We start from the raw sequence: 51589 nt of genomic DNA, 5'->3' as shown, positions 1-51589 counted from the left end.
TATTCTTGCGCTCGGACATGAGCGTCTAGCAGTAGGAATCTCCGTCCTTTAGGTCGGGGAGGATGTCAACTAAATCCTATATTGTTTTTTGTGCTTGCACAGCCACAATTTTTAGCTAAGGTTTAAATAGCTTTGCGTAGGCATCTTCCTACTTTGGCAAGACCCAAAGTAGGCAAAAGTCTTTTGTTACCCATACACGACATCCTTGTCGTGATGGGTAACGTGGGGCATCCGTGCCCCACATTCGCGTATCGGAAGTTTGTCAAAATTTAATTGGAAAAGAACTCATTTTTAAATTTTTGGGTGATATTTCAGCAGAAATAGAATGAGGTTGCTGTAAAAGTAAACATTTGCACTGAAAAGCGAAAAAGACTATTGACGATTTACAGCTGAAACTGTTTAATACGCGTCATTGGCGTGATAGCTCAGTCGGTAGAGCAACGGATTGAAAATCCGTGTGTCCCCAGTTCGATCCTGGGTCTCGCCACCATATTCAAAACGGTTAAACGTTTTCAATCCCTGATCCCATCAGAGATTTTTTTTGCATAAAATTTATGCGATCAAATAAAAAAGTGATGATTTTTATTGACTATTCAGCCGAGATACGGCTTAATACACGGCATTGGCGTGATAGCTCAGTCGGTAGAGCAACGGATTGAAAATCCGTGTGTCCCCAGTTCGATCCTGGGTCTCGCCACCATATTCAAAAAGCCTCAAACACTGTTTGAGGTTTTTTTTCGCCTCTAGGTTGGTCATAGAGAATTATAATTACATGCAAAGCGCATTAAAATTCCAAGAAAAATTGCATACCCATAATAGATTTAAGAAAGTGAAAAAGACCGTTTATCCGAGTCAAGGTGAGCCAAAATTGATTTTCAGGTAGGCTATAAAACGTATACGGTTGCAGTGAAAAATTTTTTCTTGCATGGTGTAAAACTGCATTGTCCTGAAATTACGTTGCGAGACAAGTTTATGAAATTTATAAAAATATATCCTTTGCTGCTGATATTGGGCTGTCCATGGAGCATGATGGTCCACGCGGATGACGCGGTGACCTTACCCACCCTGCACGTACTGGCCGAGCCAGAGTTACGTACAGAAACCGGGATTGTGCCGTATCAGAATGATGAAAAAAATCTCCGTGCTTTACAGCATCAAGTTATTCGTAATTCACGTGAAGCACAAAACTTTATGATCGACAGCCATGTGGTTGCCAATCTGGAAATTCAGCCCTTACAAGCACAACCCGACCTAAATTCGTTATCGCCCTTTCTACAACAGTATGTATTGAGTATTGCTCAGGGTTTACAGTCGAGTGATCCTACACAAGGCTTGTATATTATGTTGCAACCCTTTGGTATAAACCGTAGCAACAGTATGCAGCATATTGATCGTAGCAATAGCAACAGTATGCAGCCCATCGATCGTGATATGCATATACAGCTCGACCTGAAAAATGTCAGCATTGGTACGATTGAACATTCTATAAATAATTTTTCTGTACCTGAGCTACCGACACCGAAAAAGTAATCATTTTTCTTTTGAAAAAATCCTTAGCTTTGCCAGCGAAGCCTATATTTGCCGCCGCGAGAAAGTGGCAAATGCCTGCGCAGTTGAAAATTGGGGCTGTTTTCAGCCTGTGAGCTAGTCATGTTCTTCAGAGATCATTACTCCGTTATATGCTCAGCCAGTCGGGAACCACCAGGTCAGTTTTAATCCTGCCCAGAGCTGGAAATTGGCTCCATACGATGTTAAATATTATCAATTGAATGATCAGCGGGTGCTCATTGCCCAGACCAGTTTTAGAATTGATCAGGTCATTGATTAAATTTATAAATATTATGAGCATCGTTAAATGAAAGATCTGTTTTCTGATGACAGCTTGCGCTATAAACAGGCCCGTCCGGCTTATTCTGCAGAAATTGTCCAGGAAATTTTAAAGCATGTACCTGAACGAACTTTTGCCTGGGATTGTGGTGCCGGTTCGGGGCAGTTTACCCAGTTATTGGTACCACATTTTCAGCAGATTTTAGCCACAGATTTAAGTCAAGCACAGTTGGATTTGGCACCGCAGTGGGCAAATGTGAGTTATCGTACCTGCTTGGCGCAAGACAGTGGATTGGTGGATGCAAGTGTAGATTTAATTACGGTCGCACAAGCGATTCACTGGTTCGGCTTTGATGCTTTTTATGCCGAAGTACATCGGGTACTAAAACCGAGTGGAATATTTGCTGCGGTGGGCTACGGTCTGATTCAAGCTGTAGATCCTGAGGTGAATACCGCAATTCAACGCTTGTATTTTCAGACCTTAAAAGGTTGTTGGGATGCTGAACGTCGTTATATTGATGACTTATATCGCACGATTCCTTTCCCATTTCAAGAAATCGTGACACCCGAACTTTGCCTGAAATATCGTTGGTCGGCAGCACAATTGCTGAATTATTTAAACACTTGGTCGGGACTGCAGCATTATTTAAAGCAACATACTGATACGCCCTTGCTTGAATTACAGCAATTGTTGCAGCAGCAACCTGCTCAGGGCTTGGAAATTCAGTTTCCAGTTTTGCTGCGTTTAGGTCGCTTGGTATAAAAAGTCAATGTATTGAGTGATTTTTGAACTTAAAATATAAGTTGGTGAAAAAAGGATGTTTCTCCACAGGTGTAATTTACCTATGTGCGAGGTGTCCAATGTTAAAATTTTCTCTCCCTATTTTATTCAGTCTTGCGCTGAGTCTCCCTGCGACTGCTTTTGCCAATCTTGATCAGCCTTTACAGGTCTTGGATGATTGTGCATTAAGTGCAGAATATGGGCAATCCAACAGCTTAAATTTGCTGCATGATCAATACCGTTTTACCGCGCAAGATGTGGTGAATCAAGTTCGAGCTGAACAAAACCTAGACTTAGCAAGCAAATTTGCAACTTTGGGTTCTCGTTTTTATATCAACCCGCAAGGTCAAACTGTGCTGCAAATTCAACGTGATGTGGTGTCTTTGGGTGTGATTGAAACCACACTCAGTGTGGATGGTTTACGCCAGTTAGGGCAGCATTTTATAGATGAATTTAAAGCTTTGGCATTTGAGTAAAATGGAGTGCGTTGTCGCAAATGACCTTGTGACAATCTAAGACATAAAAACTTAAGACATAAAAAAACGCCCTGAAAAATCAGGGCGTTTTTTTATTGCACGCGAATTATGCTGGTTGCGCAGATTCTTGTTGTGCAGGAGTCAACATGTGACCGTGTTCTTCGAAGTTTGCATGCCAAGATAATGCTTCACGAAGTAGGTGAGGAGTGTGACCACCTTTTGCACATGCACGCTCAAAGTAATCATTCAATGCATTGCGGTACATTGGGTGTACACAGTTGTCGATAATCGCACGAGCGCGTTCACGTGGTGCAAGACCGCGTAAATCTGCTAAACCTTGCTCAGTGACTAAGATGTCAACGTCGTGTTCGTTGTGGTCTACATGCGCAGCCATTGGAACGATAGATGAAATGTCACCGCCTTTCGCAATCGATTTAGTCACGAAAATCGCCAAGTGTGCGTTACGCGCGAAGTCACCTGAACCACCAATACCGTTCATCATTTTGGTACCGCATACGTGGGTTGAGTTCACGTTACCGTAAATATCAAACTCAAGTGCAGTGTTAATACCAATGATGCCTAAACGACGTACTAACTCAGGGAAGTTAGAAATTTCTTGTGGACGTAAAATGAATTTGTCTTTGTAGTGTGCAAGATTACCAAATACGCGATCGCCACATTTTTCAGACAAAGTCATTGAACAGCCAGAAGCGAACTTCATTTTGCCTGCATCAATCAATTCAAACGTACAGTCTTGGAGTACTTCTGAGTACATCACCAAGTCTTCAAAGTTAGAGTGTTTGAAGCCTGTTAATACTGCATTTGCAATTGAACCGATACCTGCTTGTAAAGGTGCCAAGTTTTTCGGTAAACGACCTTGTGCTACTTCGTTTTCAAAGAATGCGATCAAGTGATCTGCAATTGCTTGAGTTTCGTCATCTGGATCGGTCACGTTAGATGGAGAGTCAAGCAAGGTATCGTTAAATACAATACCCACAACTTTTGCAGGGTCTAACTGAATACCTTTGGTTCCAATACGTTGTTCAACGTGAGTTAATGGCACTGGACCACGTGTTGGACGTGCTTCAGGAATATAAATGTCGTGTAGGCCTTCAAATTCTGTGCTTACAGTGGTGTTGATTTCGATAATGACTTTATCTGCATATTCAACAAAGCTTGCAGAGTTACCTACAGAAGTTGTTGGAATAATTAAGCTGTCTTCAGTAATTGCAACTGCTTCAACAATCGCGATGTCTGGGCGTTTTAGCGTGTTGTTACGCATTTGCTCAACAGTTTCAGACAAGTGTTGGTCAATGAACATAACTTGACCTTGGTTAATTGCTTTACGCAAGGTGTTGTCTACTTGGAACGGCATACGACGAGCCAAAACACCTGCTTCAGTCAATTGCTTGTCTAAATCATTACCAAGACTTGCGCCAGTAATTAAGTCAATTTTTAAAGGGTTGGTTTTAGCGCGTGCCACCAATGCAAGTGGAACAGCTTTTGCTTCACCCGCACGAGTAAAGCCACTCATACCTACGGTCATACCATCTTGAACGAATTCAGCAGCTTGTTCTGCGCTGATTACTTTGTCGTGGAGGGAGGCTAAACGGATGCGATCTAAAGACATGGCGAACTCTCGTAAAATACTAGACTGATACCGATTGTACCGATCAAAAAAGGTATTTTGCATAGGTGTTAGGCTAAGGTCTAATTTTTTGCCTAAATGGTGGTATAAAAATATAAAATAATACATAAATAATTGAATTTAATCGTTTATTTATATATCAAAAGGTAAATATTACAATTTGTTTGATATATTTTTATACAATTTTGATATGCACCATCTGAATTTTTTACTTTGATCGTCCATCCGATTTGCTGTTGGTCTGAAATTGGTATATAGCAAGCCAGATAGAGATCAAAAGCGTCAGCCGTTTAGAAGTGTTCACTCAAACTTTGTTTGATTTTTTCCAGCGTGCCAACATTATTTTTTTCTTCAACGATTTCAGGTTGTAACGGCAGGGTAATGATGGCTTCAAGACCACCGTGTTCACGGTTTTGAATGGTGAGCTCGCCCTGATGAATATCGACAATACGTTTTACAATTGCCAAACCTAAGCCACTGCCTTGTACAGTACGTGCTTCATTGCCGCGTACAAAAGGCTGCATTAAATCTGCAATCTGGTCTTCTGGAATGCCTGTACCGTTGTCTGCCACGCTAATCCGAATGTGTTCATCCAGCACTTCTGCAGACAACTCAATTGGCTCTGCACCATAGCGTTTCGAGTTATTAATCAGGTTGCCAATCAGACGTTTCAGCGACAAACTGCGCGCCTGAATTAAAGGTAATTCTTGTGCGTTAAAGCGAATATCCAACGGTTTAAATTGAATAATCAATTCCTGCAGCAAAACATTTAAATCGGTTTCTTGTAATTCTTCATCGGAACCATCACGCATATAAGAAATGAATTGATTTAAAATCGCATCCATATCTTCTACATCGTAAATTAAGCCTTCTTTTAAAAAATCATCATCGGGCATCATTTCGGCACTTAAACGAATCCGTGTCAGTGGCGTGCGCAGGTCGTGTGAAATACCTGCCAACATGATACGACGGTCACGTTCAGTCTGTTCCAAGGTATAAATCATGTGATTAAAGGCTTGGTTGACCTCACGAATTTCCTGCGGACCGTGATTGGTTTCCAAATAAGGTGCTTTGCCTGTTTTACTGTAGCTATTGGCGGCATTTTGCAGACGACGCAAAGGACGATTCAGCTGACGTACTAGAGTTAAAATAATCGCTGCAGCAAAAAGCGGAATACCCAAAAGCCAGCCAAAGACCAGTTCAGGGCTGTAGTTGGCATAGGTTTTAAGGGGTTCACGTACCCAGTTGCCATTCATTTCTGGGGTTTGAATCCAAATACGCGGGCTTGGTTTGAACTGGAAATAGACCGTGACATCCTGCATTTTTAATTCAGTTGCCAGTTTCTTTTCTATTTGTTGGGTAAAAAACTCTGCAATGACTTTTTCCCTTACATTAGGAAACTCACGTGGATCGGTTACATATTCAATGCCGACCCGATTTTTAAGCCACGCATCGACATCGACTTCGGCTTCATTGTGAAAAATGCGCAAATCTGGATTGTTTAAAATTTCCAGTTCAACCGCTAAATAGCGGGCGTGTTGTTGAATTTCAGGTAAATACAAGGTGCGCCAAAAGAACCACAACGACATAAACAGGCTAAACAACACCACAAAAACCACCAGTACCGTGGTGCGCATGGCTGCAGAACGTGGTTTGATTTTGTCCAGAAAACGCTCCCAGCGGGTACGTTTCTTTTCAGAATACGCCACATAGTCGGTAAATTCTTGTGGGTCGATGGGTTCGTGTTTCACATCTTGTCCTGTGGCAGAGGTTGTAAAGCGAATTTAGTGAGTGAAATTTTATGATGAATATATTTGTTATTGGAATGTCTGTTCTTTAAATCTAGCACAATGATCGGTGTGCATAAATGTTGATCATTGCATGAAGATGTGAGGCTGAAGCCTCACATCATTTTCAACTTATTCCGCACCATCTGGAACAAATACATAACCGACACCCCAAACCGTTTGAATATAACGTGCACGGGCAGGGTTTTCTTCAATTAAACGACGTAAACGAGAAACTTGAACATCAATCGAGCGTTCCATCGCACCCCATTCACGGCCACGCGCCAAATTCATTAATTTGTCACGGGTCAAAGGTTCGCGTGGGTGTTGTACCAACGCTTTGAGTACCGCAAATTCGCCTGTAGTCAGTGTTACAACCTGACCTTCACGCGTTAAAGTACGGGTCGATAAATCTAGCGACCATGGGCCAAAACCGACCACTTCCATTTGCTGACTTGGTGCGCCCGGTACTTCTCGCACTTGACGACGCAATACGGCACGAATACGTGCTAACAGCTCGTTTGGATTAAATGGTTTTGGCAAATAATCATCTGCACCTGCTTCAAGTCCTGCAATACGGTCTGAATCACTGCCGCGAGCGGTCAGCATAATAATTGGCGTATCGATGTTGGACTGACGTAAACGACGGCAAATACTTAAACCATCTTCCACAGGCAGCATAAAATCTAGCACGATTAAAGAGAACAGTTCACGCTGCAACAAACGATCCATTTGTGTGGCGTCGTGGGCAGTTTTCACCACAAAGCCTTTATCTTCCAAAAAGCGCTGTAACAGGGTACGTAAACGCACATCATCATCGACGACGAGAATGCGTTCGACGCGGTCAGTTTCGGTGTGTACGGCATCTGTTTTTTCAGCAGGTACAACTAAACTCATGATGTGCTCCTTTATTCTTTATTGTCATCGTAAACAAAAAGTTGAGTTGGCTTTGAGTATACGATTCATTGGTATCTATTGCCTATGTTCTAAAGCAACAAATATTGCAGATAAAATCAAGACATAGATACCAAATATATACAGCATTCCTGTGTGAAAATCTGACATATTTGCCCGTTTCAGTCTAACATGGGCCTGAATTTTATTTAGATTTATAAAATTCTGTCGAATTGGCAAAATCCACCAAAAAACCGCCATTTATAAAATTCATAAAACAATTGTGGATTTTATAGTCTTGGTCTTTATAATCATGGCTTTTAGTACTTATCCTTGTAGGATCACACACGATGACTGACTTAGTTCAGCAGTTAGCAAAAGAACTTGCCGTACGACCAAATCAAGTAGAAGCTGCCATCAAACTTATTGATGAAGGTGCTAGCGTTCCATTTATTGCACGTTACCGTAAAGAAGTGACGCAAGGTTTAGATGACACGCAGCTACGTCAGCTCGATACACGTTTATCGTATTTACGTGATTTATATGAGCGTCGCGAAAAAGTAATAGAATCACTCAAAGAACAAGATAAATTATCTGATGATTTATTGGCACGGGTTAACGCTGCTGAAACCAAAAATGCTTTAGAAGAAATTTACGCGCCTTACCGTCCAAAACGCACCAGTAAATCGTTTAAAGCTAAAGAAGCAGGTTTAGGCCCAATTGCAGCGCAAATTTTTGCAGAACAGGTTGAGCCAAGCGAAGCTTTAGCAGGCTTTAGTCATGCAGACTATCCTGATGCAGACAGTCAGCTAGATGCGGTACAACACATTCTGATTGATGAATGGGCACAAAATATTGCCTTAACCACAGAATTAAAAGAAATTTTTGCCAAAACAGCGGTATTAAAAAGCTTGGTTGCTTCTGAAGAGAAAAAAGAAGTGGGCAAAAAATTCCGTGATTACTTCGATTTTTCAGAAAACCTCAACAAAGTGCCTTCACATCGCCTATTGGCGATGTTGCGTGGTCGCCAAGAAAACGTCTTGGGTTTAAAAGTTGATGGTGAAGACAGTGCACCTTTGGCACGTATTGAAACTGAATACAATTTAGATCAAATTCAGCCGCAAGCACGTCAGGACTTTTTAAAGCAAACGGCAAAATTGTTCTGGTTGGGCAAAGTGCGTCCACAAATCGAACATTCATTATTGACTGAAAAGCGTTTGGCTGCCGAAGCTGAAGCGATGGATGTCTTTGCAGAAAACTTGCGTCATTTATTGCTCTCTGCACCTGCAGGTGCGCGTTGTACGCTGGGCGTAGACCCTGGCATCCGTACAGGTGTCAAACTGGCTGTGGTGAACCAATCTGGCGATGTGGTTGCACATAGCACGGTTTATCCATTTGCACCTAAAGAAGACAAAGCAGGCGCGATTGAAGAACTTGCACGTTTATGTCGTGAGCACAATGTTGATTTAATCGCGATTGGTAACGGGACTGCAAGCCGTGAAACTGAAGCGGTTGTGGCAGAAATGATGGCGGCACACAGCGATCTGAAATTGACACGTGTATCTGTATCTGAAGCGGGTGCATCTGTATATTCAGCTTCTGAGTTAGCATCGCAAGAGTTGCCAGAGTTAGATGTGTCGATTCGTGGCGCAGTGTCTATTGCCCGTCGTTTACAAGACCCATTGGCAGAGTTGGTAAAAATTGATCCTAAATCAATTGGTGTGGGTCAGTATCAACATGATGTCAATCAGGCAGGTTTAGCAAAAACCTTAGAAGCTGTGGTAGAAGACTGTGTGAACTCGGTCGGTGTCGATGTCAACACGGCATCTTCAGCAATTTTGGGTTATATCGCAGGTTTGAATAAAGCCATTGCACAGCAAATTGTTGAATACCGTAAAGAACATGGCCGTTTTGACAATCGCCAAGCTTTGAAAAACGTACCGCGTTTAGGCGAACGTACTTTTGAACAAGCAGCAGGTTTCTTGCGTATTCAAGCCGGTTCTGAGCCTTTAGATGCCTCTGCTGTTCACCCAGAATCTTATGGTTTGGTGGAAAAAATCGTTGCAGCGAAAGCAACCACAGTCAAAGACATCATTGGCAATACTGAAATTATTCGTTCGGTGAATGCGGAAGAATTTGTAGATGAGCAAGTCGGCTTACCAACTATTCAGGATGTTTTGTCTGAATTGGAAAAACCAGGTCGTGACCCACGTCCTGAATTCCGTACGGCTAAATTCCGTGAAGATATTACTGAAGTGGCGCAGTTGACTGAAGGCATGCAGCTTGAAGGTGTTGTAACCAACGTGACCAACTTTGGTGCTTTCGTGGATGTGGGCGTACATCAGGATGGTTTGGTGCATATTTCTGAGTTGGCCAATGAATTTGTGGCTGATCCGCATAAAGTGGTGAAACCAGGTCAAATTGTTCAAGTGCGTGTGTTGCAGGTTGATGTAGAGCGTAACCGTGTGAATTTATCGATGCGTCCTGAAGGTTCGGCTGCACCTGCAAAAGCAGCGCGTGCACCACGTCGTGATCAAGAACAGCGTACAGAGCGTAAGCCACAAGCGAAACGTCCACAGCAGTCACGTCCTCAGACTGAGCGTCCACAAGCGAAAAAACCACAAGCCGCTAAACCACAAGAAAATAAAATTGGTGGTTTAGGTGCATTGTTGTTACAAGCAGGGATTAAAGGTTCGAAGTAATTTTGAATTGCTCTAACAAAAAGCTCCCGAAATTCGGGAGCTTTTTGTTTTGCAGGAACATTTTTATATACAGATTTTTTGATGGATTTTAAATCAACGGTACAATCCAACTCACCAAAATCAGCATAATTCCCAAATGTCCAAGTTTACGAGTCACTGCGACTAGTTTTGACGGTGGTGCTTCAAGTTGGCGAGCATATTCCTGAAGATTTAAACCTTGTGAGGCTTTGCTGCTAAATAAAAATACGCCTAAATCAATACAAATTAAAATCGTGCCTACATCGGCAACAACCTCTAAGAGTTCATATTCTTGCTGATAAAGCGCCGTTGCAACCTGATAACTTAAAAATAAGGCAAAGGCAAAACAGCCATACTGTAAAATGAGGGCTAGTGCTCGCATAATCCATTCAAAATACTTAAAACAGCTGTGTTATAGCATAAAAATAAGGTGCAATTGAATGTTTTGTTTAAGCTGCATGGACATAAGATTAAGCTTGTTAACATTATCTCTTGCAGTAGATGTTGCAAGATTGAAATAACGTAATATGAAATGATCGGAAATAAAATAGGCGACCCGTAGGTCGCCTAAAGCAAAACTTGAATTGTGTATAAATTACCAGTGTTCACCTGGGAACAAGCGCGCATACGCTTTTTGTACCCAGTTCAGTTTTTGCTGCTCGCCCACAGAAGCGGTAGAGCTTGGGAATAAGTTATAACCAATCGACATGAGTTTGTTGTTAATGTCTGGTGCAATCGCATAAGTGATTGAAGCCAAACGACCCAAATGTGTCGCAATTTTCTTCGGACGTTTCACAATCGCATAAGCAATTAAATCTGCCGCTTGCTCAGGTGAAAGGGTGGGCACGTACTTATAAATTTTGGTTGGTGCGATCATTGGGGTACGGACCAATGGCATATACACCGAAGTAATCGCAATTTTGTGTGTATGCGCTTCTGCAGATAGACAGCGACTAAACGCATCCAATGCGGCTTTAGATGCCACATAAGCCGAGAAACGCGTTGCGTTGGCTAATACACCAATCGAGCTGATGTTGATGATGTGACCATCTTTACGGTGCATCATCTGCGGCAAAATATTGAGTACCAAACGCACAGCACCAAAATAGTTGAGCTGCATGGTACGTTCAAAGTCGTGGAAACGATCAACCGACTCATGTACTGCACGACGGATTGAGCGGCCTGCGTTGTTAATTAAAATATCAATATGATCGACAGAGGCAAGAATTTGTTGCGATACAGCATCAATAGAGTCCATATCGTTTAGATCACAAGGGAAAACTGAAGCCTTGCCACCACGTGCTTCAATTTCAGCTTTGACTTGTTCGAGCGTTTCCTGAGTACGTGCCACCAAAAGCACATGCGCACCTGCATCGGCTAGCTTATGTGCCACGGTTAAACCAATACCACTCGATGCACCTGTAATAAGGGCAACTTTACCATTTACACGCTGTTGAAAAAGTTTCTCTAATTTTGGCTTCACGCTAATATTCCTGATTTAGATTCCTGAGTTGTCATTTTTATTGAGATTGACGATTCAAATTTCAGACTGAATTTGAACTGTTTTACTTGGCTTTATGATAGCCGATTGCACAAAAAAAGCTATGGAATAAGTGGTTGAATTTAAAAATGAATTTAGAGTAATTGCTCTATTTTTGTGAGCTGTATATCTTTATTTTTACCATGAAATAAAGCTAATGCAAAGACATACAAAGAAAAATTAAAATAAAAAAGCATCCTGTTGAAATTAATCAGCAGGATGCCAGTACAAAGTTTGAACTGATGAGTTTTTATACGGCTGCTAAAGCTTGCTCTAAATCGGCAATTAAGTCATCGGCATGTTCAATCCCGATGGATAAACGCACCATATCTTCACTCACACCAGCCGCTTTGAGTTCATCTGCACTCAACTGACGGTGAGTGGTGGTTGCAGGGTGGCAAGCCAGACTCTTGGCATCGCCAATATTGACCAAGCGTGTGAATAATTGCAGTGCATCAATAAAGCGGGTTCCGCCTTCACGGCCATCTTGCACACCAAAAGACAGAATTGCAGAAGGTTTGCCTTTCACATATTTTTGTGCCAACGCATGTTGCGGGTGATCTTTCAAACCTGCGTAATTGACCCATTTCACTTTTGGATGTGCCTGTAAATATTCCGCTACTTTTTGCGCGTTTTCAGTATGGCGTTCCATACGCAGGCTTAAGGTTTCTAAACCTTGTAAAATTAGGAATACGTTATGCGGGCTAATCGCTGCACCTGTATTGCGTAGTGGTACTACACGTGCACGTGCAATAAATGCTGCAGCGCCTAAGGCTTCTACATAGTTCACACCATGGTAACTTGGGTCAGGTGTATTTAAGGCTTTAAAACGCTCAGGATATTTGCCCCAAGGGAATTTACCGCTATCGACAATAATGCCGCCAATAGACGTACCGTGACCACCAATATATTTGGTCAGTGAGTGAATGATGATGTCTGCGCCAAAATCAAATGATTTTTGCAAGACAGGCGTGGCTACAGTGTTATCCACCACCACTGGAATGCCGTATTCGTGCGCAATTTTCGCAATCGCTTCAAGGTCAATAATATTGCCCAATGGGTTACCAATGGATTCTACAAAGACCAGTTTGGTTTTGTCATCAATCAGGTCGCGTAAGCTTTCAGGCTGTTGATAATCGAAGAAACGTACTTCAATGCCTTGTTTAGGCAAGGTGTGGGCAAATAAGTTGTAAGTACCGCCGTATAAAGTTGATACTGAAGCAATGTTATCGCCTGCTTCGGTAATGGTCTGAATTGCGTAGGTAATTGCAGCCATACCCGATGCTAAAGCCAATGCGCCAATCCCGCCTTCAAGTGCTGCAACACGTTGCTCCAATACTGCAGTGGTTGGGTTCATAATACGGGTGTAAATATTGCCTTGTACTTTTAAATCAAATAAATCGGCACCATGTTGCGTATTATCAAAGGCATAAGAAGTGGTTTGGTAAATAGGCACAGCCACGGCTTTGGTGGTTGGTTCTGGGCTATAGCCTGCATGAATGGCCAAAGTTTCGTCTTTATAGGTCATGTTTACTTCATCTTCGTGAGTTAAATTGGTTTGAGTCTAGCACTTTTAAATATGAAAGAAAGTGTAAAAATGCTGCAATATTTAGCTGTAAATTTGATATAGCAGGCAAAAAGTCCTGTGCTTATCCGCTGATCGCTAGAGTTGTAACAAAGCATGCAAGATGTTTGTGGTGTCTTATTTTTTCTCCGTATTCAGGTATAATACCCGATTATTTTTTCGCTCATTAGAGCAGGGGCTGCTCATCTGAGCCCCAGATTTGGTTTTCTATTGAGGAGTCCTACGTGGCCCAATATATTTATACGATGAACCGAGTGTCGAAAATGGTTCCGCCTAAGCGCGAAATCTTGAAAGACATCTCCTTATCATTTTTCCCAGGTGCGAAAATTGGTGTGCTTGGTTTAAACGGTGCAGGTAAATCGACTTTGCTCCGTATTATGGCGGGCGTAGATAAAGATTTCTCGGGTGAAGCACGTGCGCAGCCAGGCATCAAAATTGGTTATCTTGAGCAAGAACCACCTTTGGACGAGAGTAAAGACGTTCGTGGTAACGTGGAAGATGGCTTGCGTGAGCCACTTGATGCTTTGGCTCGTCTTGATGAAGTCTTCGCTGAATATGCGGCTGAAGATGCTGACTTTGACGCACTAGCCAAAGAGCAAGAAAAGCTTGAAGCTATTATTCAAACTTGGGATGCACACAACCTTGCAAACCAGATGGATCAAGCTGCTGCAGCACTGAACCTGCCTGCTTGGGACGCAGATGTTTCTAAGCTTTCTGGTGGTGAACGCCGTCGTGTAGCACTTTGCCGTTTGCTTTTGTCCAAACCAGATATGTTGCTACTAGACGAACCGACGAACCATTTAGATGCCTCATCTGTTGCATGGTTAGAACGTTTCTTGAAAGACTTCCCGGGTACCATTGTCGCGATTACGCACGACCGTTACTTCCTAGATAACGTGGCTGAATGGATTCTAGAACTTGACCGTGGACATGGTATTCCTTACCAAGGTAACTACTCTTCTTGGTTAGAGCAAAAGAACGCGCGTCTAGAGCAAGAACAGAAGCAGGAAGAGTCTTTTGCTAAAGCATTGAAAAAAGAACTTGAATGGGTTCGTTCTAATGCCAAAGGTCAGCAAAAGAAAAACAAAGCACGTATGGAACGCTTTGAAGAGCTTAACTCGCGTGAATTCCAGCAACGTAACGAAACTTCTGAAATCTATATTCCACCTGGTCCACGTTTGGGCAACAAGGTGATTGAAGTTGAAGGTATCAGCAAATCGTTCGGCGACCGTACCCTGTATAAAGACTTGAGCTTTTCAGTACCACCATGTGCCATTGTCGGTATTGTCGGTGAGAACGGTGCAGGTAAAACGACGCTATTCCGTATGATGACTGGCGAACAGCAACCAGATACCGGTACGGTAACGCTGGGTGAGTCGGTTAAAGTGGCTTACGTGGGTCAGATTCGTGACACCTTAGACGACAACAAAACTGTTTGGGAAGAAGTGTCTGGCGGTTTAGACATCTTGCGTATTGGTGAATACGAAATCGCATCTCGTGCCTATATCGGTCGCTTTAACTTCAAAGGTCAAGATCAGCAAAAACGTGTGGGTCAATTGTCGGGTGGTGAGCGTAACCGTTTACAACTTGCTAAAATCCTGCAAATGGGCGCTAACGTGATCCTACTGGATGAACCATCGAACGACTTGGATATCGAAACTTTACGTGCACTTGAGGATGCCATTCTGGTATTCCCGGGTACTGTAATGGTGATCTCGCATGACCGTTGGTTCCTAGACCGTATTGCAACGCACATCTTGTCATTCGAAGGTGAAACACCAGAATTCTTCACTGGTAACTATACTGAATTCGAAGAATATCGTCGCAAACGTGATGGTGATGACTTAGTAACCAAGCGTCAAAAATATCGCAAAATCGGTGTGTAATTATTCCCGACGTTTGTAAATAAAAAACCAGCCTTAGGGCTGGTTTTTGTGTTCATTCAATCATGCTGATTGAGTATCAAAACAACAGCATGATGTGAAATCTGAAAAGAGTAACAGTGTTTAAACTTCCCACTCATGTGAACATTCACGGCACTTCCATTGTTTTTGCGACTGCATAAAGGCCTGCATGGAAATTTTAAAATCAGGCAAATCACGGTAGAACAAGAAGCCTGCAATCACACATACAACAAATACCGCTACAGTAATGCTTTGTAAGGTTGTGCCTGCGCCATCGCCAAAAATCCACATGGCAATACTAATTAAAACCAGAAGCAATAATACAAATACCGCAGGAATGAGCATCACCAAGCTTTTAGGCACAACAGGACGTGGCGTTGCTTGACCTGCCTGTGAAACAGGCATGATTTTTGGGCTTTGACATTTAGGGCATCGGTATTGCATTACAACTCCAAAATTCTGATCTAATTGTTATTCTAACGAAATGTGCGACAAATAAAAAACAGTCTGTCAGAAAACAGGGCAATAAAAAAGCCCAAGTCGTTGCTTGAGCTTCTTTATAAGATGAAGATAAGTGCTTTATATTCATCTTGAATATGGCGTCCCTACGGGGATTCGAACCCCGGTTACCGCCGTGAAAGGGCGATGTCCTAGGCCTCTAGACGATAGGGACTTGATGAGGCAACACAGGTAAAGCCTTATTTAAACTTGGTGGAGTCAAGCGGGATCGAACCGCTGACCTCTACAATGCCATTGTAGCGCTCTACCAACTGAGCTATGACCCCAGTCTGTGTGAGCGCAATATTAGGGCTATTGCGTTCACACGTCAACAAAAAAATGAATTAAGCAGGATCAATTGCATCATTTTTCGGCAATTTGATGCTTTCATTCAGTTTTTCCCAGACTTTGACTTCTTTTTTGCTTGGTCCGCCAACCACTTCTAAGGCATGACGCAAACGCGCAAAGGTCAGGTCAGGACCAATGGTGACCATGGTTTGCATCACAGGTGTAGATGCGGTTGAACCTGCAATTGCAATAAAGAACGCAGGCATGAAATCACGCAATTTGATTTCCATTTGGTTGGCTAAATCCATTAGGGTTTGGCTCACCGTGTCGTTGTTCCAAGTAAATAGACTTTCTAAACGCCAAATTGCAAATTGTAGGCTTTGACGCACTTGTTCTTCAGACAGTTTTTTACTTTCAAACTGTTCCTTGCTCAAGCTTGGGAAATGGTTGAAGTAATGTGCAGACCAATTGACCGCTTCTGAGAGTAAATTAATACGCGGTTGAATCGCGGCAGCAATCTCTTCCAATTTGGCACGATCTGCTTTCCAAGCCAATAAGGTATCTAGCAGCTCAGCAGGTGAAAGCGCTTTAATCCATTGACCATTCAGCCAATTGAGTTTTTCCACATCAAAGATAGGGCCGCCTAGTGAAACACGTTGAATATCAAAGTGTTCAATCATTTCGGCTAAGGTGAATTTTTCACTTTCATCTGGCATTGACCAACCCATGCGACCTAAATAGTTCAGCAAAGCTTCAGGTAATACGCCAATGTCTTTGTAGTAGTTGATTGAAGTTGGGTTTTTACGTTTAGATAATTTTGATTTGTCTGGGTTACGCAACAATGGCATGTGGCATAACACAGGCATATCCCAACCAAAATATTGATAAAGCAATTGGTGTTTCGGTGCCGATGGAATCCATTCTTCACCACGAATCACGTGAGTGATTTGCATCAAATGGTCATCGACCACGTTGGCCAAATGGTAAGTTGGCAAGCCATCTGTTTTCAGCAAAATTTGCATATCGACTTGCGCCCATGGAATTTCCACTTCACCGCGCAGCATGTCATTAAATTTACATACGCCTTCGGTTGGCACTTTCATACGAATAACATGCGCTTCGCCTGCCGCTAAACGACGCTGCACTTCATCTGCAGACAAGTTTAAACCACGACCATCGTAGCGCGGGCTTTCACCACGTGCTTGTTGTTCTGCACGCATTTGATCTAGTTCTTCGCTAGTAGCGAAGCAATAGAAAGCATGCCCTTGTTCAACCAATTGCAAGGCGTATTGCTTATAAATATCCATACGTTCAGATTGGCGATACGGTGCATGTGGGCCGCCGATATCTGGACCTTCTGCCCAATTTAAGCCTAACCAACGCAATGAATCCAAAATCATTTTTTCAGATTCAGGGGTTGAGCGCAGTTGGTCAGTATCTTCAATACGAAGAATAAATTCACCACCGTGTTGTTTGGCAAAACATAAGTTAAACAAGGCGATATACGCTGTTCCCACGTGCGGGAAACCAGTAGGAGAAGGCGCGATACGAGTACGAACAGTCATAAGCAAAAATTAATTCAAAATGTAAATTGCAACCATTATAACGAAAAAGCCCAAGTACTTAATGTTAAATTCAACATTCTGTACTTGGGCGTTTCAACTGCATTTGAAAAGGGGATTAAAGGCAGTGAGTTTGATGCAGACTTATGAGTTACCTTGCGGGAATAAGGCTTGTACGAAACGGCTAAAACGCTGATTTTGCAAGGCAAAGAAATTTTGAGTTGGGGCAAGATTAATTGAAGTCAGCACTTTTAAATCATTATTCGATTCAAACTTTTGCTTGTCTGCCTGTTTTTGCTGGGTAATGGCTTTTTCAATTAAAGAGCCTTTTGCCTCAGTTAAATTGGTTTTGCTTTCAGCAGATTTGATCACTGCACTGTGACCGACTGTACTTAAGCTGAGTAATACTGCGAACATGAGTTTAGATTTCATTTTGATTCCCCCTTTCCTTTATGAGTGAACTCACAATTTATAAATTGTTTTAATCACTTTAATATTTAATCACAAAAATCATAACAAAAGTAGATTTGCGTCACACTCTTAATAAGATCTTTATCATCATTTACTCACTATATACCGATTTTTCAGATGATCTTTGATTTAGAACATGTTGTAACAAACAACTGTGGAGATATCGTGAAGATTGTTACAAAAGTCACAATAAAATAGTTTTGAAGCGGATTTGATTGCTGTGATGTCGCTTATTTTACCGTTGAGTCTAAAAACGGATCAAAGTTTTATTCACTTTTCATATATCTAATCCATAAAAAGGTATAAATTTGGAATAAATGCCGCATCTTGAATTAAATTGATTAAAAACAATTAATTAAAGCTAAATTATTTGAATTTAATCATTTTTTGCATGTTTTTTACAAATTGCGCAGCGCCTGAGCATTGCATATATTGAGCGACAGATTAAAGGTGATGTGTGCTGTAATGAAAACTCAATTGAAAGCTTTATTGGCTGCTGCGCTATTGGCAACAGGTTTTGCTGCAACGACTGCTCAGGCTGCAGATCGTCAGTTTTTAAATGTATCGTATGATGCGACCCGCGAATTTTATGATGAATTTAACAAGTCGTTTGGTCAGTACTGGAAAAAACGTACAGGTTTAGACGTCAACTTTAAACAATCACATGGTGGTTCAGGCAAGCAAGCGCGTTCTGTGGTCGATGGTTTAAAGGGCGATGTCGTAACTTTGGCATTGGCGAATGACATTGAAGAAATTGTAAAGTCAGGTCAAATCCAAGCAGGTTGGCAAAAAGAATTTCCTCATAACTCTGCGCCTTATACCTCGACCATCGTCTTTATGGTGCGTAAAGGCAATCCGAAAAACATTAAAGACTGGAATGACTTAACCAAACCAGGCGTACAAATTATTACCCCTAACCCGAAAACAGGTGGTTTGCCACGTTGGGTGTATTTATCGGCTTGGGGTTATGCAGAAAAGCAGCCGGGCGGCTCTAAGGCCAAAGCGCAAGAATTTGTGGGCAAGATGTACCACAATGTAAAAGTGATGGATTCGGCAGCACGTGCGTCGATGACTACATTTGCTGAACGTGGCATTGGTGATGTGTTGTTGACTTGGGAAAATGAAGCCCTTGTAACTTTAAAAACCTTAGGCAAAGACAAGTTTGATATTGTTTATCCATCTATTTCTATTTTGACTGAACCTTCGGTGGCAATCGTAGACCGCACAGTAGAAAAAAATGGCAATAAATGGTTAGCGACAGGCTATATCAACTATTTATATTCACCTTTAGGTCAGGAAATGGCGGCTAAGCATTTCTACCGTCCACGTAATGAAAAAGTCCTTGCAAAATATGCAGCACAATTCCCGAAATTAAAAACCTTCACGATTGATGAAGTGTTCGGTGGCTGGGAAAATGCACAAAAAACACATTTTGTGAATGGTGCGATTTTCGACCAAATTTATAATACTAAGCGTTAAACAGATATCCATTTTCGGCTAATCTTTTATTGGATTGGCACACAAAAAAATCTCTACGGAGATTTTTTTGTGCTTTAAAAAAGTCAAAAACGGTTTTCCCTATGGAAAGTAATATTTATCTACAAAAAGACGTTTGGAGCTTTGCCAAAACAAGGTAATAATGTGCAGTTACATTTTAGCTGTATTGATTGAACCTTATGTCGCATATTTCTGTATTACTTCATGAAACTGTTGATGCCGTGTTGGCAGATCGCAATACAGGAATTTATGTCGATGCCACCTTTGGACGAGGTGGACACACGCGTTTGTTGTTATCCAAATTGGATGCGCAGGCGCGAGTTTATGCCTTTGATAAAGATCCACAAGCTTTGGCCGTGGCAGCAGAATTGGGACAGCAAGATTCGCGATTTCAAATTATTCATGCCAGTTTTGCTGATATGCAGCAAGCGTTGAATGATTTGGGCGTCACTCAGGTCGATGGTGTGATGGCCGATTTAGGCGTGTCGTCACCACAGCTAGATCAGGCAGAACGCGGTTTTAGCTTTATGAAAGACGGCCCGCTTGATATGCGTATGGACAATTCACAAGGCCCGACTGCAGCAGAATGGCTGGTGGATATTGAAGAAGAAGCCTTAGCCAATGTGATTTTTCAATATGGTGAAGAACGTTATAGCCGCCGTATTGCCAAAGCCATTAAACAGGCGGGTTATATTGAAACCACCGCACAATTGGCTGAAATTGTAAAAGTTGCCCATCCGAAGTGGGAAAAAAACAAACACGCTGCAACGCGTACTTTTCAGGCAATTCGTATTGCGATTAATAAAGAATTAGAAGATATTGAAAACTTCTTGCCGCAAGCCGTTGAGGTGTTAAAACCCGAAGGTCGTTTGGCGGTAATTAGCTTCCATTCTTTGGAAGATCGTTTAATTAAACAGTTTATTCAAAAAGAATCGAGCCTGCCTGAAGATTCGGGTTGGGGCTTGCCACAACAGCAACAAGATACACGTCGATTGAAAAAAATATCACGTGTGCGTGCCAGTGATGAAGAAGTCAAAGCCAATCCACGCTCACGCAGCGCATGGCTACGTGTTGCAGAACGATTAGCTTGAAAAGGCCAATAATGAAAACTGAAACCGTTGAAAAAAATCAATCTCAAGTGCGACTGAAAAAAATGGTCGCCTATTTTATTTTATTGGCGCTGGTATTTATCAGCGCGATTATGGTGGTGTTTCAAGTGTTTGAATATCGCCATGATTATCGTGAGCTGAGTTCTTATATGCGCGAGCGAGATGACTTAAATGCCGAATGGGGGCGTTTACTGATTGAGCAACAAACCTTTGGGGCAACAGCACAAATTGGTACCCGTGCTGTGACGCAACTGCGCATGTACTCACCACCTGCAGCACAAACGGTGGTGATTTCTTTGCCTACAACTTCAGAACAATAAGGCGGCTAGCACATGGTCGATGCGCGTAAAAAGCAAACCCGAAAGAAACAACAATCGGTCACTGGGAAAAATGCCATTCATGTTGAAATGTGGCGTTTTTACTTAATGTGGAGCGTGGTTCTACTGGTCTTTGTGGCACTGGTGGGACGGGCATTCTATGTGCAAATTATCAACCATGATTTTTTACAAAACAAAGCCAATGCCAATATTTTAAGAACTGAAAAACTAAAAGCCATGCGTGGGGTGATTTATGACCGCAATGGCGTGCCTTTGGCAATTAGTACCCCAATTATGAAAGTGGTGATCGATCCACGTGATTATTTTGACAATAAAAAGCTGTTTGATGAAATTACCGCAGAGCTGGAAAAAAATCCGACTAGCCGTAAATTGCGTCGTCAGTTACCAGATAAAAACTTAAATTTAGATGAACTGGCCGATGCGGTTGGCATGGATCGTCAGGAACTCAAACAAAAAATGAATGAGCGTCCACGCTCACGTTATTTGGTGCTGCAAAAAGAAGTGCCACCGCAACAGGCAGAACTGATTCTAAAACGCAATTTCCAAGGGGTATATACCGAAAAAAACTATAAGCGTTATTACCCACAGCCGCAGCCGAATGCACAAATTATTGGTTTGACCAACAGTGAGGGCACAGGTATTGAAGGCTTGGAAATGCAGCTGAATACCCGTTTGGCTGGTGTAGATGGCGAACAGCAAATCATCCGTGACAAAAAAGGTAACCGAGTTAAAGACCCTGAGGTCATTAAAGAAGTAGAACCGGGTGAAAATATCACCTTAAGTATTGATTCACGTTTGCAGTACATTATGTACCGTGAATTAACCGCAGCAGGTGTCGCCAATAATGCACGTTCGGCAACTGCTATTACGGTGGATGTCAAAACAGGTGAAATTCTGGCAATGACCAGTTGGCCATCGTACAACCCGAACGACAAAAAAAGCTTATCGAACAAAGATGCGATGCGTAACCGTGGCGCGGTCGATTCTTTTGAGCCGGGTTCGACCATGAAACCGATGACGGTGGCAATGGCACTGGAAAGCGGTAAATATTCACCGAATACCGTGGTCAATTTAAGCGGTGGTTCAATGCGGGTGGGTAATCACACCATTCGCGATACTCATAATTATGGGTCACTGACTCTGGCGGGGATTATTCAAAAATCATCTAACGTAGGTGTGGCGAAAATTGCCTTGTCGTTACCTTATGCAACTTTGCCAACTTTCTATAAACGTCTCGGTTTTGGTGCACGTTCTGCTGTTAAATTCCCGGGTGAAAGTGCAGGTTTAATCTTGCCGCCAAGTAAATGGAATGTATCAGAAGTGGCGACCATGTCCTATGGCTATGGTTTAAATGCCACTGTGCTGCAATTGGCAGATGCCTATGCCATGCTGGCCAATAAAGGCGTTAAAATGCCGCTTAGCCTATATAAGCTGGAAGAACAGCCCAAAGGCGAACAAATTGTGGATGCCAAAATTGCCGATCAAGTGATGCTGATGATGGAAGCGGTGACCTTGCCAGGCGGTACTGCTCGTCAAGCCAATATTCCAGGCTATCGGGTTGCAGGTAAAACAGGGACGGCACATAAACTCCGTGCAGACCGCAAAGGTTACTCACAAACCGAATATCGTGCTTTATTTGCAGGGGTTGCCCCAGTGAGTGATCCACGTTTGGCAATGGTGGTGGTCGTAGAAAACCCAACGGGTCAGTATTATGGCGGTTTGGTGGCAGCGCCTGTGTTTGCTCGTGTGATGCAAGAATCGTTACGTTTAATGAACGTGCCTTTAGATAAACCTTTAGAAACTCTCAACACTCCATAACAGGTGACGCATGTCGATTCGCTTTCAAGATATTTACCGCACAGCAAGCGTTGCAGATTGGATGATACAAGACTTTCAGGGCTTTCAACTCGACAGCCGCCATGTGACAGCAGGGCAAATTTTTATTGCCCTGACCAGTTTGTCGCAGCCTGAAAAAACCGCACAATTTGCACAAGCAGCTTTAGATCAAGGTGCTTTGGCGGTGATTTCGGAAACTGAACTGGCAGTTGCCAATAATTTGGTGGTGCCAGATGTGCGTCAGCGCATGGGACAGTGGCAAAAACAATATTTACAAGCACGACAGCCTGTACCTTTAGCGCGTATGCTTGCAGTCACGGGCACCAATGGTAAAACCACCATTTCCCGCTTAATTGCTGAGTTGTTAATGTTACAAGCCCAACGCTGTGCGGTAATGGGCACCACAGGCAACGGAATTTTGCCTAATTTGGAAGCTTCAACACATACCACTTTAGATGCCTTGCAACTGCAAAATGCTTTATACAGCTATGCACAACAGGGGGCAAAATTTGCCGCAATTGAAGCCAGTTCACATGGTTTGGAGCAAGGGCGCTTAAATGGCTGCGATATTGAAATTGCGGTATATAGCAACCTGAGCCGTGATCATTTGGATTATCACGGTACTTTAGAGGCGTATGCTGCAGCCAAAGCCATGCTGTTTCAGTTTGCCAGTTTAAAAGTTGCAATTGTCAATTTAGATGATGAATATGCTGGGATCATGTTGCAAGCGGCGCAACAGAACCCTGCGCAACCGAAAATTTTGACTTATTCCACGCAGCAAGCGGCAGACTATCAAGTACAGCAGATTGAATACAGTCTGAATGGTGTACGTTTCCATCTACAAACTGCTACGGCAGAATATGTGGTGCAAAGTCCGTTGCTCGGACATTTTAATGTTGAAAACTTGGTCGCGAGTTTAATCGCAGCAGAGCAAGCAGGTTTTGCATTACAGGATTTAATACACACGACTGCACAACTCAAAGGCGCACCGGGGCGTATGCAAGTGTTGCGTGATGCAGAGCGTTTATTTGTGGTGGATTATGCACACACGCCAGATGCCCTAATTCAAGTGTTGCAAACCTTAAAACGCCATGTTAGCGCACAGCTTTGGGCGGTGTTTGGCTGCGGTGGAGATCGGGATCGTGGTAAACGCCCACTGATGACCCAAGCGGCATTGGACTATGCCAATGTTGTGCTTTTGACTTCTGATAACCCGCGTACAGAAGATCCTTTGCAAATTTTTGCCGATATGCAGACAGGTGTCGATTTGTCGGTGGCACAGAGCCATGAAATTCATGATCGTCGTGAAGCGATTAAATATGCAGTCAAACATGCACAGTCAGGCGATATTGTCTTGATTGCAGGCAAAGGTCATGAAAACTATCAAGAAATAGATGGGGTAAGACACTGGTTTGACGATGTGGTTGAAGTGCAATCTGCGATAGATGCACAGCATTGTTCACCTTCTGCTTATCCTGCCCAATAAGGAATTTGTATGCACACTTCCACCACCAGTACCGCAATTTTAGAACCTTGGACTGCCGAACAACTCAAACAGGCAACACAGGGTTATTGGTTCAATGGGCAAGCACCGCAAGGCGAGATTAAACGTATTTTAACCGATTCACGTCATGCCGAAGCAGGTGATGCCTTTTTGGCTTTAAAAGGTGAGCGTTTTGATGCGCATGATTTTGTGGCACAAGTAGCGACTCAGGGCTGTTCTATGGCAATTGTCAGCCAGCCTGTAGACGCAGATATTTGCCAATTGGTCGTGCCTGATACCCGTTTAGCTTTAGGACACTTGGGCGCATTTCGTCGTCAGCAACATCCTCAGTTAAAAGTGATTGCGTTAACAGGCAGTAGCGGTAAAACCACCACTAAAGAAATGCTCGGTAGTATTTTGTCACGTTTGGCACCGACTTTAATTACCCGTGGCAACCTGAATAATGACTTGGGTGTGCCGATGATGTTATTGGAGTTGAATGCAAGCCATCAATATGCAGTGATGGAATTAGGCGCCAGTCATCAAGGTGAAATCGATTACACCTCAAACTTGGTGCAGCCGCAGGTGGCAGGCATTATCAATATTGGTACTGCGCATTTGGGTGAGTTTGGTGGACGTGAGGGCATTTGTCGGGCTAAGTCTGAAATTTATGCACATATTGCCCCACAAGGCACGGCCATTGTCCCTGCTGGCGATGATTTTGCCGGACAGATTCAGCAAGCGGTTCAGTCGGAACAGCGTCTAAGTTTTGGTGAAGGCGGTGATGTGTTTGCGACAGACATTCAGTTGCAGCCACAATCGGCAAGTTTTTGTTTAAATACCGCCCACGGTGTGCGTCAGATTCATTTACCCTTTGCAGGTGAACACAATGTACAAAATGCTACGGCAGCTGCGGCTTTTGCACTGGCAATTGGCGTAAGTTTAGATGATATTGTCTCAGGCTTGGAGCAGGCACAAGGCGCAAAAGGCCGCTTGAACTTTATTCAGCATGGCGCACATTTGTTCATTGACGACACCTATAATGCCAATCCAACCTCTATGCGTGCTGCAGGCGAAGTCCTTGCACAGCAAACAGGTGTGCGAGTTATGGTCATTGGTGATATTGGTGAACTGGGCAATAGCGCAGCACAACAGCACTATATGTTGGGGCGTGATTTGGTGTCTATTGGTGGCATCAACTTTGTGGTGGCGGTCGGTGAATTTGCACCTGCGACCCAAGAAGGTGCACGTAGTACCCAATATGGAAAAAAATTACAGGCTTTTGTCACTCAAGAACAAGCCTTACCGTTTTTAATTGATCTGGTAAAAACACATCAACCTCAGTCCATGAGTTTCCTATTTAAAGGTTCTCGTTATACCCATATGGAAACGTTGATGGCTGCATTGATGGAGAAAATTTAAATGCTGTTATGGTTATTTGAACAGCTGGCGGGCTATAACAGCTCGTTTCAGGTGGTTCGCTATTTAACATTACGTTCATTACTGAGTGTATTGACTGCGCTTGGCATCGGTTTGGTGCTAGGCCCTGTGATGATTCGTAAATTACAAGCATTAAAATACGGTCAAGCAGTCAGCTCTTATGCACCTGAAGGGCATGCCAAAAAAATGGGTACGCCAACCATGGGCGGGGTGTTAATCCTACTTTCCATTGGTATTTCGACCCTATTGTGGGCAGATTTATCTAACCCTTACGTCTGGATTGTACTGGCAGTTATGGTCATTTTTGGCGCTGTAGGCTGGGCAGATGACTGGATTAAAATTCGCTACAAAGACAATGCGGGTTTGCCAGCGCGTAAAAAATTCTTCTGGACTTCGGTAGCATCATTGGGTGCGGGTATTGCATTGTATGTGATTGCAACCCAACAGCCAAATCCTGCACAAACTGCAGATATGCTGGATGTGTTGATTCCATTTTTTAAAGATTTCAGCATTCCATTGTCGTTGATTCCACTCGGTATTGGCTTCATTATCTTTACCTATTTGGTGATTAATGGTGCCTCAAATGCGGTGAACCTAACTGATGGTTTAGATGGCTTGGCAATTATGCCAATCGTGTTGGTTGCGGCAGGTTTGGGCGTCTTTGCCTACTTGGCGGGGGATGTTCGTTTTGCTGATTATTTGCATATCCCTTATGTGAAATATGCGTCTGAGTTGGTGGTAATCTGTGCCGCGATGATTGGAGCAGGCTTAGCCTTCCTGTGGTATAATGCGCATCCTGCACAAGTCTTTATGGGCGATGTCGGTGCATTGTCTTTGGGGGCAATGCTGGGTACGATTGCCGTGATGGTACGTCAGGAAATCGTGTTTGCGATTATGGGCGGAGTGTTTGTGGTTGAAGCGATTTCGGTATTCCTGCAAATTGGCTCACTACGTATGCGCAATAAACGGGTATTCTTAATGGCGCCGTTGCATCACCACTATGAAAAGAAAGGCTGGCGTGAAACTCAAGTGGTGATTCGTTTCTGGATTATCACAATTATGCTGGTGGTTTTAGGTTTAATGACTTTAAAATTACGTTAAGCCTATCCAACCGAAAATTTTAAAAGTCGGCACTCGCCGACTTTTTTATGTGGTTCACTCTGGAGAAAATGATGAATTTGCTGATGTGTCCTGTGTGTCGTCAGGTATTGCAACTGCATGATCGAACGTGGCGTTGTGCCAGCAATCACAGCTATGATGTTGCGAAACAAGGCTACGTCAATTTGCATGTGGTGCAGCATAAGCACAGTAAAAATCCGGGGGATACACCTGCTTCGGTGCAGGCACGTCGTGCATTTTTAAGTGCAGGGCATTATGCGCCCTTGCAACAGGTAGTGGTGCAAAAAATTCGCACCTTACGCATCGAAAATTTGTTGGATATTGGCTGTGGTGAAGGCTATTACACCGCAGCCATGCAAGGCGAAGTGTTGCAGTGTGTCGGGGTGGATATTGCCAAGAATGCCGTACAAGTGGCGGCGAAACTGAATCCCGCAGTGACTTGGGTGGTGGGGACGGGGGCAACTTTGCCTGTTTTAGAACATTGTATTGATTTATGTACCAGCTTGTTTAGCCCAATTCCACAACAGGAAATTTTGCGGGTTTTAAAACCACAAGGCTATTTGTTGGTAGTAACGCCTGCGCCTGAGCATTTATTGGCGATGCGTCAAGCTTTGTTTGAAGAAGTGAAGCCGCATGAACCTGAAAAATTTATCGCTCAATTGCAAGATGACTTTGATTTAGTCGATGCTAGCGTAGTGGAAACGCCGTTACAGCTCAATCAAAACGATTTAAATCATTTAATTGCTATGACACCTTATGCTTACAAAGCCAAAGCAGAGCGTCGTCAGGTTTTAGAACAACAAACTCAATTTGATGTGACAGCACAACATCAAATTTATCTGTTTCAGAAAAAGTAAGTTCGAGTTGCCCATAAAAAAATCCCTCATTTTTGTAAATGAGGGCTTTTTTCTGACTACTTGTCCGCGGTTATAAGACTTCGTCAATTAAGTTTTCTAACGCATCGGGAGCAGGTTTGGCTGCATTGGGTTTAGCAGGGCTGTTGTTTGGCGCTTGCATGGCAGGCGGTGCAGCGTTTTCAGGAATTAATACCTCCTCGCCTGGTAAATCGTCAAAATCTCGCTCAGGGGCACGTGCTGGCGCAACAGGTGCAGGTCGATACAGTGGACGTGCCAATGGCGGTGAAGCACGATAATCCTGCTTCTGTTCTGCATTCATTTGATTAAGTTCACGTTGTGGCGCTTTGGCTTTGCTGTCTAAACTGACCCATGCTTCAGGTGTGCCTTTGAGTGCATTGCCCATAAAATCTGTCCAAATTGGCAGCGCTGCGACCCCCCCATATTCACGACGTCCTAAAGTGGTAGGTTGGTCAAAGCCCACCCAAGCCACAGTCACCAGTTTGCCGTTGAAACCTGCGAACCAAGCGTCTTTGGCATCGTTGGTGGTTCCCGTTTTACCGCCAATATCGCCACGACCAATTCTGAGCGCAGCACGTCCAGTACCATGTTGAATTACGTCACGTAAAATATTGGACATATCATACGCCGAGCTAGATTTTAAAATACGTTGTGCCTGTTTGTACTGACTACGCTCTGCCAATAAGTTCGGATTTTGTTCAGCTTGTGCCAGTTTTTTATTGGTCACTTCAATCACTTCATCATCTGGCGTGGTGGCTTCGGCACTTTCAGTCGTTTGTTCTTTGGAATTAATACAAGCAATACACGCATATTCAGGATTGGCTTGATAAATCACCTTGCCATAAGCATCTTCAATACGGTTAATAAAGTGCGGTTGAATACGGTAACCCCCATTGGCAAAAGTGGCATAACCCGTTGCCATTTGAATAGGCAAAACTTGTGGCGTACCCAATGCAATCGTGTAGTTACGCGGAATCTGATCTTCCTGCAAACCAAAATCCATGAATAGTTGGCGGGTACGCTCAATACCGACTTCTTGTAATAAACGTACAGAAACGGTATTTCGTGACAAATATAACGCACGTCGTAACGGAATCATGCCTAAATGGCGACCATCGGAGTTACGTGGTGTCCATTTGCCAATGGTGATTGGACTGTCATTGACCATAGTATGTGGTGTCATGCCACGCTCTAAAGCCAGAGCATACACAAAAGGTTTAATGGTAGAACCTGGTTGGCGCCAACCTTGTAAAGTACGGTTGAATTTGGATTGATAGAAATTATATCCACCCACCAACGCTTCAATGGCGCCGTTATTCGGGTTAATTGCGACCAATTGACCTTGCACTTTCGGTACTTGTACCAATGACCAAGCGGTTTTATTTTCATTTGGACGTAAACGGACAATATCTTTAACTTTTACAATCTGTGCCGCGCGACTTGGCGCATTGCCTACACTGTTGGCATTGCGATAGGGGCGTGCCCAAGACATACCTGACCACGGTACAGTAACCGTTGTGCCATCTTGCATTAACGCTTCAAAAGAATTATTCAGCACTTTGCTGACTTGCGCAGGGTAGGTGTTGGCATAAGCACGAAACTCGTTCAGCGGTTTGTCATGTGCCTCTGCACCACGCCATCCATGACGACGATCATAGGCTTCTAGACCTTCTTGCACCGCCTGTTCAGCATACATCTGACGTTTGCTATCTACAGTCGTGTAAACTTTATAGCCTGAATCAACCGCTTGTTCGCCAAATTTACTGACCAGTTCAGCACGTACCATTTCTCCAATATACGGATGTTTATTGCTGATGCTGCGGTCTGGCATATCTAAATTAATGGGTTCAGCAATGGCTTTTTGGTATTCATTTTGGTTGATATAGCCCAGTTGCAGCATACGTCCCAAAATCCAGTTGCGACGCTCCAAAGCACGCTCAGGATTTACCACGGGATTGTAGCGCGAAGGTGCTTTAGGTAGGCCTGCAATCATCGCCATTTGTGCAATCGACAGTTCTTCTAGGCTTTTGTTGTAATAAATTTTGGCAGCTGCCGCGATGCCATAGGCATTTTTACCCAAAAAGATTTTATTGACGTATAAGGTCAAAATTTCTTCTTTGCTCAGGTTTTGTTCAATTTTACGCGCTAAAAAGATTTCGGTGAGTTTGCGCTTTAAGGTGCGTTCAGGACTGAGATAATAGTTTTTTGCCACTTGCATGGTAATGGTCGAGCCGCCAGTTTGCACATTGGAGCCTGTTACCGCCTCGCTCACCGCGCGCCCCAAGCCTTTGAAGCTAATCCCACTGTGTTCAAAAAAAGCAGAATCTTCGGCTGCTAAGAACGCAAAAATGAATTTTTCAGGAATATGTTCATAATCGACAGGCACAGAAAGCTTGCCGCCATACTCCGCAATCAGCTCATTATCGGCACTATAAACCTGCAATGGTTTTAATAATGGCGCTTTTTTTAAGGTGGTCATTTCTGGCAAAGATGGGGCAATATAGAGATACATGCCATAGAAACCCATCGGTATTGCGACCAAAATTATAATTATGATCAAAAAAAATGGATGAACACGACCCGAACAAGATAGCTTTTTCATAACAAGTGCGTTTTAATAAGCGCTAATAGCAAACTAATTGCTGGTCAGTATAGCGAGTAGATTTACGGATTGTTAGATGAATTATTGTATCCGTAAAAAATTATAGACCAGCGCGGATTAGTAGGTTAAATTTTTTTGGGGATAAAAAAATAATAGGAATGGTACTATTGTGCGTAGGTTATATCGTAAGCCAAGTAAGGGGTTAATAGGTGTAGATATTAGTTCTACTTCTGTTAAGTTATTAGAACTCTCTGTTAAGAATGGTAGATACTGGGTCGAGAGCTATGCGCTGGTCCCACTTCCAGAAGGCAGTGTGGTTGAAAAAAACATTCTCAATCCAGAAGCAGTCGGGGATGCGCTTGAACGTGCATTGAACTTAGCAAACACGCAATCTACATCTGCAGCATTAGCAATTCCAACCTCAATGGTGATTACCAAAATCATTGAAATGGATGCAGATATGACTAGCGATGAGCGTGAAGTTCAAATTCGTATGGACGCCGAGCAATATATTCCATTCCCATTAGATGAAGTCAGCCTAGACTTTGAAGTCCAACCAGACCGTTTAGCCAATCCAAACCGAGTCAATGTGTTACTGGTTGCAACACGTTTAGAAAACGTAGAAGCACGAGTAGAAGCATTGGAGTTGGGCGGCTTGACAGCCAAAATTGCCGATGTCGAAAGTTTTGCCATCGAAAATGCCTTTAAAGTGTTCTCCGATACCCTGCCAATGGGTGTGAACACCATTGGTATTTTGGATATTGGTCATACCATGACCACCTTGTCGGTACTGCAAAATAACAAAATTATTTATACCCGCGAGCAAACCTTTGGCGGTAAGCAGCTGACACAAGAAATTCAAAACCGTTATGGTTTGTCGTATGAAGAAGCAGGGCGTGCGAAAAAAAGCCGTACTTTGCCAGATGACTACGATGTAGAAGTGCTCGAACCGTTCTTAGAAGCGGTGGTGCAACAAGCTGCACGTTCATTGCAGTTCTTTTTCTCATCTTCACAATTTAACGAAATTGATCACATTTTATTGGCAGGGGGGAATGCCAATATTCCAGGTCTTGCGAAATTGTTGCAGCAAAAACTGGGCTACCGTGTGACCATTGCCAATCCATTCTTGCAAATGGGCTTCTCTCCACAAATCGACATTAAAAGAATTGAAAGTGATGCACCGTCATTGATGGTGGCATGTGGTTTAGCAATGAGGAGTTTTGATTAATGGCAAAGATTAACTTACTCCCTTGGCGCGATGAGCTAAGAGAAAAACGAAAAAAAGAATTTATTGTATTTTGTATTGCAGCGGCTGCTGTTGGGGTGTTATTGGTGACTTTAGCATGGTTCTTCTATAACGCGAAGTTAGAAGATCAAGAACAAGCCAATCAATTGGTGATCAGCACCAACCAAAACCTAGATGTACAATTAAAATCTTTAGAAGGCTTGCAAGAACAGCGGAATGCTATTGTTGAGCGCATGAAGTTAATTCAGGGCTTACAAAGTCAGCGTCCAATCGCTGTGCGTTTAGTGGATGAATTGGTGCGTGTGACACCAAGCAATATGTACTTAACCAAAGTGAGTCGGACAGGCAATAAATTTACTTTTGAAGGCAAGGCTGAAAGTCCAAATACAGTGGCTGAATTCTTGCGTAATTTGGAAGCATCGCCTTGGTATCGCAATGCATTTATGAATTCATTCTTAGCCAAAGAAGAAAACAAAGATAAAGCACCAAGCTCTGTGGTTCCTCGTGTAGAGGAAAGTTACGGTACTTTCGTAGTGACTTCAGATTTAGAAGATATTGCGATTCCTGTAACACCAATAGAACCTAATCCAACATCAGCAGCGGAGGCAGCACAATGAGTCTCGATGAATTTGATGAAGTAAATCAGGATGCTGCTGTTGCTCCGAAAAAGAAAATGACCGTTGAAAAGTTTTTTCAACAGTTCAATACCCTAGATCCAAATAATTATGGTGCTTGGCCGCTTTCGGTCAAAATTACCTGCTGGATTTTTATTATTTTCCTGATTTTGGCTTTAGGTTATTTTGTCGTGATCAAGCCAAAGTTAGATGCCATTGCAGCAGCACAAGCACAAGAACAAAACTTATTAAATGAGTTCCGCGAAAAAGATTCTAAATTGCGTAATTTGCAGCAATATCAAGCACAATTACAAGAAATGGAAGCGAACTTTAATCAACAACTTGAACAATTGCCAAAAGAAACTGAAATTCCAGGATTGGTTGAAGATATTAACGTCACTGGTGTGAATTCAGGTTTAAAGTTTAAAAACATTCGTTTAGAGGATGAGATTAAACAAGAGTTCTTTATTGAACAGCCAATTTCAATTGAAGCAACAGGTGATTACCATGCCTTTGGTTCATTCGTGAGCGGTACGGCAGCATTGCCACGTATTGTGACCATGCACGACTTTGAAATTGTAGCGACTGAAAATACAGACAAGAAAACTGATATTCCGCAAGTAACCTATAAAGCGCAAGCAAAAACTTATCGTTATGTAGGCAGTGCAGATACACAAACTGCGGGTAATGTTGGAGGGGCTGAATAATGAAAATTAAAAAGCTTTCGTTGGCTCTGATGGCGACTCTGTTGATGGTAGGATGTGACTCTCGGATTGATGCTGTGAATACACAAATAGCTGAAATTCGAAATCAGCCGCCACTGCCAATTGAACCCGCACCTGTGTTTGAACCTGCACCAACTTTTAACTATGCAGCACACCAGCTCAAAAGCCCATTTATGCCTAGTTCATTGGCGGCAGAGCTTAAAATAATGGCAGGTAAACGCGTTTATCCGAACCTTGCTCGCCAGTTACAACCCTTGGAAAATTACGCACTTGAATCACTGACCATGAAAGGCAGTATGCGTCAAAATGGTCAAATTTTGGCATTGATTCAAACACCAGACGGTGAAATTGAGCGTATCCAGCGTGGTAGCTATATGGGGGTAAATCATGGTCGTGTAGTAAATATTACACCTACACAAATTGATTTAATCGAAATTATTCCAGATGGTCGTGAAAGTTATGTAGAACGTCCAAGAAGTTTAGTTTTAATTGGGCCTGCGCCATAAATTAAAGGAATAAAAATGAATAACAGTGTGAAAGATTTTATTTTTGGGGATGGTAATACAATGAACAATTTGTTCCGTCAGTTTTCAATGGGTGCAGTCGCAATGGCCGTGATGCAAGTTGCCAATGCCCAAGTCAGCATTACCAACATCGTACCCATGCAAATTCCGGGGCAGGGCACCGAAATTCGTGTGATGTTTAATGGTTTGCCACCTCAACCTGCTGCATATCAGCTCGAACAACCTTCCCGCTTGATTCTAGATTTTGATAAAGCACAACAAACCCTGAAACAAAACAGTGTTGCTGTTGCGACCAAAGAAGCCAGCTCTGTAGAGGTCAGTTCAGATGCACAGCGTTCACGTTTAACTGTGAACTTAGCAGATGCGGGGCCATTCACCACGCGGGTTGAAGGCAATACCTTTATTTTAAAGATCAACTCAACTACCGCAGCCACACCTGTTGCAGCAGTGACTGCACAACGTAGCGCACAAGGAATTTCCAATATTGGTTTCCAACGTGGTGGCGAAGGTGAAGGTCAGGTGGTAATTGACCTATTGGGTAGCAACACCCCTGTAGATGTACAGCAACAAGGCAGCAAAATTGTCGTACGTACTTTGGGTAATAAAGTCCCTGCGCATTTGGCTCGTCGCCTGAATGTGAATGACTTTGCAACCCCAGTATCGACTATTGATGCGCATAATGATGGTAGCAATGGTGTGATCACCATTCAGGCTGCAGGTAGCTATGAATATATGGCCTATCAGGCAGAAGACAAGCTCACCATCAGCTTAAAACGCCCAGTTGATAAAAACCCGTTTAAGCCACGTGCAGCACAAAGCTACACAGGTAAAAAGATTTCATTGGACTTCCAAGATATCGAAGTGCGTCGTGTATTACAGCTGTTGGCAGACTTTACGGGCATCAATATGGTGGCTGCAGATACAGTACAAGGTAATATCACCTTACGTTTAAAAGATGTGCCTTGGGATCAAGCCTTAGACATTATTCTGAAAACCAAAAATTTAGACAAGCGCCGTAATGGTAATGTGATCTGGATTGCGCCAGTTTCTGAGTTGATTAAGGCGGAAGAAGAAGAAGCCAAAGCGATTGCACAAAGTGTTAAATTGGCACCACTGCAAACTGAATATATTCAGTTGAACTATGCTAAAGCCGCAGATATTGAGAAGCTTATTACTGAAGGTAAAAATGCATCACGTAGTGGTAGTTCAAATACAGGTTCTGGAGCTGACCCATTAGGTGATAGCGTGGGGAGCTTGCTCAGCCCTCGCGGTACAGTGTCTGTAGATCCACGTACCAATACCTTAATTATTAATGATACTTCAGCAAAAATTGATCAGATTCGTCAGATGATAGATTTGCTTGATGTGTCTGTGAAGCAAGTGATGATTGAAGCACGTATCGTACGTGCAACCACAGATTTCACCAAAGAGATGGGTGTGAAGTGGGGCATCTTGTCTCAAGGGATCACTAACAATAATCACTTGTTGGTGGGTGGTAGTGATACCACTCTGTGGAACTTGCGTGAGCCAGAAAAAGATGATGATATGGGGGGTGGAAGTATGAAATTGAACGTCCACAAAACCTCAATGTCGATTTAGGTGTGACCAGTCCAGGTGCCAGCCGTATTGCCTTTGGTTTAATCAGTTTGTCTGACTTTATGCTAGATTTGGAATTGTCTGCATTACAAGCCGATGGCTATGGTGAAGTGATTTCAACACCAAAAGTACTGACTGCAGATAAGCAAAATGCCAAAGTTGCATCGGGTACTCAAATTCCATACCAATCTTCTGAAGGTGGCGGTGTTAATGCTGTCTCGACCACAGAATTTATTGATGCGACTTTAAGTTTGGATGTGACTCCAAGTATAACGCCAGATGGCAAGGTGCAAATGCAATTGAATATCACCAGTGACTCACCAGGTGCGCCTACACCAACCGGTCAGCTCACGATTAACAAGAATGCAGTCAATACCAATGTCTTGGTAGATAATGGTGAAACTGTGGTCTTGGGTGGTATTTTTGAGCAGCAAACTGCCAACTCACAAACCAAGGTTCCGTTCTTGGGCGATATCCCTTATATCGGACGTTTATTCCGTAAAGATATCAAGTCGGATAACAAACGTGAGTTGCTGATTTTTGTTACACCACGAATTGTTAATGACAGTGTTTCAAGAAATCATTAATATATTTTCAATTTAAACAAAATTTATAGGTGACTCCTTGCTAAGCAAAGAGTTTGAAACCCTACCAAATATCTATTTGGTAGGGCCGATGGGGGCAGGCAAGACTACTGTAGGACGACATTTAGCAGAATTGTTAGGGCGTGAATTTCTAGACAGTGATCATGAAATTGAGCGTAAAACAGGTGCAACGATTCCATGGATCTTTGAAAAAGAAGGGGAATCAGGGTTTCGTAGTCGTGAAACAGCGGTCATTGATGAGTTAACTACGCGACATAAACTTGTGCTGGCCACAGGTGGTGGTGCAGTAACTCAAGCCCCTAATCGTGAGTTTTTAAAACAACGCGGTATTGTTGTTTATCTGTATACTCCTGTCGAAATTCAACTCCAGCGAACCTATCGCGACAAAAACCGTCCTTTACTTCAAGTCGAAAATCCCGAACAGCGACTACGTGATTTGCTTGCAATACGTGATCCGTTGTATCGTGAGGTAGCACATTATATTATTGAAACCAATCAGGGTGCTGCGCGAGATTTGGCGCAAAAAATCTTAAATACGATTGTTTCAGAGCAAATATCTTAGGTAGAAAGCGACTCTTTTCATGCAAACTTTACATGTTGAACTCGGCGATCGCCGTTATCCCATTTTCATAGGCAGTGACCTTCAACCCAAAGACTTATTGGCTCCTTATATTAAGGGGCAGCAAGTGATGATTGTCACCAACACCACAGTTGCACCCTTGTATTTGAGTCATTATGTGACTGCCGTTGAAGCACTTGGAAAGAAAGTGGCAACATGTATTTTGCCTGATGGGGAAAAATACAAAGATATCCAGCATTTGACCCTTATTTTTGATGCGCTGTTGGAAGCAGGCTTTAACCGTGATTGCACCGTGTTGGCTTTAGGCGGTGGTGTGATTGGTGATATGGCAGGTTTTGCATCGGCAAGTTTCCAGCGTGGGGTGTATTTTATTCAAGTACCAACCACCTTATTATCGCAGGTCGATTCTAGTGTCGGTGGTAAAACAGGGATTAATCACCCGCTAGGCAAAAATATGATTGGTGCATTTCAGCAGCCACAAGTGGTGTTGGCAGATATGTCTCAGCTGAATACCTTGCCAGAGCGTGAACTGTCTGCAGGTTTGGCTGAGGTCATCAAATATGCACTGTTGGGTGATCTTGAGTTTTTAACATGGTTGGAAACGCACATGGAGGCTCTGGTGGCGCGTGATCCTGTGTTGTTGGCAGAAGCGGTTTATCGCTCATGTGCGCATAAGGCTCGAATTGTCGCCAATGATGAAAAAGAACAGGGCGAGCGTGCTTTACTGAATTTAGGTCATACCTTTGGGCATGCCATTGAATCATATTTAGGCTATGGTGAATGGCTGCATGGCGAAGCAGTGGCTACAGGGATGGTGATGGCAGCTGATTTATCACAGCGAATGGGCTGGATTTCTGCAGAAGATGTGCAGCGTACAAAAAATATCATTGCTCGAGCCAATTTACCGATAGTATGTCCACAGATTCCGCTGGACCAGTTTTTGGCTTACATGGCACACGATAAAAAAGTGCTGAATGGTCAATTACGTTTGGTGTTGATGACGCAATTGGGTCAAGCCATCATCACCAAAGAGTTTGATCTGGAATTGATGAAACAGGCAATTTTAGCTAACCAAGCATAAAGGCAGCTTATGACAGCACTGCGTACACACTGGCAAAAAATTCAACAGTCGATTTGGTTGCTGGGTGCGGTGCTGTGTTTATTGGCAGCCCTTATTTTCTGGGCGGTGACTGACCGTGAAGAACTGGTTGAAATTGAAAAACAGCCTGAGTCTGAAATTGAATTACAAATTCAGCCTGAAAAAGTGGCAGCAACCACATACTTAGGTGGGTTGCTTGAAGAAGTTCGTCCATTGGAGTTGACTACTCGCTTAACAGCATCAGGCGTGCATGAAGCTGAATTTCGTGGCACAAAATTCATTCAGGAACAAAAGCATAACAGTAGTATTGAGCTGTTTCGAGTCAGTGATGAAAATGTCATTAAAAGCTTTATCAAAAAACAGTCTGAACGCAGTAAATTATTTTATATTCGTTTAAGTGGCGAGGGACAGGCAGAACAGTATGTGATGCTGTATGGCAACTATAAAAATAAACGTGAAGCCACTCAAGACCTTGTGAATTTACCTTTCCAGTTTCCTGAAACCATTCAGCCTGTTGTTGTGCAATGGGAAGATTATATCCCTTATGTGAATGACTTAGGGGCAGATGAGATGGGGCTAAATACCAAATTGCATGCGGTAAATTTACGGCCTGCTGCTGTGCCAAAAATAGATGAAAGTGTCTTAACACGTCCGCAGACGACACCAAATACAGCAGCAAGTACCCAGCCTACTTCACCGCAAAATAGCACCACCAGTACCACAATTACACGTCGTGATCAGGCAGGTAATGTGGTGGATGTGCAGCAATCTCAGAGCGGTACTGTCCCTGCTCAGGTTCAGCCTGATGCACCAGAATCTGAAGAAGTGCACGACCCTTTTAATTAATAATTTAAATTCTTCACCGCTTTTTACTACAATGTCGTAATTAAGCGATTGCTTAAGCTTCACTTTTACTCGTCTTTTTCATTTATTTTTAAGTTGAGCTATTTTGGCTCCATTGCACCAATTTGATCTAAAAAATTGATCATCCTGAATTAAAAATACGTTCTAAAATGGCGCAGCATGGTGTATAAAAATAATGAAGTGCACAAAAATAGTGCGAATTTATAGCAAAAATGTGAACTAACGACGATTTTTCTTGAATGATGCTGATGTTTAGCGCGTGTATAACTAAAAATTAAAGTTGGCATTGTTTTTGCTTTTATTGGTGCGTGAATTGAGTTGTTGTCCCTATTTTGGCGCAAAAAAGATTCAATGATTGTGCGAAACTGTCAAATTTGCCTGCTACATTAAAGTGTAAAAGTTGCGTAAATGATGAATGACACGTTTGAGGTTTAAGCCAAATCAGACTTAAACAAATGCGTGAAACTTCATTTACACAAGATTGATGTTTAGAGAAGTAAATTGAGTTAAATCGCAAAACTAGATTGTTTAATTGGCCCAATTGGGCAAGTAAAAGAAGGGTACGCTATGCACATGCCATCGCCTAATACTGTAGCTCCCGCTCAAGGTTTATACCAACCGGATGAGTTTAAAGATAACTGTGGTTTCGGTTTAATTGCCCATATGCAGGGTGATGCAAGCCATGATCTCGTCAAAACGGCTATTCATAGTTTAAGTTGTATGACCCACCGTGGCGGGATTGCCGCAGATGGTAAAACAGGGGATGGCTGTGGTTTGCTGTTGGCAATGCCAAAGCAATTTTTCCGTGAAGAGGCAAAACGCTTAAGTGACATTACCCTAAGCGAAATCTTTGCCGTAGGTACAGTGTTTTTAAACCTAGACCCTGCCTTGGCGACTCATGCTAAAAATATTCTGACTAAAGAAATTGAAGCTGAAGGCTGTAAAGTTCTGGCTTGGCGTGTGGTGCCAACCAATAATGAGGCATTGGGCGAAATTGCGATGCAATCTTTGCCTGCCTTTGAGCAAATTATTGTCAACTGTCCAATTGGTGTGACAGAAGTTGAGTTTAATCGCAAGTTATTCTTAGCACGTCGTCGTGCAGAGCAACAATTAACTGCTGATCCATATTTTTATGTGACCACCTTATGTTCAACTGTGATCAGCTATAAAGGTTTGATGATGCCTGCTGCGATTGCAGACTTCTATACGGACCTTGCCGATGAACGTTTGGCATCACATATTGTGGTATTCCACCAACGTTTCTCGACTAATACCTTACCACGTTGGCCATTGGCGCAACCGTTCCGTTATTTGGCACACAATGGTGAAATTAACACCATTACCGCAAACCGTAACTGGGCGATGGCACGTACGCCTAAATTTGACAACCCACTTTTGCCAGGTTTAACTGAGCTGAAACCTATTGTGAACCGTACAGGGTCAGACTCTTCTAGCTTAGACAACATGCTGGAAATTCTGGTGGGTGGTGGAATGGATTTATTCCGTGCCTTGCGTATGCTGGTTCCGCCTGCATGGCAGAACGTAGAAACCATTGATGCTGATTTACGTGCTTTCTATGAGTTCAACTCTAAGCACATGGAAGCGTGGGATGGCCCAGCAGGTTTAGTCATTCAGGATGGCCGTCATGCAATCTGTATGCTGGACCGTAATGGCTTACGTCCTGCACGTTGGGTGATTACCAAAAACGGCTACATCACTTTGGCCTCTGAAATTGGGGTATGGGGTTATGAGCCTGAAGATGTGATCTCTAAAGGACGTGTTGGTCCAGGTCAAATTTTGGTAGTCGATACCTTTACTGGCAAAGTGCTCGATACGCAGGATGTGAATAACCATCTGAAAAGAATGCGTCCTTACCGTGAATGGTTACGTGAAAATTCAATCCGTTTACAAGGTAGCCCAGAGCTTGAAGAATATTTATGTGACCACGGCTTAAAAGGCGATGCCTTAAAAGCTGCACAAAAAATGTTTATGGTGACCTTTGAAGAACGTGACCAGTTATTGCGTCCAATTGCAGAAAGTGGTCAGGAAGCTGTCGGTTCAATGGGGGATGACACCCCAATGGCGGTATTGTCACGTCAGGTACGCCATGTGTCAGATTATTTCCGTCAGCAGTTCGCACAGGTAACCAATCCTCCAATTGACCCATTGCGTGAATCTATCGTGATGTCGTTGGAAACCTGTTTAGGTCGTGAACAAAACGTGTTTGAGCAAGGCCCAGAACATGCAGACCGCTTGATTATTTCAAGTCCTGTGCTGACCAATTCTAAAATGCATCAGATTCGCACTTTGGGACGTAAAGGCTATGAAATTGCCGATATCGACTTGAACTATGCAGAAAGTGAAGGTTTGCAAGCTGCTATTCAGCGTATTTGTGAAGCAGCTGCGCAAGCAGTGCGTGATGGAAAAACTTTATTGGTGCTTACTGATAAAAAAATCCGTGAAGGTTATTTGCCTGCCAATGCAGTCATGGCCACAGGTGCGGTACATCACTACTTAATTCAAGTTGGTTTACGTACCGATGCCAACATTATTGTTGAAACTGGCTTTGCTCGTGACCCACATCAATTTGCAGTATTGCTCGGTTTTGGTGCAACAGCGGTATATCCATATTTGGCTTATGATGTGATTAATGACTTGATTGCCAAAGGAGAGTTATTGGGTGACCCTGTCTATGCGCAAAGTAATTTCCGCAAAGGCATTGAAAAAGGCTTGCTCAAAGTCTTATCAAAAATGGGTATTTCAACTGTAGCCTCTTATCGTGGTGGACAATTATTTGAAGCGGTTGGTTTGTCTGCTGAAGTGGTGAATACCTGCTTTATTGGTGTACCGAGCCGTATTCAGGGCGCTACCTTTGCCGACCTTGAAAATGATCAGAAAAAACTGGCAGATACTGCATGGAAATCACGTAAGCCAATTGATCAGGGTGGTTTGCTGAAATTTGTCTTTGGCAAGGAATACCATGCCTTTAACCCAGATGTGATCAATGCCTTACACAAAGCGGTGCGTTCAGGCAATTATGCAGATTTTAAAGAATATGCAGAAATCGTGAATAATCGTCCAATTGCTACCATTCGTGATCTCTTTAAATTGAAAACAGACAATTCAATTGCCTTAGATCAAGTGGAATCGGTTGAACAAATTTTACCGCGATTCGACTCTGCGGGCATGTCTTTGGGTGCGTTGTCACCAGAAGCGCATGAAGCCATTGCCATTGCCATGAACACCATTGGTGGACGTTCAAACTCAGGTGAGGGTGGTGAAGACCCTGCGCGTTACGGCACAATTCGTAACTCGAAAATCAAACAGATTGCTTCGGGACGTTTTGGGGTCACACCTGCTTACTTAACCTCTGCAGAAGTGTTGCAGATTAAAGTGGCACAGGGTGCAAAACCAGGCGAGGGTGGTCAGTTACCGGGTGGTAAAGTGAATGGCTTGATTGCCCGTTTACGTTACTCTGTGCCGGGTGTAACTTTGATTTCACCACCACCGCACCACGATATTTATTCGATTGAAGACTTGTCACAATTGATTTTTGATTTAAAACAAGTCAATCCGCAAGCCATGGTATCGGTCAAACTGGTGTCTGAACCGGGTGTGGGTACCATTGCAGCAGGTGTCGCTAAAGCCTATGCCGACTTCATTACCATCTCGGGTTATGATGGCGGTACCGCAGCATCGCCACTGTCCTCTATTCACCATGCAGGTTCACCGTGGGAGTTGGGTTTAAGCGAGGCGCATCAGGCATTGCGTGTGAATGACTTGCGTGGCAAAGTTCGTGTGCAAACCGATGGTGGCTTAAAAACTGGTTTAGATGTGGTGAAAGCGGCAATTTTAGGTGCGGAAAGCTTCGGTTTTGGTTCAACGCCAATGATTGCCTTAGGTTGTAAATACTTGCGTATTTGCCACTTAAATAACTGTGCAACTGGGGTAGCAACGCAGCAAGATCATTTGCGTCAGGAACACTATATTGGTGAACCACAAATGCTGATCAACTTCTTCACATTTATTGCTGAAGAAACTCGTGAATGGTTAGCAGCATTGGGTGTGGCGAGCTTAAAAGACTTGATTGGTCGTACCGACTTATTGGAAATTTTACCGGGTGAAACTGAAAAACATGCACATCTTGATTTAAGAGCCTTGTTAGAATCACACCCTGCGGCAGAAGGCAAAGCGCAATACTGTCAAGTTGAAGGCAATGCGCCATTTGACAAAGGCGTTTTGGCTGAAAAAATGATTGCAGAGATGTTGCCTGCAATTGAAGCAGGTACGGGCGGCGAGTATTACTTTAACGTGAGCAACTGTGACCGTTCTATTGGTGCACGTATTTCAGGTGAAATTGCTCGTCGTTATGGTAACTTGAGCATGGAACATCATCCTGTCAAAGTGAATCTTTCAGGTACTGCGGGTCAATCTTTAGGTGTTTGGAATGCAGGTGGTTTGCATATTAAACTTGAAGGTGATGCCAATGACTACGTTGGTAAAGGCATGGCGGGTGGACGTATTTCCATCTTCCCACCAAAAGGTTCGCCATTCCAAACGCAGAATACTGCCATTATTGGTAATACCTGCCTATATGGTGCAACTGGTGGTAAATTATTTGCTGCGGGTACTGCAGGTGAGCGTTTTGCGGTACGTAACTCAGGCGCATTTGCGGTGATTGAAGGGGCAGGCGACCACTGCTGTGAATATATGACTGGCGGGATTGTCACGGTATTGGGCAAAGTGGGACATAACTTCGGTGCAGGTATGACAGGTGGTTTTGCCTATGTACTGGACTTAGATAATGACTTTGTTGATCGTTACAACCACGAACTGATTGAGCTGAATCGTATTTCGACTGAAGCGATGGAAGAACATAAAGCATTCTTAGGACGTATTTTAGATGAACACATTGCCGAAACAGGCAGTGCGTGGGCTTATAAAATCCGCCATGAGTTTGATTTCTATAGCCGTAAATTCTGGTTAGTGAAACCAAAAGCTGCCAACTTGCAGACTTTGTTGAAAACTACCCAAGCAGATCCACAATAATCCACGACTCAGCATTCGGCAGGTGTGGATAACTTTAGACTTATACCCAGCGTAAAAGTGAAGTTATCTACACCCACCTACGGAGAAAGACATGGCAGAACGCCTACATAATGACTTTCAATTTCTGGATGTAGCACGACAAGATCCAGAGAAAAAAGATCTCGATGTCCGCAAAAATGAGTTTGTGGAAATTTATAAACCGTTTACTGCAGAAGTAGCGGCGAATCAGACCCATCGTTGTTTGGGCTGTGGTAACCCATACTGTGAATGGAAATGCCCTGTACATAACTACATTCCGAACTGGCTTAAACTAATTTCGGAAGGCCGTATTTTTCAGGCAGCAGAATTGTGTCATCAAACCAATACCTTGCCTGAAGTATGTGGACGTGTTTGTCCGCAAGACCGTTTGTGTGAAGGTGCATGTACCTTGAACGATGGCTTTGGTGCAGTGACCATTGGTAATGCTGAAAAGTACATCAACGATACCGCTTTTGCTTTGGGTTGGCGTCCAGACATGTCGCATGTGAAATGGACCGATAAAAAAGTTGCGATTATTGGCGCAGGCCCTGCAGGTTTGGGCTGTGCCGATATCTTGGTGCGTAACGGAGTAAAGCCAGTCGTCTTTGACAAACGCCCTGAAATTGGTGGCTTGCTGACCTTTGGTATTCCAGAATTTAAAATGGAAAAAGACGTGATGAAACGCCGCCGTGAAATTTTCTCGGGCATGGGGGTTGAATTCCGTTTAAATACTGAAATTGGTACAGATATCACCATTGAACAACTGCTTGCAGATTACGATGCCGTATTCATGGGAATGGGTACTTATACTTATATGAAAGGTGGCTTTGCCGGTGAAGATTTAGATGGCGTTTATGATGCGCTGGATTTCTTGATTGCCAATGTTAACCGTTGCCAAGGCTGGGAAAAAGACCCTGCAGAATACATCAGTGTTGAAGGCAAGAAAGTGATTGTACTGGGTGGTGGAGATACTGCCATGGACTGTAACCGTACTTCTATTCGTCAAGGTGCGCAGGAAGTCACTTGTGCCTATCGTCGTGATGAAGCCAATATGCCAGGTTCACGTCGTGAAGTGACCAACGCCCGTGAAGAAGGGGTGAACTTCTTATTTAACCGCCAACCCATAGAAATTGTTGGTGAAAATGGTAAAGTCACAGGTGTAAAAGTGGTCACCACACAATTAGGTGAGCCTGACAGTCGCGGTCGTCGCAGCCCAGAGCCTGTTCCAGGTTCCGAAGAAATTTTAGCTGCCGATGCGGTATTGCTTGCTTTTGGTTTCCGTGCCAGCCCTGCAGATTGGTTTGCCTCTGCCAATGTTGGGGTAGATGGTTCAGGTCGTGTATTGGCAGCAGAACAGCAAACATTTAAGTTCCAAACCTCTAACCCGAAAATTTTTGCAGGGGGCGATATGGTGCGTGGTTCTGATTTGGTCGTGACTGCAATTTGGGAAGGTCGTCAGGCAGCAGAAGGTATTTTAGATTATTTAGAGGTCTAAACGAGTTTGTTTTGCTTAGATGTTGAAAGGGCTGAGTTTTAAGGAATTCAGTCCTTTTTTATTGGATATTTTATCCCGCTCATCTTCTTGTGGAATATATTGCCATCTCTGATTCATATAAGGTTTAAGAGCTGAAACTTCAATATCAATTCAATCTGCTGTACAAGGTTATTGTTTAATGTAAACAGTTTGGTGATTCGCTAGATTAAACAAAATACACAAACAGGTCAGAATTTCACGTTAGAATGAAATCATTTCAAACAAATACAAAGAAAATTTAGAGGTTAATTTATGAATTTCACAAAAAAAACCATGCTCGCGGTGGCTTTAACCAGTACTTTGACATTAAGCGGCTGTGGCTATAACACCTTACAAGTGAAAGATGAAGCCGTGACTGCTTCTTGGTCAGAAGTCCAAAACCAATATCAACGCCGTGCCGATTTAGTGCCAAACTTGGTGAATGTGGTCAAAGGTTATGCCAAGCATGAAGAACAAGTCTTGACTGAAGTCACTCAGGCACGTGCCAATGTCGCAGGCTTAAAAGTGGATAAGTCGGTATTGGAAGACCCTGCGTTATTCCAGAAATATCAGGAAGCACAGGCACAAATGACAAGTGCCTTATCACGTTTAATTGCGGTGTCTGAAAACTATCCTGACTTAAAAGCCAATGAGCAATTCCGTGAGTTACAAGTACAATTGGAAGGCACAGAAAACCGTATTGCCGTGGCACGTAACCGTTACATCAGCACAGTGCAAGACTTTAACAGCTATGCACGTCAGTTCCCGCAAGTGATGACCGCAAAAGTCATTGGTATGGACACTAAACCAAACTTCAGTGCCGAACAAAGCGCACAAACAGCACCGAAAGTTTCGTTTGAATAATGCCTAGGAGGATGTCTGGATGCTGCAATTGCACAGCAAGACCCACATGAGTCTAGCGCAGATGCTGCTGCTTATGGCAGTTATGTGTTTCAGCTGCTTGGCATATAGTGAAGTTGCTACAGCAACCGATGAAACCGCCGAAGCTGTGGTGCTGGGTAAAATTGTGCAGCAACAGCATCCTCAAAATGCAAACCCTATCCCTGATCTTGCAAACTCACGTCAGTCTACATCGAGCACTCAGCAAGCACCTATAGAAACACCCGTTCAGCAACCGCAAATTGCCAATGATATGGCAGAGGGTGAATCCATCCGTGCTTTGCCGACATTGAATCAGCCCGTGGTCGATCAAGCCAATTTGCTCACTGCTGCAGAAAAACAGCAAATCAGCCAGCGGATTTTAAATTTACATCAACAAGCCAAAGCACAAATTGGGGTGGTGATTGTACCGACTACAGGGCAGGAAGATATTTTTGATTTTGCCATGCGGGTCGCAGAACAATGGCAGCTCGGTTCTGCCAAGCAAGACAATGGTGTGTTGATGGCAATCGCAGTCAATGACCGTCGTATTCAAATTTTAACAGGTTATGGTTTAGAGGGCGTGCTGCCCGATATTGTAGTCAGTCGGATTATTAACCAACGTATTACGCCGTATTTTAAACAAGCGCAATATGCTCAAGGCATTGACGCAGGCTTGGCAGAAATTGAACGGATTTTAAACCTAGATCCAGAAGTTGCTGCACAGGCGGCGCAAGAACTCAAACAGCGTCAGGAACAAGCGTTGCAAGAACAACAGGCACGTGAAAAAACCTTGAGCAGTGCTTTATTTATTTTAATTGCAGGGGTAATTGGCTCACTGATTGTTGGAAAACGCTTAAGTGCTTCAACCGCTGCCGTGGCAGGTACAGTGGCAGGTTTGGTCAATGGTGCAGGCTTAATCACCAGTTTAATGATTGGCGCGGGAATTTTCTTTTTACTCATCACTGCCATTGCACAGACCATTTTCCAAATTTTCTTGTCCTCTGCAGGGCGTGGAGGCGGACGTGGTGGTGGTTTTGGCGGCGGCGGTTTTGGTGGCGGTGGCTATAGCGGCGGCGGTGGTGGCTTTGGTGGGGGAGGAGCATCAGGATCATGGTAACCACAACAGATACAACAGAAATTATTACTCAACCGAAAATGGACATTGCAGCGCGTCCGAGTGTAAAGCGTTGGCTGAAGCATTTCTTTTATTTACCTGCCACCAAACGTTTTTTTAATGCGCAGGATCAACATGCCATTGCAGAAGCGGTGACTGCAGCCGAGAATGGGCATGTAGGTGAAATTCAGGTGGTGATTGAAGGTTGTTTACCCTCGCGGTTGGCGTATGCGATAGATACTCATATTCGTGCACGCCAATTATTTGCAGAATTGGGGGTTTGGGATACTGAACTAAACAGCGGCGTTTTGCTGTACCTGAATTTGTGCGAGCGCAAAGTGGAAATTGTGATAGACCGTGGCATTAAAACCGCGACCACGCAACAGGTGTGGGATGAAGTCTGTGCGCATATGGTGCAGGGTTTGGCACAGCAGCAGTTTCGGCAAGCGGTAATAACAGGTGTGCAAGAAATTGGTGAAATTTTGGATGTGTTTTATGATCGTCAGTTGCTAGATCAGCAAAATGAATTGGGCAATGCGCCGATTATTTTGGGATGAGGGTTGTTGGTGATTTTCTTTTTTAATTCCTTCCTGAGCACAAATTTAAGAACGGCTTTAAGTTTGTGAGCAAGAAAGAAATGCAATGAGGGTTCCTCTGTTTTTAAAGGGAGGTTAGGAGGGATTTGCGATATTGGTAATTTTCACTATATGTGACTAATTTCTAAAGGAGGAAGTTCACACAAGCATAAAAGATAACTACTACACGTAAGCTAAATTTGCTGAAATTTAGATTAAAAATGCAAGTAAATGTGTGACAGGTTTATTTTTAAAATTAAAAAATGCGACTATTGCTTTAAAATTGACAAAATTTGTTAAATTTTTAATTTACACCTGACAATAATTGTCACTTTTTAACAAAAATACACAACCAAATTAAAAGTTCTAAATTTTTTATGTGTAAGATGCTGTTTTTTTGTGAGAATTGTCTATAATAAAAGTTGGCACGTTTAGTGCTAAGTATAAAATAGCTTACAAAGCTTATAATTAAATTAACAAACATTTGTGGAGAATGTTTATGAATACAGTTCAAAAGGGTTTTACCCTTATCGAGTTAATGATCGTTGTCGCTATTATTGGTATTTTGGCTGCAATTGCGATTCCTGCTTATCAAAGCTACACTATTCGTGCAAAAGTAACTGAAGGTTTATCTTTGGCTGCTGCTGCCAAGACGGCAGTTGCTGAAACATTGTCTTCACGCAGTTCTGGTGCTGTTGCAGCTTATACAGGTACTGGCGCAGCAGCAAATGGCTCTTATGGCTTTGAGTTTACGCCAACAGAAAATGTAGCAAAAATTGAAATTGCTGCAGTTCCAAATGTTACAGCTCCAGCAGCAGGCGCAGGCTTAATCACGATTACTTATGCTGGTCAAGTTGCAGGTGCCATGACTGGTGATAAGGTTTATCTACAACCAGGTAGCGGTACTATTGCCAATGGTGCATTACCAACTGCTGCAATTTCACCAGGTCAACCAATTGTTTGGGGTTGTGCTGTAGCTGATGCTAAAGATTTTAAATATGTACCATCTAACTGCCGAGTAAAAAAATAATGTAGTTTTAGTCTATAAAAACCGTGCTTTCTTCGGAAAGCACGGTTTCTCTTTGGAAAAAATAAAAATGAATATAATTATTTTATCAATCAAAAAAACGTAGTTTTCTCAAATATGTCCAAACGCCTAAATTTTTTCCTCAGCCATTTATTGCTCTCATTTTTAGTCGCTTTATTGGTGATTGGATTGGTGTTTTTTATTTGGTATCCATCGCCACTTGCCACAGCTGTTGGCGTAACGCATATCTTTTTAATGCTGTTGGTTATAGACGTGATTTTAGGACCACTTTTAGGTTTATTGGTTTATAAAGAAGGTAAAAAAACACTTAAATTAGATCTTAGTGTCATTATTCTCATTCAAATTGCGGCTTTATGTTATGGGGTGTTTAGTATCGAACAAGGTCGCCCTGCATGGTTGGTTTATAATGTAGATCGTTTTGAATTGGTTAGAAAAAATGAATTAGTTGATACGAATATTCAGCAAGCACAGCCACAATTCCAAAAACCTTCATGGTTTAAACCACAATACGTCGCCACTGAATTTGCCAAAGATACACAACAACGCAATGATGAAATGTTTGCAGAGGTTTTTAGCGGTATTTCCATTGCACAACGCCCAGAACGCTATGTAGAACTCACTCAAGCTAAACATCAAATCCAACAACGTGCATTGCCGCTTGCAGAATTAGAACAATACAATTCAAAAACTGAAGTTGAAAAAACTTTAGCAAAATATCCAAAAGCCGATGCGTGGCTACCCTTAAAAGCCAATGCAGTCGATATGGTGGTTTTAGTCAACAAAGAATCTGCAAGCATCATCAAAATAGTAGACCTTAGACCGTGGCAATAATCGCTTAAATTAAAATGGGGAATTTCAGTATTTCCCTATGCAATTATCCCACTTCAAAACAGTTAGAATTTCAATCAAACTTGCTACACAAAGCACTATCATCTTGCCTAAAAAAATATAAGATAGAGCCAGTTTTTTAGTCTAGTTTTCTTATGAAATCTGCATTGCTATTTTTGGCTGCCATCCTCATCTCCCTTGCATGGCTATTGCCCATTCACTACCGCCCATGGGTCACCTATACAGGTGAACTTTACGCATTTTTTGCCTTGTTTGCTCTCGCAGCCAGCCTATTCAAAGAAAAATTACAGATACCTAAAATCAGCCTGCCCTTACTGGCACTGTGCAGTGTCCCACTCATTCAGTGGGGCCTTGGCTTAGTCTACTTCTTTGATAAAGCTTTGCTCAGCAGTGTGTATATCTTTAGTTTTTGGTTAGCAATCATTTTTGGCTACAACCTCACGCAAAACAACAGCGAACGTGAACGTATCTTTACAGGCTTTAGTTATGTGCTACTCGGCGTGGGAAGTATTACCGCATTCATGGCAATTTGCCAGTGGCTCACACTCGACCAATACCTGCCAATGATGGTGGATATAAAAATCGGGCAACGTCCTTATGCCAATTTCGCCCAACCCAATAACATGGCGACCTTTTTGGTGATGTCGCTTATGGCATGCCTATATTTATACGAAAAACAAAAACTTAAAACCATGTGGATTGTGATTGCAGCTGCCATGATTTTGGTCGGTGTGGTGTTGAGTCAATCACGGACTTCGTGGTTGGCGTCGCTGTGTCTCTTGAGCTATTTGGGCTATCAACAATACCGTGGCGTAATGCGGATAAAATGCCGCTATAGCTTGCTGTGGTTTGCCGCATTTATCGGGTTAATTTTTATCGCACCTGCTTTTAGTCAATTGCTCTCACAAAGTGCAGACCTTTCGGTGCAATCTCGTGATGTGGTACAGCGCGCCACAGGTGATATGTCGCGCTTGGCGATTTGGCAACAAATGCTCGCTGCGATTGAGCATCAACCGTGGTGGGGCTATGGTTGGCATCAAACTAGTGTGGCTTATGTGACGATCAGTGAATTTGTGCAAGGTCCAGTGTGGATTCGCAGCGCACACAATTTCATTTTGGACTTTTTACTTTGGAATGGTGTGATACTCGGTGTGCCATTTTTGGCGTATTTGGGCTATTGGGGCTATCAGTTACATAAATATACCCAGTCGGTTGAATCGGTTGTGGGGATTTTGATGGTCGGTGCATTTAGTGTGCATGCGATGCTGGAATTTCCACAAAACTATGCCTACTTCTTGCTGCCTGTGGGTTTTATTATTGGCATGGTTCAGTCACCACGGGTGTTCAAAAACTTCACTTTATCTGTAATTTATATACGCAGTACTTTTGTACTTGGCGCATTGTTGTTGATGCTGATTTATCGTGATTATGAGGTGATGGTCCCTAAATTGAATCAGTCGGTACGCTACGAACACACACCTGAAAAAATCACACATCAAGAGCGTATTTTGGTACTCGAAGAATTTAACCGCCGCATTGCGTGGATTCGTTTAAATCCGTATAGTCAGCAAACGCCTGAACAGCTGCAAGAGATTCATGAAATTGTATTGAACTATCCAACCACTTACGATTTATTGAAATATGCGCGAGTCTTGGCGTTTAACGGTTATGAAGCAGAAGCTAAAAAGCAATTGTGGTTGTTAAGCACTTTGCGCAAGGTCAATGTGGATTATGCAACTTTGTTGGATGAAGCAGAGCAGCGCTAATGTGGGGATGTTTACTGTGCTAAGTAATTAAACATCGTATGCAATGATGCTTAAACAAGGGAAATTAAAAAAACAAAAGACTGGAAAACCAGTCTTTTGAGTTATCTAAACTAGATGAGTTTTAGAGTTGGCTTTGAATATAGTTTTCAATGCCCACAGTTTCAACCAAATCAAGTTGTGTAGTTGCCCAGTCTAAGTACTCTTCTTCTTTTTCTAGAATTTCCTGGACCAAATCACGAGTCACATAGTCGAGTTGTTGCTCTGCCAAAACCACCGCTTTTTGAATCGCTTCAATATTCTCTTTGACTTTTCGTACATCGCAATTCAGCACTTCAGCAGTGTGCTGACCAATATACAATTTACCCAAATGTTGTAAATTTGGCAGACCTTCTAAAAACAGAATACGCTCAATAATTTTATCGGCATGTTTCATTTGACGAATCGACTCTTTATATTCAGCCGAACCGAGTTGTTCAATACCCCAATCATTAAACATACGTGAATGTAAAAAATATTGGTTAATCGCAGTCAGGTGATGATACAAAACTTGGTTGAGTTGATTAATCACATCACGATTGCCTTTCATTGCAGCACTCCATCAACAATTTCTGCCTTAAACCGCTTAAGGCAATCTATATTTGT

At 42.9% G+C, this 51589-nt stretch carries 38 protein-coding genes, 4 tRNA genes and 2 pseudogenes; 31 read left to right on the top strand and 13 right to left on the bottom strand.

Annotated features, from left to right (window positions below; translation table 11 throughout):
- Window positions 1–414: 414 nt before the first annotated feature.
- From CF596_RS03825 to CF596_RS03805, 5 genes and pseudogenes are all read left to right on the top strand, one after another.
- Window positions 415–490 (top strand) — tRNA-Phe (locus CF596_RS03825).
- Window positions 491–624: 134 nt separating this feature from the next.
- Window positions 625–700: transfer RNA gene (locus CF596_RS03820), tRNA-Phe, on the top strand.
- A 326-nt stretch (window positions 701–1026) separates the two neighbouring features.
- Complete coding sequence (locus CF596_RS03815) at window positions 1027–1530, top strand: hypothetical protein (RefSeq protein ID WP_228262050.1); 504 nt, start codon at window positions 1027–1029, stop codon at window positions 1528–1530.
- Between the two features lie 325 nt (window positions 1531–1855).
- Window positions 1856–2606, top strand: a pseudogene (locus CF596_RS03810) (class I SAM-dependent methyltransferase).
- An 82-nt stretch (window positions 2607–2688) separates the two neighbouring features.
- Window positions 2689–3084 (top strand): hypothetical protein, encoded by a 396-nt coding sequence (locus CF596_RS03805; RefSeq protein WP_004974410.1) that lies wholly within the window; start codon window positions 2689–2691, stop codon window positions 3082–3084.
- Between the two features lie 106 nt (window positions 3085–3190).
- Here CF596_RS03805 and CF596_RS03800 read toward each other — a convergent pair whose 3' ends face one another.
- The 3 genes from CF596_RS03800 to ompR all read right to left on the bottom strand — a co-directional run bounded on the left by CF596_RS03800 (window position 3191) and on the right by ompR (window position 7416).
- On the bottom strand, window positions 3191–4714 hold the full coding sequence (locus CF596_RS03800) for an acetyl-CoA hydrolase/transferase family protein (RefSeq protein ID WP_004974412.1): 1524 nt from the start codon (window positions 4712–4714) through the stop codon (window positions 3191–3193).
- A gap of 308 nt (window positions 4715–5022) precedes the next feature.
- On the bottom strand, window positions 5023–6483 hold the full coding sequence (locus CF596_RS03795) for an ATP-binding protein (RefSeq protein ID WP_096901298.1): 1461 nt from the start codon (window positions 6481–6483) through the stop codon (window positions 5023–5025).
- A 168-nt stretch (window positions 6484–6651) separates the two neighbouring features.
- The gene (gene ompR / locus CF596_RS03790; protein WP_096901297.1) at window positions 6652–7416 is read right to left on the bottom strand and encodes a two-component system response regulator OmpR; all 765 of its coding nucleotides are present in this window, start codon (window positions 7414–7416) and stop codon (window positions 6652–6654) included.
- Window positions 7417–7763: 347 nt separating this feature from the next.
- On the opposite strand from ompR, the gene CF596_RS03780 reads away from it, so the two are divergent.
- Complete coding sequence (locus tag CF596_RS03780; RefSeq protein ID WP_096901295.1) at window positions 7764–10115, top strand: Tex family protein; 2352 nt, start codon at window positions 7764–7766, stop codon at window positions 10113–10115.
- 88 nt (window positions 10116–10203) lie between these two features.
- Here the strand turns inward: CF596_RS03780 and CF596_RS03775 are convergent, their stop codons facing one another.
- From CF596_RS03775 to CF596_RS03765, 3 genes are all read right to left on the bottom strand, one after another.
- On the bottom strand, window positions 10204–10515 hold the full coding sequence (locus tag CF596_RS03775; RefSeq protein WP_019838218.1) for a hypothetical protein: 312 nt from the start codon (window positions 10513–10515) through the stop codon (window positions 10204–10206).
- A 213-nt stretch (window positions 10516–10728) separates the two neighbouring features.
- The gene (locus CF596_RS03770) at window positions 10729–11616 is read right to left on the bottom strand and encodes an SDR family NAD(P)-dependent oxidoreductase (RefSeq protein WP_004974423.1); all 888 of its coding nucleotides are present in this window, start codon (window positions 11614–11616) and stop codon (window positions 10729–10731) included.
- 307 nt (window positions 11617–11923) lie between these two features.
- Complete coding sequence (locus tag CF596_RS03765; RefSeq protein WP_004974425.1) at window positions 11924–13201, bottom strand: aminotransferase class V-fold PLP-dependent enzyme; 1278 nt, start codon at window positions 13199–13201, stop codon at window positions 11924–11926.
- 281 nt (window positions 13202–13482) lie between these two features.
- On the opposite strand from CF596_RS03765, the gene ettA reads away from it, so the two are divergent.
- On the top strand, window positions 13483–15144 hold the full coding sequence (gene ettA, locus CF596_RS03760; RefSeq protein WP_096901294.1) for an energy-dependent translational throttle protein EttA: 1662 nt from the start codon (window positions 13483–13485) through the stop codon (window positions 15142–15144).
- A gap of 120 nt (window positions 15145–15264) precedes the next feature.
- On the opposite strand, the gene CF596_RS03755 is transcribed toward ettA, so the two are convergent.
- The 5 genes from CF596_RS03755 to CF596_RS03735 all read right to left on the bottom strand — a co-directional run bounded on the left by CF596_RS03755 (window position 15265) and on the right by CF596_RS03735 (window position 17942).
- On the bottom strand, window positions 15265–15606 hold the full coding sequence (locus CF596_RS03755; RefSeq protein WP_096901293.1) for a hypothetical protein: 342 nt from the start codon (window positions 15604–15606) through the stop codon (window positions 15265–15267).
- Between the two features lie 153 nt (window positions 15607–15759).
- Window positions 15760–15835, bottom strand: a tRNA-Glu gene (locus CF596_RS03750).
- A 36-nt stretch (window positions 15836–15871) separates the two neighbouring features.
- Window positions 15872–15947: transfer RNA gene (locus CF596_RS03745), tRNA-Ala, on the bottom strand.
- A 57-nt stretch (window positions 15948–16004) separates the two neighbouring features.
- On the bottom strand, window positions 16005–17513 hold the full coding sequence (gene gltX, locus CF596_RS03740; protein ID WP_096901292.1) for a glutamate--tRNA ligase: 1509 nt from the start codon (window positions 17511–17513) through the stop codon (window positions 16005–16007).
- Between the two features lie 141 nt (window positions 17514–17654).
- The gene (locus CF596_RS03735; RefSeq protein WP_004974433.1) at window positions 17655–17942 is read right to left on the bottom strand and encodes a hypothetical protein; all 288 of its coding nucleotides are present in this window, start codon (window positions 17940–17942) and stop codon (window positions 17655–17657) included.
- Between the two features lie 504 nt (window positions 17943–18446).
- Between CF596_RS03735 and CF596_RS03730 the strand changes: the two genes are divergently transcribed.
- The 8 genes from CF596_RS03730 to CF596_RS03695 all read left to right on the top strand — a co-directional run bounded on the left by CF596_RS03730 (window position 18447) and on the right by CF596_RS03695 (window position 27660).
- On the top strand, window positions 18447–19460 hold the full coding sequence (locus tag CF596_RS03730) for a sulfate ABC transporter substrate-binding protein (protein WP_096901291.1): 1014 nt from the start codon (window positions 18447–18449) through the stop codon (window positions 19458–19460).
- Window positions 19461–19657: 197 nt separating this feature from the next.
- Window positions 19658–20569 carry a 16S rRNA (cytosine(1402)-N(4))-methyltransferase RsmH gene (gene rsmH, locus CF596_RS03725; RefSeq protein ID WP_096901290.1) on the top strand — a complete coding sequence of 304 codons (912 nt, stop codon included), beginning with the start codon at window positions 19658–19660 and terminating at the stop codon, window positions 20567–20569.
- 8 nt (window positions 20570–20577) lie between these two features.
- Window positions 20578–20907 carry a cell division protein FtsL gene (gene ftsL, locus CF596_RS03720; RefSeq protein WP_171324828.1) on the top strand — a complete coding sequence of 110 codons (330 nt, stop codon included), beginning with the start codon at window positions 20578–20580 and terminating at the stop codon, window positions 20905–20907.
- A gap of 12 nt (window positions 20908–20919) precedes the next feature.
- Window positions 20920–22743, top strand: a complete 1824-nt coding sequence (gene ftsI, locus CF596_RS03715) for a penicillin-binding protein PBP3 (RefSeq protein WP_096901288.1) — start codon at window positions 20920–20922, stop codon at window positions 22741–22743.
- Window positions 22744–22753: 10 nt separating this feature from the next.
- The gene (locus CF596_RS03710; protein ID WP_096901287.1) at window positions 22754–24247 is read left to right on the top strand and encodes a UDP-N-acetylmuramoyl-L-alanyl-D-glutamate--2,6-diaminopimelate ligase; all 1494 of its coding nucleotides are present in this window, start codon (window positions 22754–22756) and stop codon (window positions 24245–24247) included.
- A 9-nt stretch (window positions 24248–24256) separates the two neighbouring features.
- Window positions 24257–25666 (top strand): UDP-N-acetylmuramoyl-tripeptide--D-alanyl-D-alanine ligase, encoded by a 1410-nt coding sequence (gene murF / locus CF596_RS03705; RefSeq protein WP_096901286.1) that lies wholly within the window; start codon window positions 24257–24259, stop codon window positions 25664–25666.
- Window positions 25667–26785, top strand: coding sequence for a phospho-N-acetylmuramoyl-pentapeptide-transferase (gene mraY / locus CF596_RS03700; RefSeq protein WP_019836136.1), 1119 nt, complete (start codon window positions 25667–25669; stop codon window positions 26783–26785). It abuts the gene before it with no gap.
- 71 nt (window positions 26786–26856) lie between these two features.
- A complete protein-coding gene (locus tag CF596_RS03695) occupies window positions 26857–27660 on the top strand; it encodes a putative RNA methyltransferase (RefSeq protein ID WP_096901285.1) in 804 nt (267 codons plus the stop codon).
- Window positions 27661–27730: 70 nt separating this feature from the next.
- On the opposite strand, the gene ponA is transcribed toward CF596_RS03695, so the two are convergent.
- A complete protein-coding gene (gene ponA / locus CF596_RS03690) occupies window positions 27731–30280 on the bottom strand; it encodes a penicillin-binding protein PBP1a (RefSeq protein ID WP_096901284.1) in 2550 nt (849 codons plus the stop codon).
- A gap of 169 nt (window positions 30281–30449) precedes the next feature.
- On the opposite strand from ponA, the gene CF596_RS03685 reads away from it, so the two are divergent.
- From CF596_RS03685 to CF596_RS03610, 16 genes and pseudogenes are all read left to right on the top strand, one after another.
- Entirely contained in the window at window positions 30450–31508 is a 1059-nt protein-coding gene (locus CF596_RS03685; protein WP_004974460.1) for a pilus assembly protein PilM, read from the top strand.
- Entirely contained in the window at window positions 31508–32143 is a 636-nt protein-coding gene (locus CF596_RS03680) for a PilN domain-containing protein (protein ID WP_070153532.1), read from the top strand. Before CF596_RS03685 ends, CF596_RS03680 begins: the two co-directional genes overlap by 1 nt.
- Window positions 32140–32847 (top strand): type 4a pilus biogenesis protein PilO, encoded by a 708-nt coding sequence (pilO, locus tag CF596_RS03675; RefSeq protein WP_096901283.1) that lies wholly within the window; start codon window positions 32140–32142, stop codon window positions 32845–32847. The genes CF596_RS03680 and pilO overlap by 4 nt, the downstream gene beginning before the upstream one ends.
- Window positions 32847–33371, top strand: coding sequence for a pilus assembly protein PilP (locus CF596_RS03670; protein WP_096901282.1), 525 nt, complete (start codon window positions 32847–32849; stop codon window positions 33369–33371). Before pilO ends, CF596_RS03670 begins: the two co-directional genes overlap by 1 nt.
- A 60-nt stretch (window positions 33372–33431) precedes the next feature.
- A pseudogene (locus CF596_RS03665) lies at window positions 33432–35572 on the top strand (type IV pilus secretin PilQ family protein).
- Window positions 35573–35609: 37 nt separating this feature from the next.
- The gene (gene aroK / locus CF596_RS03660; RefSeq protein WP_096901281.1) at window positions 35610–36152 is read left to right on the top strand and encodes a shikimate kinase AroK; all 543 of its coding nucleotides are present in this window, start codon (window positions 35610–35612) and stop codon (window positions 36150–36152) included.
- A gap of 19 nt (window positions 36153–36171) precedes the next feature.
- Window positions 36172–37251 (top strand): 3-dehydroquinate synthase, encoded by a 1080-nt coding sequence (gene aroB / locus CF596_RS03655; RefSeq protein ID WP_096901280.1) that lies wholly within the window; start codon window positions 36172–36174, stop codon window positions 37249–37251.
- Window positions 37252–37260: 9 nt separating this feature from the next.
- Window positions 37261–38115 (top strand): hypothetical protein, encoded by an 855-nt coding sequence (locus CF596_RS03650; protein ID WP_096901279.1) that lies wholly within the window; start codon window positions 37261–37263, stop codon window positions 38113–38115.
- A gap of 591 nt (window positions 38116–38706) precedes the next feature.
- The gene (gene gltB, locus CF596_RS03645) at window positions 38707–43182 is read left to right on the top strand and encodes a glutamate synthase large subunit (RefSeq protein WP_171324818.1); all 4476 of its coding nucleotides are present in this window, start codon (window positions 38707–38709) and stop codon (window positions 43180–43182) included.
- Between the two features lie 91 nt (window positions 43183–43273).
- Entirely contained in the window at window positions 43274–44695 is a 1422-nt protein-coding gene (locus CF596_RS03640; protein ID WP_096901277.1) for an FAD-dependent oxidoreductase, read from the top strand.
- Window positions 44696–44986: 291 nt separating this feature from the next.
- On the top strand, window positions 44987–45577 hold the full coding sequence (locus CF596_RS03635; RefSeq protein WP_096901276.1) for a LemA family protein: 591 nt from the start codon (window positions 44987–44989) through the stop codon (window positions 45575–45577).
- Window positions 45578–45596: 19 nt separating this feature from the next.
- A complete protein-coding gene (locus CF596_RS03630) occupies window positions 45597–46712 on the top strand; it encodes a TPM domain-containing protein (RefSeq protein ID WP_096901275.1) in 1116 nt (371 codons plus the stop codon).
- Window positions 46706–47266 carry a TPM domain-containing protein gene (locus CF596_RS03625; protein WP_096901274.1) on the top strand — a complete coding sequence of 187 codons (561 nt, stop codon included), beginning with the start codon at window positions 46706–46708 and terminating at the stop codon, window positions 47264–47266. The genes CF596_RS03630 and CF596_RS03625 overlap by 7 nt, the downstream gene beginning before the upstream one ends.
- Before the next feature lie 517 nt (window positions 47267–47783).
- A complete protein-coding gene (locus CF596_RS03620) occupies window positions 47784–48314 on the top strand; it encodes a pilin (RefSeq protein WP_096901273.1) in 531 nt (176 codons plus the stop codon).
- A 114-nt stretch (window positions 48315–48428) separates the two neighbouring features.
- Window positions 48429–49163: a TfpX/TfpZ family type IV pilin accessory protein gene (tfpZ, locus tag CF596_RS03615; RefSeq protein ID WP_096901272.1), complete on the top strand. Its 735-nt coding sequence runs from the start codon at window positions 48429–48431 to the stop codon at window positions 49161–49163.
- 152 nt (window positions 49164–49315) lie between these two features.
- Complete coding sequence (locus CF596_RS03610; RefSeq protein WP_096901271.1) at window positions 49316–50947, top strand: O-antigen ligase family protein; 1632 nt, start codon at window positions 49316–49318, stop codon at window positions 50945–50947.
- Between the two features lie 121 nt (window positions 50948–51068).
- On the opposite strand, the gene bfr is transcribed toward CF596_RS03610, so the two are convergent.
- A complete protein-coding gene (gene bfr, locus CF596_RS03605; RefSeq protein WP_096901270.1) occupies window positions 51069–51533 on the bottom strand; it encodes a bacterioferritin in 465 nt (154 codons plus the stop codon).
- Window positions 51534–51589: the final 56 nt, after the last annotated feature.

The sequence above is a fragment of the Acinetobacter sp. YT-02 genome (assembly GCF_002412355.1).
Taxonomy (GTDB): Bacteria; Pseudomonadota; Gammaproteobacteria; order Pseudomonadales; family Moraxellaceae; genus Acinetobacter; species Acinetobacter towneri.
The sequence above is the reverse complement of the archived record's forward strand: the minus strand, read 5'-3'. Positions and strand labels throughout refer to the sequence as shown.

Bases quoted from the DNA above. Each gene is read 5' to 3' on its own strand.
- CF596_RS03815 (WP_228262050.1), top strand. From the start codon at position 1,027: ATGATGGTCCACGCGGATGACGCGGTGACCTTACCCACCCTGCACGTA.
- CF596_RS03805 (WP_004974410.1), top strand. From the start codon at position 2,689: ATGTTAAAATTTTCTCTCCCTATTTTATTCAGTCTTGCGCTGAGTCTC.
- CF596_RS03800 (WP_004974412.1), bottom strand. From the start codon at position 4,714: ATGTCTTTAGATCGCATCCGTTTAGCCTCCCTCCACGACAAAGTAATC.
- ompR (WP_096901297.1), bottom strand. From the start codon at position 7,416: ATGAGTTTAGTTGTACCTGCTGAAAAAACAGATGCCGTACACACCGAA.
- CF596_RS03780 (WP_096901295.1), top strand. From the start codon at position 7,764: ATGACTGACTTAGTTCAGCAGTTAGCAAAAGAACTTGCCGTACGACCA.
- CF596_RS03775 (WP_019838218.1), bottom strand. From the start codon at position 10,515: ATGCGAGCACTAGCCCTCATTTTACAGTATGGCTGTTTTGCCTTTGCC.
- CF596_RS03765 (WP_004974425.1), bottom strand. From the start codon at position 13,201: ATGACCTATAAAGACGAAACTTTGGCCATTCATGCAGGCTATAGCCCA.
- CF596_RS03755 (WP_096901293.1), bottom strand. From the start codon at position 15,606: ATGCAATACCGATGCCCTAAATGTCAAAGCCCAAAAATCATGCCTGTT.
- gltX (WP_096901292.1), bottom strand. From the start codon at position 17,513: ATGACTGTTCGTACTCGTATCGCGCCTTCTCCTACTGGTTTCCCGCAC.
- CF596_RS03735 (WP_004974433.1), bottom strand. From the start codon at position 17,942: ATGAAATCTAAACTCATGTTCGCAGTATTACTCAGCTTAAGTACAGTC.
- CF596_RS03730 (WP_096901291.1), top strand. From the start codon at position 18,447: ATGAAAACTCAATTGAAAGCTTTATTGGCTGCTGCGCTATTGGCAACA.
- rsmH (WP_096901290.1), top strand. From the start codon at position 19,658: ATGTCGCATATTTCTGTATTACTTCATGAAACTGTTGATGCCGTGTTG.
- ftsI (WP_096901288.1), top strand. From the start codon at position 20,920: ATGGTCGATGCGCGTAAAAAGCAAACCCGAAAGAAACAACAATCGGTC.
- CF596_RS03710 (WP_096901287.1), top strand. From the start codon at position 22,754: ATGTCGATTCGCTTTCAAGATATTTACCGCACAGCAAGCGTTGCAGAT.
- murF (WP_096901286.1), top strand. From the start codon at position 24,257: ATGCACACTTCCACCACCAGTACCGCAATTTTAGAACCTTGGACTGCC.
- mraY (WP_019836136.1), top strand. From the start codon at position 25,667: ATGCTGTTATGGTTATTTGAACAGCTGGCGGGCTATAACAGCTCGTTT.
- CF596_RS03695 (WP_096901285.1), top strand. From the start codon at position 26,857: ATGAATTTGCTGATGTGTCCTGTGTGTCGTCAGGTATTGCAACTGCAT.
- ponA (WP_096901284.1), bottom strand. From the start codon at position 30,280: ATGAAAAAGCTATCTTGTTCGGGTCGTGTTCATCCATTTTTTTTGATC.
- CF596_RS03680 (WP_070153532.1), top strand. From the start codon at position 31,508: ATGGCAAAGATTAACTTACTCCCTTGGCGCGATGAGCTAAGAGAAAAA.
- pilO (WP_096901283.1), top strand. From the start codon at position 32,140: ATGAGTCTCGATGAATTTGATGAAGTAAATCAGGATGCTGCTGTTGCT.
- CF596_RS03670 (WP_096901282.1), top strand. From the start codon at position 32,847: ATGAAAATTAAAAAGCTTTCGTTGGCTCTGATGGCGACTCTGTTGATG.
- aroB (WP_096901280.1), top strand. From the start codon at position 36,172: ATGCAAACTTTACATGTTGAACTCGGCGATCGCCGTTATCCCATTTTC.
- CF596_RS03650 (WP_096901279.1), top strand. From the start codon at position 37,261: ATGACAGCACTGCGTACACACTGGCAAAAAATTCAACAGTCGATTTGG.
- gltB (WP_171324818.1), top strand. From the start codon at position 38,707: ATGCCATCGCCTAATACTGTAGCTCCCGCTCAAGGTTTATACCAACCG.
- CF596_RS03640 (WP_096901277.1), top strand. From the start codon at position 43,274: ATGGCAGAACGCCTACATAATGACTTTCAATTTCTGGATGTAGCACGA.
- CF596_RS03635 (WP_096901276.1), top strand. From the start codon at position 44,987: ATGAATTTCACAAAAAAAACCATGCTCGCGGTGGCTTTAACCAGTACT.
- CF596_RS03630 (WP_096901275.1), top strand. From the start codon at position 45,597: ATGCTGCAATTGCACAGCAAGACCCACATGAGTCTAGCGCAGATGCTG.
- CF596_RS03625 (WP_096901274.1), top strand. From the start codon at position 46,706: ATGGTAACCACAACAGATACAACAGAAATTATTACTCAACCGAAAATG.
- CF596_RS03620 (WP_096901273.1), top strand. From the start codon at position 47,784: ATGAATACAGTTCAAAAGGGTTTTACCCTTATCGAGTTAATGATCGTT.
- tfpZ (WP_096901272.1), top strand. From the start codon at position 48,429: ATGTCCAAACGCCTAAATTTTTTCCTCAGCCATTTATTGCTCTCATTT.
- CF596_RS03610 (WP_096901271.1), top strand. From the start codon at position 49,316: ATGAAATCTGCATTGCTATTTTTGGCTGCCATCCTCATCTCCCTTGCA.
- bfr (WP_096901270.1), bottom strand. From the start codon at position 51,533: ATGAAAGGCAATCGTGATGTGATTAATCAACTCAACCAAGTTTTGTAT.